The following is a 52,990-nucleotide window of genomic DNA, read 5'->3' as shown; positions in this document are numbered from 1 at the left end:
GTGCCGACGACCTTCGCGGTGTACGACTTGCCGGTGGACAGGGTCACCTTGACCGAGTCCGCGCCGGCCACCACGTGGTTGTTGGTGACGATCTCGCCGTCCGCGGTGATGATCACGCCGGAGCCGGTGGAGGCGCCCGCCGAGGACTGGGCGCTGATCTCGACGATGGCGGGTCCGACGGACTCGGCCACGCCCGAGACGGTGCCCATGCTGGACTGGGAGACGTTGGTGCCGTTGGCACCGGTGCCGTATCCGTTGCCGTCGCCTCCGCCGACGTACTGCCCGGTGAGGTACGCGGCCCCGCCGCCCACACTCGCCGCGACGATCGCCACGGCGGCGAGCAGCGCCACCGGGCGGCGGGCGCGGCGGCGATGCGCGGTGGGAGGGTGCTCGGGCGGCGGCGGGAAGCCCGCGTACGAGGGGGTCTGCGACGGCGGCATCGGCGGCTGCGGGTTCGTCTCGTTCGTCATGTTCATGAGCGTGCGCCCGTTGGATGAGAACAGTCTGAGGGCAGGTTAAGAAGCCCGGCAGATTCCCGTATGCCCGATGTAAGAGCCTGCGCCGAGACGCCGGTTCCACAGCGGCTACGCGCAGCCGCACGACCTTCTGACGATCAGCGCCGACGGGAACTGCTTCACCCGCTCACGCCGCGACCCGGCGACCCGCAGCCCGTCGTCCAGAACCAGGTCCACCGCCGCACGGGCCATCGCGGGCCGGTCCGACGACACCGTGGTCAGCGGCGGATCGGTGAGAGCCGCCTCCTTCACGTCGTCGAAGCCGGCGACCGCCAGCTCCCCGGGCACGTCGATACGCAGCTCGCGGGCGGCCCGCAGCACGCCGATCGCCTGGTCGTCGGTGGAGCAGAAGATGGCGGGCGGGCGCTGGGGGCCGGCGAGCAGATCGAGGGCGACCTGGTACGCCGAGTAGCGGTCGTACGGAGCCGGGAACAGCCGGCCCTCCGTCGGGCGGCCCGACTCGCGCATCGCCCGCCGCCAGCCCTCCACGTGGTCGGCGACCGGGTCGCCGACGGACGGGGTGGACTCGACGCCGCCGAGGCAGGCGACGTACTCATAACCGTGTTCGAGGAGGTGGCGGGTGGCGAGCTGGGCGCCGCCCACGTCGTCCGTGACGACCGCGACGTCGTCGATGGCCTCCGGGCGCTCGTGCAGCAGGACCACCCGGGCGTCCCACGCGTCGATCTCGGCCGCCGCGCTCTCGGTCATGCCCTGGCTGACCAGGATCAGGCCGGAGACGCGCATGCCGAGGAAGGCGCGGAGGTAGTGCACCTCGCGCTCGTTGCGGTAGTCCGAGTTGCCGACCAGCACCATTTTTCCGCGCTCGGCGGCGGCCTGTTCGACCGCGTGCGCCATCTCCGCGAAGAACGGCTGCCGGGCGTCCGGCACGATCATGCCTATGAGGTCCGTGCGCCGGGACGCCATCGCCTGGGCGACCCGGTCCGGGCGATAGCCCAGTTCCTTGATCGCGGCGAGGACACGCTCGCGCGTGGCCGGGGCGACCGGCCTCGGTCCGTTGTTGATGACGTAACTGACGACCGCGGTCGAAGTCCCCGCCAGTCGTGCCACATCGTCCCGCGTCACCTTGGCCACGCGCAGGAGTCTACGCGGAGAGACCAGGTCACAGGCCGGTCGTCCCAAGGACCGGGGTGACTTGCTACTGGTTCATCCGGTACGGGCGATTCGGCCGAACGGGCGCGGGGCGAGACGGCCGGTGTGTCCGGCCGCCGCGGCCCCGCCATGTCCGTCTGCGCGGGCAGTCCCGCCCGCCCGGTCCGCTAGTCCGCCGCCGGTGTCTCCGTGGAGCGGGCCACCGACGCCGAGGCCCGGGCCCGGGCCTTCTCCGCCTCGCGGTTGCTGTGCTGCTTCTCGGCGGCCTTGGCCTCCTCCGCCGCGCGCTCGACCTTCTCCGGGACGACGAAGCGGTATCCGACGTTGCGGACAGTGCCGATCAGCGACTCGTTCTCCACGCCGAGCTTGGCGCGCAGCCGTCGTACGTGGACGTCGACCGTGCGGGTGCCGCCGAAGTAGTCGTACCCCCAGACCTCCTGGAGGAGCTGCGCCCTGGTGAAGACCCGGCCCGGGTGCTGGGCCAGGTACTTCAGCAGCTCGAACTCCTTGAAGGTCAGGTCCAGGACCCGGCCCTTGAGCTTGGCGCTGTACGTCGCCTCGTCGACCGAGAGGTCGCCGTTGCGGATCTCGGTGGGGATGTCGTCCGCGGCCAGGTTCTGCCGGCCGGTCGCCAGCCGCAGCCGGGCCTCGACCTCGGCCGGTCCCGCCGTGTCCAGGAGTACGTCGTCCACGCCCCAGTCCGCGGTGACGGCGGCCAGTCCGCCCTCCGTCACCACCAGGATCAGCGGACAGCCGGGCCCGGTGGAGCGCAGCAGCTGGCACAGCGACCTGACCTGCGGGAGGTCACGGCGGCCGTCGATCAGGATGGTGTCCGCACCCGGGGTGTCCACCAGGGCGGGGCCTTCGGCGGGGGCGACCCGCACACTGTGCAGCAGCAGGCCGAGGGCGGGAAGCACCTCCGTCGACGGCTGGAGGGCATTGGTGAGGAGCAGCAGGGAACTCATCGAGCCCCACCTGCTCGCCCGGTCGTCCGCCGGGGCATTCGCCCGGCCGCCCGTCGGTTCGTCGTTTTCGATTGGTGCACGGTTCGCTCGCCCATAACGTCGGTTCCTCCTCGGTCCCTGCGAGGACGTTTACGGCACTGCTTCGTACTGCGGTACTGCGTTCACTGCTGCGGTACTGCTTCATTGCTAGGCGGACGGGCCCCGCGCCCCGGAGTCCGACCTGCCCGTTTTCCCGCTCTCTTGCCCTGTTCTTTCCCGGACCTTTAGGTCTTCCGGAAAGCACAAAAGGACCCGGGGGCGTCGCTGCCCGAGTCCTCTGCCCAGCAGAATAGCCCACCTGGCGGAGGCGTTGGCCGTGCGCTTGATCACTCCCGTACACCGGCGCGTGGCCCGTTGTACGGCCGGAGTAGGGGTGAAACGGGGTTCACCCCGGGGAAAGCGGGCACGGGGGGCGCACGGAAGCGTGCGGGGGCGTGGGGGCACTCCGGGTCGCAGGAGCCGGCCCGGGCGGCGCCCGGCGGAGCCGCACCCGCCCCACCGCCCCCGCCCCACCCCGGCCCATCACCGTCATCGGTCCCGGCCCCATGGCCCATCATGGACAGCTGACGAGACCAAAGGAGCCGCCGCCATGGCAACTGGCACCATCCGCTTCTGGGCCGCCGCCAAGGCCGCCGCAGGCACCGGCGAGGAGCCCTACTCGGCCGACACCCTCGCCGAGGCACTGGACGCGGTCCGCGGCCGGCACCCCGGTGAACTGGTCCGGGTACTCCAGCGGTGCTCGTTCCTGATCGACGGCAACCCCGTCGGCACTCGTGACCATGGGACGGTACGGCTGGCCGAGGGCGGCACGGTCGAGGTGCTCCCGCCGTTCGCAGGAGGATGACCGGACCATGAGCAGCAACAACGATCACCAGTACCCGTACGGGCAGGCCCCGTACGGCGACCCCTCCTACGGGGAACCCCCGTACGGTGACCAGCCCCTCCCGGAACAGCAGTTCCAGGACCCGGCCGCCGCCCAGGACCCGTACGCCCAGGACCCGTACGCCACGCAGAGCTGGCAGGGGCAGACCTGGGACACCCAGTACCAGCCGGTGCAGCAGGGCCAGCAGTTCCAGCAAGGGCAGCCGGTGCAGCAGGGCCAGGAGGGCCCGCAGTTCCAGGAGGGCCACCAGGGGCAGCCGAGCCAGCAGAGCCAACAAGGGCAGCAGGCCCACCAGAGCCAGCACATGCAGCCCGGCCACCAGAGCCAGCCGGGCCGGCAGCCTTACCAGGCCGCCACCGACACGGCCTACCTTCCGCCGCAGAACATCGCCGGCCCCTCCGGTTCGTACCCCCTGCCGCCCGAGGTCCCGATGCACACCCCCGCCGCCGAACCGGGTCCCGAGCCCGCCCACAACGGCCCGGCGCCGTACGGCCAGGGACCCGGCCAAAGCCACAGCCAGGCCCCCCAGCAGGGCTACGACCAGGCCCCCCAGCAGGGATCCGGCCAGGGTTCCCACCAGGCCTCCCACCACACCGGCGCCCCCGCCCAAGCCCCCTACGACATGCCCCCCGCCTACACCTCCCCGGCGACCCGCGGCAACGCACGCGTCACCGACGCCCAGCGCGCCCGTGCCGAGGGCCGCTCGCCGATCATCGACCCGGGGATGAGGCCCGCCCTGATCACCGCGGTGCTGGCGGCGCTCCTCGCCGCCGCGGCCGTCTTCGGGCCGTTCGCTGTGGTGGTGCCCGTGGTGCTGCTGCAAGCGGTGACGGCGGCCGGATGGTTCCGGCTGAACGGGATGTGGCCGGCCAGGCAGGGCATCGCGCTGGCCTTCCTCGGCGGGCTGATCGCGGATGTCGCGATCCTCGCGGTGGACGCCGAGCACGCACCCGCCGCGATCCTCGGCACCCTCGGGGTGTGGGTGCTGCTCACCCTCGTACTGCAACTGCGCAACCGGATGCCCGCCGACGAGCGGATGTACGCCCTGACGGCCGGCGTCACCACCGCCGCGCTCACCGTGGTCGCCTCCGGGCTGCTCGCGGCCGACAGCAAGGCCACGACGGTCGGCGGGGCCGCGGTCGCGGCGGCAGTGGTCGCCCGTGCGCTGCCGCTGCCCACGCCGGCCTCGGTCGCCGTCGCCCTGCTCGCCGCCGCGGGCGCGGGCATCGCCGCCGGTGGCGCGAACGGGCTCGGTGGCGGCGGTGCGGTGATCGGTCTCGGCGCGGGGGTGTGCGCGCTGGTCGGGCTGCGGGTGGCGGCGTACGACTACCCGTCGAAGTTCGTGCACATGACGGCCGGGGTGGCGCTGCCGCTCGCGCTGGCCGCGCCCGCCGTGTACATGCTGGGCCGGGCGTTCGCCTGATCCCCCCGTACACCGCGCATTCCCGGGAACGGCCGAAGCGAGCGAAGCTGACCTGATCGTTCCCGGGAATGGCGCGAACCCCAGCGGTTAGGCTCACCCTCAGTACGGGGGCCGACGAACGCGGGGGACACAGCGACAATGCGCGCACTACGCATACTTCTGATTCTTGGCGTGATCCTCGGCGGGATCTTCGTCGCCGTCGACCGGCTTGCGGTCAACTACGCCGAATCCGAGGTGGCGGCCAAGGTTCGCACCAGCCAGGGTCTCTCGGCCGAGCCGCAGATCGACATCAAGGGTTTCCCCTTCCTCACCCAGATCCTCGCCAAGGAACTCGACCAGGTCGATGTCACCATCGAGGGCGTCGAGGCGAGCGCCGAGGGCAAGAAGCTCAAGCTCGGCAAGATGACCGCCGAACTCCACGACGTCGTCCTCTCGGGCAACTTCTCCTCCGCGACCGCGGCCAGCGCCACCGGCACGGCAGTGATCAGTTACGCCGACCTGACGCGCGCGGCGGGCGACAAGGACGTCAAGGTCGGCTACGGCGGCAACGGCAAGGTCAAGGTCACCGGTACGGTCTCGGTCCTCGGCCGGGAGATCTCCCGCAGTGTGAACTCGACGGTCGCCCTCCAGGACGGCGGCAAGGCGATCTCCGTGCACGCCGACGAGGTGCCGGGCCAGGGCATCCCGGCCCTCGAAGGCATGATCCGCAAGAAGATCGACTTCGTGCGGCAGATCGGCGGCCTGCCGAACGGTCTCAAGCTCGACAAGGTCACCCCGGTCGAGACCGGCGTGGAGATCGGCGTCACCGGCACCAACGTCCACCTGGCGGGCTGACCGCCCCCCCTCCGGCCGGACGGGGGCCGAGGCCCCTCCGGCCGGATGGCGAGACATCGCAGTCCAGTCCGCAGGACAACCAGGCACGCAGGCGGTACCAGGGGCCGGGAACGACATCCCGGCCCCTTCTCGTATCCCACTATCCGGACGATCTCGTCTCACTATTCGACACGCCGGTGACATGGCTGCCCGTACTTCCCTACGATCGGACCCATGCAGCAGCGACAGGCGGACCTCACGAAGCGGCGGGCAGTAGACCTGTGCCGCGTCGCCGCCATGCTCTGTCGCCCCGCCGTCTGAGCCGGACCACTGACGGGCAGAGCCCCTCAACTCCCGCTTCCCCAGGGTGATTTGCACCCATCGCGCCGCCTTTTCGAAAGCCTCGAAACCCCATCGTGTCGTACGGCCGCACAGCCCTACGTTGGCACTCGCGCACCCCGCAAAGCACCCGAAATGGACCGCAGAGCCCCTGCACCGCCCCGCACCGCCCCCGCCGTAACTGCCCCGGAGGAGAACCCGCACATGAGCCGCAGCGACGTACTCGTAGACGCAGACTGGGTCGAGGCCCACCTCGACGACCCGAAGGTCGCCCTCGTGGAGGTGGACGAGGACACCTCCGCGTACGAGAAGAACCACATCCGCAACGCGGTCCGGATCGACTGGACCAAGGACCTCCAGGACCCGGTCCGCCGCGACTTCATCGACCAGGCGGGCTTCGAGAAGCTGCTCTCCGAGAAGGGCATCGGCAACGACACCACCGTCGTCCTCTACGGCGGCAACAACAACTGGTTCGCCTCCTACGCCTTCTGGTACTTCAAGCTGTACGGCCACGGCGACGTCCGCCTGCTCGACGGCGGCCGCAAGAAGTGGGAGCTGGACTCCCGCGACCTGGTCGACGGCGCCGAGGTCCCGCAGCGCCCGGCCACCTCGTACAAGGCCCAGCCCCAGGACGAGTCGATCCGCGCCTACCGCGACGACGTCGTCAAGGCCATCAACACCGAGAACCTGGTCGACGTCCGCTCGCCCGACGAGTTCAGCGGCAAGCTGCTCGCCCCGGCGCACCTCCCGCAGGAGCAGTCCCAGCGCCCCGGCCACGTCCCCTCGGCCCGCAACATCCCGTGGTCCAAGAACGCCAACGACGACGGCACCTTCAAGTCCGACGACGAGCTGAAGGCCCTCTACGAGGCCGAGCAGGTCGACCTGGCGAAGGACACCATCGCCTACTGCCGCATCGGTGAGCGCTCCGCCCTCACCTGGTTCGTCCTGCACGAGCTGCTCGGCGTCTCCAACGTCAAGAACTACGACGGTTCCTGGACCGAGTACGGCTCCCTGGTCGGCGTCCCGATCGAGCTCGGCGCCAACAAGTAACCCCCGGCCAACCCACCCACCCCCGTTAGGAGTTACCCATGTGTGGAGCGAAGGCCGGCGGCCCCGACGCCTCGACCATCAAGCCCGGTGAGACCACCATCCAGGGCAGCATCACCAAGGACGGCGAGCCGGTCACCGGTTACGTCCGCCTGCTCGACTCGACCGGTGAGTTCACCGCCGAGGTGCCCACCTCCGCCACCGGCCAGTTCCGCTTCTACGCCGCCGAGGGCACCTGGACGCTGCGCGCCCTGGTCCCGGGCGGCACGGCGGACCGCACGGTCGTCGCGCAGACGGGTGGTCTGGCGGAGGTCGCGATCGCAGTGTGACGCGCGGCGCCGCATGAACCGGCCGGAGGGCCGCACCCACAGGGGGTTGGACGCTTACCTGTGACGAAGGGTGCGGCCCTCCGGTCATGTGCTCTCCAGGACTGCCGGTCCTACCGTGGAGGTATGTACGCACGTCGCCGGCGCGGCTACTTCCTGATGATGGGGACGTGCCTGGTCCTCTTCGTGACCGGGTGCGCCCTGGTCAGGCTCTGGTCCGTGCCGGTGGCGGTGGGGATGTGCGTGGTCGCGGCCCTGATTCCGCCGTTCGCGGCGATGGTCGCCAACCGCAGGGGTCCCGGTGACCGCTGGTGGGACGACACCACGGGCGACGACCGGTCGGACGACATGTGGGACGAACTCGACGGCAGGGGCAAGCGGGACCGCCGGTAGACGCTAGTAGACGAGTGCCTGGACGCCGTCGGCCATGATCTCGCTGACGAAGACCTGCGCCCCCGCGATCCGTACGCCCTCCAGGACGTCCTTCTCGCCGATGTCCCGGCGCACCGCGCACTGCGTGCAGAGCGTGATCCGGCCGGCCGCGAGGACCGACTCCATCAGGTCCGGCAGCGGAGCCGCGTGCGGCAGCTCGAACTCCGCCGCCTTCCCCGGCAGCGCGAACCACGCCGACTCCCCGGTCAGCCACAGCGACACCTCTACCCCGCTGGCCACCGCCACCGCCGCCACGGTGAACGCCTGCGAACACCGCTCCGGCGCATCGGCCCCGGCAGTCACCTTGATCACGAGCTTCTTCGACATATCGGGAACCCTAGTCCCGCAGCCCCGCGCCGCACGCCCGGCCCAGCGCGACGAACCTCACCGAGAGCGTCCGGCCCCGGCCGACTAAGCTGAGGCCCGGCCCGTACAACTCACACCTCGATCGTCGCAAGGAGCACCACGTGCTTGAGGCTTTCTTCTCCGCCCTGCTGGTCCTGGTCTGCGTCGGCGTCCTCGCCTTCGCCGGTCTGACCGTCAAGAAGCTCTACCAGGGCCAGCGCTAGCCACTCGCGCAGCCGCCGCCGCACCCCCCTACACAGATCGCCTGAGCCCCTCATGATCGAGATCCCGTCCGACCTGCACCCGGACCTCGTCCCCCTCGTCTTCCTCCTCGGGAAGTGGACGGGCGCGGGCGTCACCGACTTCCCCGGCGAGGAGAAGGCCAACTTCGGCCAGGAAGTCACCTTCAGCCACGACGGCCGCGACTTCCTGGAGTACGTCTCGCACTCCTGGATCCTCGACGCCGAGGGCAACAAGGTGAAGCCGCTGGAGACCGAGTCCGGCTTCTGGCGCATCGACAAGGACCGCAAGGTCGAGGTCGTGATGACCCGCGACACCGGCGTCGTCGAGATCTGGTACGGCGAGCTGGCCAAGCAGAAGCCGCAGATCGACCTGGTCACGGACGCCGTCGCGCGGACCGCCGCCTCGGGCCCGTACACCGGCGGAAAGCGCCTCTACGGCTACGTGAAGAGCGACCTCATGTGGGTCGGCGAGAAGGCCACCCCCGAGGTCGAGCTGCGCCCGTACATGTCCGCGCACCTCAAGAGGACCGTCACCCCCGAGGAGGTCGAGGCCATGGCGAAGAACCTGCCCGACCTGCCGGACGACGGCATCGCGTTCTTCCGCTGAGTCGCGCGAGTACCGCCGGATGCTCGCCGCGCTGCCTACACTTGGCGGCGTGGTGAGCACCGACTGGAAAAGTGATCTGCGGCAGCGCGGTTATCGGCTGACGCCGCAGCGGCAGCTTGTGCTGGAAGCGGTGGACGCGCTGGAGCACGGGACGCCGGACGAACTGCTCGTCGAGGTGCGCAAGACCGCTTCGGGGGTCAATATCTCGACGGTCTACCGGACGCTTGAGCTGCTGGAAGAGCTCGGGCTGGTGAGCCACGCGCATCTGGGGCACGGGGCGCCGACGTACCACCTCGCCGACCGGCACCACCATCTGCATCTGGTGTGCCGGGACTGTTCCGAGGTCATCGAGGCGGATGTCGAGGTGGCGGGGGACTTCATCGCGAAGCTGCGCGGGGACTTCGGGTTCGAGACCGATATGAAGCACTTCGCGATCTTCGGGGTGTGTGCCGCGTGCAAGGCGAAGAAGGCCGAGGGCGGCGGCTCGTAACCGAGGCGTTGGCGGGTCGTACGCTGGGGGCATGAAGAGCCCCCTCCTTGCCCTGCCCGGAGCCGTTCCCGCAGAGGGGCGCGACGAAGGCGTCGCCGCGCACTACGGCGACCTGTTCCGGGAGCAGCGCGCGCTCGCCGACGGATCCGGTTTCGTCGATCTCTCGCACCGGGGTGTGATCAGTGTCGACGGCGCCGACCGGCTGAGCTGGCTGCACCTGCTGATCACCCAGCATGTGACGGAGCTGCCCGCCGGGCAGGCGACCGAGGCGCTGGTGCTGACCGCCAACGGGCATGTGGAGCACGCGCTGTATCTGGTGGACGACGGCGAGACCACCTGGATGCACGTGGAGCCGGGTACGCAGGAGGAGTTGATCGTGTACCTGGAGAGCATGAAGTTCTTCTACCGGGTGGAAGTCGCCGACCGGACCGAGGAGTTCGGGGTGGTCTGGCTGCCCGCCGGGTCCATCGCCGAGGTGCCCGAGGGCGTGGTGGTACGGGAGACCCCGTACGGCCGGGACCTGTTCCTGCCGCGCGAGGAACTGGAGGCGTACGCCGCCGCTCAGGGGCCCGCAGCCGGTGTGCTGGCGTACGAGGCGCTCAGGGTCGAGGGGCACCGGCCGAGGCTGGGCTTCGAGACCGACCACCGGACCATCCCGCACGAGCTGGGGTGGATCGGCAGCGCGGTGCACCTGCAGAAGGGCTGCTACCGGGGCCAGGAGACGGTCGCCAGGGTCCAGAACCTCGGGAAGCCGCCGCGCCGGCTGGTCTTCCTGCACCTGGACGGCAGCGAGGTGCTGCTGCCGCCGTCCGGCACGCCGATCCGGCTCGCGGCCGACGGTGCCGAGGGGCGGCAGATCGGGTTCGTGACGACCTCCGTGCGCCACCACGAGCTGGGGCCGATCGCGCTGGCACTGGTGAAGCGGAACGTGGCCGTCGACGCGGAGCTGCTGGCCGGGGACACGGCGGCGGCCCAGGAGGTCGTGGTCGAGCCGTAGCGGGCCGGCGCACGCGTCCGGGGCCGGCGGTCAGCGCTCGAAGGGGCGGGTCAGCTTCGTCTTCTGGAGGTCCAGGACCTTCTGCACCTGGTCGGTGGTCATCCCGGGTGCCGCCATGGGCATGGAGCGGCGGGACAGCGGGTTCTGCACGACGGCGGTCGTCACGAGGCTGCCGGTCCGCACCACGTAGACCTCAAGGCGGATGAGCGGGTACCCGCTGTCCACCGGCTTGGCGTCCACCGCGAAGCGGGTCTCCTCGGCGGCCCCCGCCCCGCCGGGCAGCTTGCTCACGGTCGCCCTGTAGTGGCGGCTCAGCGGCCCGGTGAGGTCGAAGGGACCGCAGGAGCCGATCGCCTGGGAGAGTCGCTCGACGGCCCGCCGGGCGCCGTCCTGGTCGTACGTGCCGAGCTTGAGGTCCGTCGGGAAGGCGGAGGCGTCCCTCGGAGCGACCGTGGTGTGCGCCGAGCGGACCGCCTCCAGGGTGCCGGGGCCCAGTGTGTCCGTCACCGGCACGCAGGGCTGGTCGGTGGTGCGCCAGGCGGGCAGATTGGCGTTCTCGGTCTGCTGGGCGACGCCCATGGCGTAGCGCTTGGCGTCATCGTCGGAGTTCGCCAGCACCGCGTCCCGCACCTCCCCGTCGGTCAGCGCCCGGGACGCGTCCGCCAGTGTCGCGGGCTCACCGGAGCCGCAGCCGCTCAGCAGGGCGGCGAGAGCGGCGGCGTACAGGACTGATCTGGAGCTGTCGAAAAGCGTGCGCGTGCGCATGGAACGGTTCCCCCCTGCGGATGCCCTCGGGCACTGATTCAGACCTCGATCAATACCGTGAAAGGCCCGTGGTTCGTCAAGGAAACCCGCATGTCCGCACCGAACCTGCCCGTCTCGACAGTGGCCCCCAGCTTCCGCAACTGCGTCACGACCTCGTCGACCAGCGGCTCGGCGACGTCCCCGGGGGCCGCGGCGTTCCAGGTGGGGCGGCGGCCCTTGCGGGCGTCCCCGTACAGGGTGAATTGCGAAATCACGAGAAGCGGCGCATTTACGTCGGAGCAGGACTTCTCGCCTTCGAGAACGCGCACCGACCACAGCTTCCGCGCCAGCTGCGCCGCCTTCTCGGGGGTGTCCTCATGGGTCACTCCCACCAGGACACACAGGCCCTCGCCGACGATCTCGCCGACACTCGTCCCACCGACGACGACGCTCGCGCCGTCCACTCTCTGCACCACAGCTCGCATGGGGACCATGATGCCTTCCCCCGCCTGCCTCATTTGTGCAAGGGCCATACGGGTGCACTGTGCCTGCGTCGGCAGGGGTAGGAGTGGCACGATGCGGGGCAAGGCGGTGCGCCGCACCGTTCGAGGGGACGGAAATTCATGAGCACTTCTGGCGCCGGGCGAGGGCCCGGTCCCGTACCGATGCAAATGGCACCGACGGCGGAGGCGGCCCGGGCACCCGCTCCACGCACCGCACACCACGGCGACGGCACCCCGGGTGCCCTGCACGTACTCCCACAGCCCGATCTCCGCACCCTCGGCCTGCCTCAGCTGCGGACCCTGCGCAAGGACGCGCAGCGGGACGAGGCGGACCTCAGCTACGTACGCAGGCTGCTGCACGGGCGGATCGACATCCTCCGAGCCGAGCTGGGCCGTCGGGGCGGGCCGCAGCCGCCGGTGCTGGAGCGGCTCTCCGAGATCCTGGCGGACGCCCCCTCGACGCACCGGTCGTCCGCCCGGCACGTCACGCTGTCGCCGCCGCGCAACGAGCAGTACCGGCTGCTGGCCGCCGAGATGCTCGCCGAGGTCGAGCTGTCCGACCTGGACGCCCGGACGGACCAGGAGCTGCACTCGGGAATGGGCCGCCTCATCGGCTATGAGCAGCAGGTTTCCCGGCAGCGGCAGCAGCTCCAGAGGACCGCCGACGATTGCAGTGCGGAGATCGCCCGCAGGTACCGTGAGGGCGAAGCACAAGTGGACGATCTGCTGCACTGAGGGGTGTTCTGCCCCACGGAGGGGTGTTCTCCGCCCTGACAGGGCGGTTCGTCCGCTTCGGGCTTCGTCTCCGTTCGCGTACGACCCGGAAGGCCAAGCCGACGATGACCTCCTCCAGCACCACCACCGCCACCCCCGGCATACCCCCGGTTCTCGCCGAAGTCGTCCGATCCGGCTTCGTCGAGGGCCATCACCGGGGCTCGCTGGTGATCCTGGCGGCGGACGGCAGCGTGGAGCTGGCCGTCGGCGACGTGAGCGCCCCCGTCTTCCCCCGCTCCAGCAACAAGCCGATGCAGGCCGCCGCACTGCTGCGGGCCGGACTCGACCTCTCCGGGGAGCGCCTGGCGCTGGCCTCCGCGAGCCACTCGGGGGAGAGCTTCCACCTCGATCTCGTACGGAAGATGCTCAGCGAGCACGGGCTGAGCGAGTCCGACCTCCAGACCCCGCCCGATCTCCCGCTCGACGCGGTCGAGGCCGAGGCCTATCTGGCGTCCGGCAAGGTCCGTGAGCGGGTCACCATGAACTGCTCCGGCAAGCACGCCGCGATGATCGCCGCCTGCAAGGCCAACGGGTGGGACACCGCGACGTACCTTGACCCGGCGCATCCGCTGCAGCGCCTGGTGCTGGAGTGCGTGGAGCTGGCGAGCGGCGAGAAGGTGACCGCCGTGGGCACGGACGGCTGCGGTGCCCCGCTGATGGCGCTCAGCCTGACCGGTCTCGCGCGGGCCTTCCGGTACTTCGTGCGGGCGGAGCCGGGTTCGGCGGAGCGCCGGGTCGCGGACGCGATGCGGGCGCACCCGGAGTATGTGGCCGGAACCCGACGCCCCGACACCTGGCTGATGACGGCCGTGCCGGGGGTGCTGTCGAAGATGGGCGCGGAGGCGGTGCAGGCGGTGGCGCTGCCGGACGGGCGGGCGCTCGCCTTCAAGATCGACGACGGGGCCGGGCGGGCGCTGGGGCCGGTGCTGGCCAGGGCGCTCTCGCTGCTCGGTGTGGAGGGCGATGTGGTGGCCAGGATCGGCGACGCACCGCTGCTCGGGGGGCCGGTCAGGGTCGGCGAAATACGGGCGACATTCTGACAGGGGTGTGTTTAGCGTGGGTGCATGAGTGCTCACGCTGCTGCCGGATCCGCCAACTCACCCTCGCCCGCCGCTTCCACCTCTACGGCTGCTGTCCCGGACACGTCCGTGGAGGTTCGGCCCGTCACCGAGGCCGAGTTCCCGGACTGGATGCGGGCCAAAGGCACCGGATTCCTGATGGCGGACAGGATCACCGAGGAGGATGTGGCGCTGCGGCTGGGGCGTACCGACCTCAGCAGGACGCTGGGCGCCTTCGAGGCGGGCCGGTGTGTGGCGACGTACCGCTCCTTCGAGCAGCAACTCACCGTCCCCGGTGGGCAGTTCGTGGCAGCGGGCGCCGTGACGTCGGTCACCGTGTCGCCCACCCACCGGCGGCGCGGGCTGCTCGGCCGGATGATCCGTGACGACCTGGCGAAGGCCAGGGATCGCGGTGAGGTGGTGGCGACACTGATCGCGGCCGAGTACCCGATCTACGGGCGGTACGGCTTCGGGCACGCGACCAGCACCGTGGAGTGGGAGATCGACACCCACCGCACCGGTCTCGACCCGAGGTGGGCGGGACCGGAGTGCGGGGGCCGGGTCGACCTGGTCGAACCCGAGGACGTACGGAAGTCCGGTCCGGAACTGCACGAGCGGCTCCGGGCGCGCAAGCCGGGAGCGATCGACCGGCGGACCGCCTGGTGGGAGGACCGGACGGGACTGACCTCGTTCTCCTCCGAGCCGTACAAGGCGGCCTTCTACGCCGTCTACCGGGCGCCGGAGTCGGCCGGTGGCGAGGTGGAGGGCCTGGTCAAGTACGGGGCCGACGACAAGTGGGGCGACGGCAAGCAGCCGCTGAACACGGTGCAGGTGCACGATCTGATCGCGACCACCCCGGCCGCCGAGCGGGCGCTGTGGCGGTACCTCTGTTCGATCGACTGGGTGGCGAAGGTACGGACCGGCTACCGCGCGCCGGACGACCTGGTGCCGGAGCTGCTGCCCGACCCGCGTGCGGCGCGGGTGGTCACGTCGGCGGACTGGCTGTGGGTGCGGGTGCTGGATGTCGTACGGGCCCTGGAGGCCAGGACGTACTCCGCCGGCGGCGGGGCGCGGTCCGTGGTGCTGGAGGTGGCGGACCCGCTGGGGCTGGCCGGGGGGCGGTTCCGGCTGGACGTGTCGGCGGACGGTGCGGGGCGCTGCGTGGCCACCGAGGAGGCGGCGGAACTGGCTCTGGATGTACGGGAGTTGGGGGCGCTGTACCTCGGCGGGCGGTCGGCGGAGCGGATGCTGGCGCTGGGCCAGGTGCGGGAGGCCGGGCCGGGGGCCGCGGCCCGGGTGGACGCTCTGTTCAGGACACCGCGCGAGCCGTGGTGCCCGGACATCTTCTGAGTCGGGGCCGGTGTGTGGGGCTCCTGGCGTCCTGACCTGAGGCGCCGGAGTCCCGGCCCCTGTGCGGTCAGCTGAAGGCGGACTGGCCGAGGAAGAAGAGGGCGGCGGTGCCGAAGCCGAGGCAGGTCTTGTTGCCCGTCTTGTAGCCGACCGTGAGGAAACCGATGGCGGCGACGCCGAGGAGGCCGAAGCGGTCCTCCACCATCTCGCCGACGAAGTAGAGACCAAGGGCGAGGAGTGCGATGAGCGGCATGGGGATCACTCCTTGGAGAGAGGGGTGGTGAGACGGTCACCAACAGGCATGTATTGGTGCGTAGTTGAGCTATCTATTCAGAGTTGGCAGCCAACTCTTCTGGAGTTGTCCCCATACCCCAAGAACTTTTAACCAGGTTCGCCAACAACTCCCGCTAGATGGCGTGAAGTTGTAGTGTTCTGGGTGTGAGCACTGCTGGCGCCGCCGTGAACGGTCGGAAAAGGTCGCACCGAGATGTGGCCGACGCGCTGCGGGCCCGGATCAGGGCCAGGCAGCTGCGGCCGGGCGACCGGATGCCGACCCAGGCGCAGTTGGCAGAGGAGTTCGGGGTCGAGCGGGGCGCCGTGCGGCAGGCGTTGCGCATCCTCCAGGAGGAGCGTCTGCTGGTGAACGTGACCAAGGGTTCGCCCGCCACGATCGCCGACGACGCGCCCGCCGCCCTCGCCCCGCACGCCGCCCCGCCGCAGCCGACGATGGTCGCGCTGGGCTCCCGTATCGCCGAGGCCTTCGCGGCCCCGCACGTGGAGATCGACGCACTGTGCCTGACGTCGGTGTCGCTCACCATGGCGGTCGGCGAGGCCCTGCGGCTGATCCACGAGGGCCGTATCAGGCCGGAGAAGGTCACCGTGCGGGTGCTGCTGCCCAGCCGGGACATCGACCTGGCGTTCCCCACACCGGTGGCCGACGGCACGGACGAACGGCTGCAGCGGCGGTGGCTCGACCAGCGCAACGCCCAGGGCCAGGTGCTGCGCCACAACCTGCGCAACCTCCGCCGCACCCACGGCATCGACGTCCGGGTGGACTTCCGGGCCCTCCCGTTCACCCCACCGGTCAAGCTCTACCTCCTCAACGGCTCCGAGGCGCTCTTCGCCTACTACATGATCACCAAGCAGGAGGAACAGTTCGACGAACAGGAGCCGTTGGAGATGTACGACACGGTGGGCACCCGGTCGATGCTCTTCCACTTCTCCGGGGAGACGGGCGGCCAGCGGGACGGGACGTTCGTGGAGCAGTCCCAGCTGTGGTTCGACTCGATCTGGAACACGATCAGCCAGGATCTGACGCTGGCCACGGGGCTCTGAGTCGGGATCGTTCGGCGGTCCGGCCGGTGGCCGGGGTTCAGCCCGTGGCCGGGCCGGACACCGTCACGGCGAGCACGGTGGCGCCGACGGCGGCGCACCCGGGGTGCCGCGCTTTTGTGCCGACCACCATCAGCAAGATCCCGATCGAGCCGGGGACTCCGTAGCGCCAGTCGATGTACTGCTCGAAGCAGTAGGCGATGAATGCGGAAAGTAGCAGGACAGGCATGGTCCCCTCCCTCGGGGTCGCGGTGCGGGGGTGGTGGTGGCGCTCTGCGGGGGAGGCGACGCTGCCTCGACCAGGTTGACCAACTGCCAACCATCTATAGCCAAGTTGTCCCCACTTGGTTGCGATCCATAAACAACTTACAAACAACTCCCCATAGATGGCCGTGAGTTGTAGCGTTGTGACGTGAGTCAGGAGAGCACCGCGATGAACGGCAGAAAGCGCTCGCACAGCGAAGTGGCCGACACTCTGCGCGAGCGGATCCGGAAGGGCGAGCTGAAGGCCGGCGATCACATGTCGACCCAGGCGCAGTTGGCCGAGGAGTTCTGTGTGGAGCGGGGGACGATCAGGCAGGCCCTGCGGATCCTGCACGAGGAGGGCCTGCTGACGGAGGCGAGACGGGGGGCGCCCGCGCGGGTGGCGGTGAACTCGCCGGTGGCGGCGGCGGGAGACACGGTGCACGCGGCGCCGCAGCCGACGCTGAGCGCGCTGGGGCCGAGGCTGACGGAGGCGTTCTCGGCGCAGGAGGTGCGGATCGACGCGGTCAGTCTCACGTCGGAGTCGCTGATGCTGGCGCTGGCCCAGCCCATCCAGCTGATCCACGAGAACCGGGTGAAACCGCGCAGCATCACCGTCCGGGTGCTCCTTCCGGCCAGGAACATCGAGCTGGCGTTCCCCCGGGGCCTGGACGAGGGCAAGAACGAAGCGAAGCTGGTGCACCAGCGCTGGCTGGACCAGCGCAACGCGCAGGGCCACGTCCTGCGCCACAACCTGAGTAACCTCCGCCGCTCGCACGGAATCGACGTCCGAGTGACGTTCCGAGCGCTTCCGTTCACCCCTCCCGTGAAGCTCTACGTCCTGAACGGCGCCGAGGCCCTCTTCGCGTACTACCAGGTCGCCAAGCGGGAGGAGGAGATCGAGAACACCAATCTGGAGATGTACGACGCCCTCGGATCGGAGTCGGTCCTCTTCGCGTTCGAGAGCAGGACCGGGCCACGTGACGAGATGTTCGTGAACCAGTCAGCACAATGGTTCGAGGCGCTCTGGAACACCATCACCTCGGACCTCACACTCTCCTAGTGGCATACGACGCGACTGACCTCGAACAGGTGGCATCCGTGCTGGAGCAAGCGGCGGGCCCGATCACGGAAGCCACCTGCATCCTCTTCGACTTCGACGGCCCCATCTGCGGCCTGTTCGCGGAACACCGGGCGCATGACATCGCGGACCGGCTGATCGCGTGGCTCGCCGACGAGCGGGGGCTGGAGGTGCCGCTGGAGGGCCGTGAGAGGCAGGACCCGCACGCGGTGCTCAGAACGGTGGGCGAGGCGCGTCACCCCGACCACGCGCTGACCGCGGAGCTGGAGCAGATCCTCACCGACGAGGAGTTGAGCGCGACGAGGACGGCCAGGCCGACCCCGTACGTCGACGACCTGATACGGGCCTGGTCGGCGCGCGGCGCCAAACTCGCCATAGCGACCAACAACTCACCTGCGGTCGCCGCCCGTTACCTCGCCGACCACGGCCTCGACCGCTGCTTCGCCGACCACATCTACGGCCGCACGTCCGACGTCCGCCTGCTCAAGCCCCACCCCGACTGCCTGGACCGCGCCCTGCGGGGGCTGGGTGCACGGCCGGCTCAGACGCTGATGATCGGGGACACGACGTCGGATCTGCTTGCCGCCCGGCGGGCGGGGGTGGCGTTCCTGGGCTACGCGCAGAACGAACGCCGGGTGCGGAGGCTGCTGCTGGCCGGCGCCGATACGGTCGTGGACTCCCTGGAGAAGGTGCTGGACCTGGTGACGGGGCCCGGCCGTCAGGCCTGAAGCATCAGCAGGACGAACACCAGCGCGCCGGCGGTGGTGCATTTCGTGTTGCGGGCTTTGACACCGACGACGAACAGCAGGAAGCAGAGTGCTCCCAGGAATCCGAACCGGGTCTGCATCAGCAGCTCCAGCCCGTTGGTGAACACCTCGCCCACCAGGATGCGTATGGCCATGAGACTCCCCCCTTCCGGCAACCGGTGTCCGTCCAATTGGACTGGTTGACTTGGATTGGTTGTCCCCGGACTGGTAGATCCCTTAACTGGACGGCTCCAACTGGCCAGTAGTGGACCGCAATTGGGCTGGAAGCGGTACGGTTGGCCTGTGGTGAAATCAGACGTCGGTGACAGCCGGGGCGGCCAGGCCCATCGGGTAGCCGCAGCGCTGCGCACCTCGCTGTCCGACGGAACGTACGCGGTGGGGTCCCCGTTTCCCGCGCAACGCGAGCTGGCGGACCGCTTCGAGGTCTCGCGGGACACCATCCAGCGGGTGATGCGCGAACTCGTCAGCGAGGGCTGGGTGAAGACCCGGCGCGGCAGCGGTACCCGAGTGGCCAAGGTCCAGCAGATTCACTCCACCGGGACGGAACTCCTCAAAGCGGTCGTGGACGAGGCTTTCCAGGCCGACGAGGTCACTCTGGATGTCTTCAGTCTCACCTCGGAGACGCTGAGCGACCACGTGGCCCAGCAGGTCAAACGCATCAAGGCGGGTGAGATCTCCCCCCGGAGAATCGCTGTGCGGGTGCTGCTCCCCCACCAAGACGTGGATCTGCCGTATCCACGCAAGAAGGGGGGCGTGGATCCGAGAGTCCAGGAACGGATGCGCGAGCTGGACGTACACGCCCAGATGATCAGCAGCACCCTGAACTCGCTCCACCGCGACCTGCTGGTCCCCGAAGTGGAGGTCGAGGTCAAGCGCGTCCGGCTGCCCCCGCACAACAAGTACTACATCCTCAACGGGCGGATCGCGCTGCAGGGCTTCTACGAGGTGACCGAGCGCCCGATCCGGGTGGGCAGCAAGGGCGGCAAGACCGAGACGGTGGACACCATTGACGTTCTGGGCCTACAGGCGGAGCTCTTCAAATACGAGAAGGACGACGCGGACAGTCACTCGCTGGGCACGATCTTCGTCAACACCGTCCAGAAGTGGTTCGACTCGGTATGGACGCACCTGAACGACTGACCTCGTATGTACGGCGCAGGACCGCCCAACTGTGCGGCTCCGTCCGCGGTTTGCCTCTGGTCGACGTCGTAGTCGCACTACGTACTGGTTACGAGTCGGACCGAGCCGCTACTAGGGTGACCCCTGATCTCGCCGCCGCACGCGCTCCAGGCGCGTACCCCCTCAGGAGCAGTTCGTGGGAGACCTCCCCGTGGCTGTGCTGTCCGTGCCCAAGCCACCCGCCACGGATGTGTACGACGCCTTCGTGGAGGAGGCGAAACGTACCGGCGAGATGACCCGGGGGTTCCACAACCGGAACTTCCGGGTGACCCTCACCAGAGCGATGGCGGAGCTGGTGGGCGAAGCGCCGGGCATGGCGGTGACGGTACGGGTACCCGTGCCCGGGGCGGTGCCGGTCGTGCTGCGGACCTGGCGGGACGAGTCGCAGATCCTGGAGGCACTGACCGGGGCGCTGCCCCACGCGCGGTGCCTGTTCAAGGGTGTGGGGTCGGCGATCCACAGTTATGTGGAAGGGGCCCCGCTCTCCACGATCTGCCCGCCGGGCAAGCCCCTGGACAGTCGACTGGTCGAGGCCATGGCGAGCCTGCTGGCCCGGATGACCGAGGTGCGCCGCAAGAGCCTGCCACCGCTGCCCGCCGACTGGCCCGGCAGCGGCCGGAGCCGGGCCTTCCTGCACCGGCTGGCGGTGCTCACCGACCGGAACGTACGGCTGGCCAACTGGACCGACTTCGGCGGTCTCTTCGTCGCACTGGGCATCGCGGAGAACGCGCTGCTGGAGTTCGCGGAGCGGGTGCCCGCGATGAGCCATCGCCCCTTCAGCCTGCTGCACACCGATCTGCACCGCGACAACGTGATCGTCACCTTCGACGGAGAGCCGCCACTGGTCTGCATCGACTGGGAACTGGCGACCTGGGGCGACCCGTTGCACGACCTGGCCACCCACCTGGTGCGCATGCACTACCCGGCGCATCAACTGGAGGATGCGGTCCAGGCCTGGTACCGCGCCATGCGCGCCACCAGACCTGATGCGGTACGGGGCCTGGACACCGACCTTCGTCACTACCTCGACTTCGAACGGGCGCAGTCCGTCTATCCGGACATCATGCGGGCGGCCCGCTCACTGGGAGAGGGCCCTGAGCCCGTTGGGATGCGCCATGCGGTCGAGTCGGTGTCCCGGGCATTGGAGGCGGCCCGCGTCCCGCTGCAGCTGGACAACCTCCCCGACCCGGAGGAGATCGAGCGCATCCTGCACCGGCGGCACGCCGCCCGGTTCGGCGGAAGCCCCTGGATGCCACTGGTGGGGGCCTGGTGGAGCCAGGTCGACGAGGCCACCTTTCCGCACCGGGCGGTGACCGAGGCGCTGGTCGGTGAGGGGACGGCGCCTTCCAAGTGCGTGTTCAAGGGCACCGGCCACCTCAGCACCGTGGTGTACGCGCGGAGCGCGGAGCGAGCCGTGGTGGTCCGTCGCAAGCTGCGCTCGGACACCCGCAGGGAGCCGACCTTCCTGGAGGAGGACCAGGTGCTGCGGGCCCTGGAGGGCACGTCGGTGAGGGCTCCCCGGCTGCTCGCCCTGGGCGAGAGCGGCCGCCAGGACCCGTTCGTCGTCCACTCCTACGAGGGGCCGACCGACGGACCACCGTCGCATCCGGTGGACGGCCTGCTCCCGCAGGAGGCGGACGCGCTGGTCGACCAGCTCGGCGCGGTGGCCGGCCTGGACGCGCGTGAGCTCGACCCCACGGTGAGCCCGGGGGGCTTCTACCAGTGGCTCAGCGCCTGGCTCGTGGTGATGGTCGACGGCCTGCCCAAGGAGTCGCGGGAACTGGCGGTGGTACTGGGCCTTCCCGATGCCTGCCGGCTGAAGGAGATCCTGGACGACCGTACGGTCACCCCCCGGCACCCGGTGCTGCTGCACGGCGACCTCAACCCCTGGAACCTGGTACGCAGCGGCTCCTCCGGCGAACTCACCCTGATCGACTGGGAGATGGCCATGGTGGGCGACCCGCTCTACGACCTCGTACGGCACTTCCACCTGACCCCGACCAAGGCCGAGATCCGGCGTCGGATGCTGCGGCGCTGGGAGCGCGTGCTGGGTGCCAGGGGGGAGGAGTACGTGGAGGGCTGGAGCGACGACGTGGACACCTACCGCTGGATCGAGCTGGTGCGCTCCGCCTATATCGACCTCGACCGGCTGGTCACCGGCGCGAGCCTGGACGCGCCGAACGTGGGCCGGGCCGTCGACTCGTACCCGATGACACTGCAGGCCGCCAAGGACTCCCTCGGGATGCGCGGCATGCTGCGCAACCCCTACCTGCTGCTGGCGCTGTCCAGGGAGCGGGAACGGGGGCGGGGCCGTCTGCGCACAGGCCCACACCTCAACCAGTGGCCGGTGAAAGCGGGTTGACCTCGTGCCCCCCACCCTTCAGATGTGCAGTTCCGGCGGCACACCCGTCCAGCGGATCTCCGGTGGCAGGTGCCCGGTGTCGTTGAAGAGGAGGACCGTGTCGGGGCGGCCGGGGGCGTAACGGATCACCGTGAGCGCGGCGTTGGCGAAGTTGATGCCGAGCCAGCGCCAGGCCGGGGCGTCGTGGGCGGCGCGCATGATCTGCCCGGCGAGGAAGTTGTGGGTGACGAGGAGTTCGTGGCGGGGCTGGATGCCCTGGACCGGCCCCGTGTACAAGTCGAGTGCCTGCGCGGCGAGTTCGGGGCCGCGCTCGCGTTCCTCGGGTGGGAACTGGGCGACGAATTCCAGGTAGCGGCCGGCGTCGATGCCCTCGGGGAAGTCCGCGCGCTTCGGCTCGTACGGTACGTAGTCCCCGGCGGGCTCGGCCACCTGCGGCTTCACGCCGTCCGGGAGTTGCTCGCCCATGCCTTCCGCGATGAGCCGTGCGGTCTCGGCCGCCCGGGGGAGCGGCCCGTGGTGGATGGCCGAGAGGGGGATGCCGCGCAGCCGCTGCCCGAGCAGGGCGGCCTGACGGCGGCCGGTCTCGCTGAGGCCGGTCTCGTCGGGGGTGGCCTCGGCGTGCCGGACCAGGTAGAGGTGGCGGGGCTGGAGCGTGGCGGGTGTGTCCATGGCGGGACGGTAGCCGACGGGAGGGGCGGGTGGGGGGTGAGGGGCTGGAGTGGTGGACGGCAGGACCCGTTGTCAGACCCTCCGGATAGATTCCCCGGCATTCGGTACGTGGATCTTCGGCGTGCCGTCGGCACAGCATCAGCAAGGGGTACGTCATGCAGTCGTCGCACCACTCCGCGGGCCTGGACGGGCCCGCGCTCGAAGCCGGCTGGCGCAAGCTCGGGGTCACCGGGGGCATGACGCTGCTCGTGCACTCGTCACTGTCCAGCCTGGGTTACGTCGACGGGGGCGCGGCCACTGTCGTCGACAGCCTCCGCGCGGTGCTCGGACCGGAGGGGACGCTGGTCGTGCCCACCTTCACCACGGATGTCGTCGCCGACCCCGAGCCGGGTCAGGTCGGCGTACCCGACCCCGAGTTGAGACGGAGGCGGGACGCGGTGCCGGTCTTCGGGCCGGAGCTGCCGTCCGGGATGGGGGCGATAGCGGAGGAGGTGCGGACCCGGACCGGTGCCCTGCGCAGTACGCATCCACAGACGTCCGTCGCGGCGCTCGGGGCGCGGGCCCAGGAGGTGGTGGCGCGGCAGGCGCTGGGGTTCTCGGTCGGGGTGGACTCGCCGTTCGGGGCGCTGCACGAGCTCGGGGCGTACGTCCTGCTGCTCGGCGTGGGCCATCACCGCAACACCTTCCTGCACTACGCGGAGGGCTTGACCGCGCGCCCGCGACTGAAGGTCCGGCGCTTCCCGATGGTGCTGCCCACCGGACAGCGAGACGCCGACGGACAGCGAGACGCCGACGGACAGCGAGACGCCGACGGACAGCGAGACGCCGACGGACAGCAGGACGCCGAGCGCGTCTGGGTGGAGGCGCTCGACGTCGGTGACGACAACGGGAGGTTCTTCCCGCAGGTGGGCGCCGAGTTCGAGGACGGGGCCGGTACGGCGGAGGTGCGGGTCGGGGAGGCCGCGTGCCGGTTGCTTCCGGTGCGTCCGCTGGTCGCGTTCGCCGCCGGTCGGCTGGGTGAGCTGCTGGCGGAGGTCGATAATTGACCCTTCAAACCTACCGTTAAGTGCACCCCTTCACGGGTCTATCCACTCCCTAGAGTTATTCTCACAAGGCAACGACGAGGGCCGCGAAACGGCCCGCCACCTGGGAGTTACTCATGAATGCCACCACCCCCCGCGCCCTTCTCACCCGCGCCGCCACCGCCGAGACCACCAGTGACCCCAGCAGCGTGATGACCCTGCTCGCCGACTGCGGCACCGACGGCGCGACGGTCACCAGCTACCGCTCCACCTTCGCGGCCGGCGCTGTCGGTGCCCCCGCGCACTTCCACACCCGTGCCTCCGAGCTGTTCTTCGTCATCGACGGCGCTCTCCAGGTCCTCATCGGCGACGAGATCCAGACCCTGCACAAGGGCGACTTCCTCGAAGTGCCGCCGCACACCCCGCACGCCTTCGCGGCCGCCCCCGGCTGCACGGCCGACGTCCTCTTCGTCTTCACCCCGGGCATGCCCCGCTTCGACTACCTCCGGCTGCTCGGCCGGGTGGTGCGCGGCGAGGCGGACCCGCAGGAGATCAAGGCCTCCTCCGAGCTGTACGACAACCACTACGTCGACAGCCCGGTGTGGCGCGAGGCCCTGGCAACCGCGCGCTGACACACGGTGGTGGGCAGGGCCCCCGCGAAGAAGGGAATGATCACTGCTTGCGCGGCTGGGTGAACCTGATCATGTTGCCCGCCGGGTCCCGGAAGGCGCAGTCCCGCACGCCGTAGTGCTGGTCCATCGGCTCCTGGAGGACGTCGCCGCCCGCCGCGCGGATCCGCTCGAAGGCCGCGTCCACGTCGTCGGTACGGAAGATCACGCCGCGGAGCATGCCCTTGGCCATCAGCTCGGAGACGGCCTTGCGGTCGGCCTCGGAGGCATTGGGGTCGGCCAGCGGCGGTTCGAGGACGACCTCGACGTCGGGCTGGGACGGGGACCCGAGGGTCAGCCAGCGCATCCCCTCGTAACCGACGTCATTGCGCACTTCGAGGCCGAGTGCGTCGCGGTAGAAGCCGAGTGCCTTCTCGGGGTCGTCGACCGCGATGAAGCACTGCGCGAGGGTGAGGGTGGAGCTGTCGGAGTGGGTGGTGCTGTCCGGGTTCGTGCCGTTGTTTTCCATGTGCTCCACGCTAGGAGCCGGCGCTCTTCTTCGCTTCTCCGTTCCTGACCGGCCTGGTGTGGATCTTGGCGATACAGGCCGGGATCGCCGCGCTCTCCCCGTGGTCCCGGGCCCGGTACGCGCTCGGGCTCTCACCGACCAATTCGGTGAACCGGCTGCTGAACGACCCCAGCGAGGTGGCTCCGACCGTCATGCAGACATCCGTCACGGACATCTCCCCGAGCCGCAGCAGCGCCTTGGCGCGCTCGATCCGCCGGGTCATGAGGTAGCTGTACGGGGTCTCGCCGAACGCGGCGCGGAAGCTGCGCTGGAAGTGCCCCACGGACATCAGGGCGTCCTGCGCCAGCGCGGGCACATCCAGCGGTTGGGCGTAATCCCGGTCCATCCGGTCGCGTGCGCGCCGGAGCCGGACGAGGTCTTCCAGGGGTACGGGGGCCACGCAGACGAACGTAACAGCGTGCCCCCGCCCGCGGCAGCCCAACGCCGTCACTCGGCGGACGCGGTCGCCGCCGCCTCCCAGACGAAGCCGTCCAGGTCGCTGAAGCCCTCGTCGCCCATGGCGAGCACGATCCGGTGCGACCCGCTGCCCTCCGGCGACACCCCCACTTCCTTCGCCAGGGCCTTGTGCCGGTACAGCGCCAGCTTGAGGTGCCCGGGGGCGCCCTCGAAGTCGACGTACCTGCTGCCGAAGCTCTTGCCCACGGTCAGGCCCCGCTCGACGTAGAACTTCTTGGTTGCGGCCACGTCCGCGACGCCGATCAGCAGGACCATCTCGTCGATGTGCCGGGTGGCGGGGCCGGTGTTCTTCTTGGCGGAGGTGGCGATCTTCCAGATGGTGCCTTCGGGGGCGCGGAGGACTCCGCCGTACCCCCAGAGGCCCTTGACCGCGGGCTTGAGGACGGTGGCGCCGGCTTCGACGGCGGAGGCGAACAGGCTGTCCACGTCGGCCGGTTGGGCCACCGTGAGGGCGAGGGAGAAGCCCCGGAAGCCGGTGCTGGGTGCCTGGGCGGCACGCACTCGGATCTGCTGGGAGTCGAGGCCGAAGGCGGTGGCGTAGAAGCTTTCGGCGGCGGCGGTGTCGGTCGCTTCGATGATGACTGCGTCGATGAGGTTCATGCCGAGAAAGTTAGGCCGGGGCCGGTGGCCGGTGCTTCTCCGAAAATGACCGGTCGTACGGCGCGCAACCGCTCCCTCACCTCATCAGGATTCGAGAAGCGCGGCCCCGCCCCCCGGCCTAGCCTGACCGGCATGGACATCACCATTCACACGAGCGCGCTGCCGCACGACGACCCGGACGCGTCCGTCGCCTTCTTCCGGGACGCCCTCGGGTTCGAGGTCCGCAGCGACGTCGGCCAGGGCAAGATGCGCTGGATCACGGTCGGGCCCGTCGGACAGCCCGGCACCCAGATCCTGCTCGCGCCGCCCGGCGCCGACCCCGGCATCAACGACGCGGAACGCCGCACCATCACCGAGATGATGGCCAAGGGCACGTACGGCTGGATCCTGCTCGCCAGCACCGACCTGGACGCCGCCTTCGCGAAGGTGCAGGCGGCGGGCGCGGAGGTCGTGCAGGAGCCGACGGAGCAGCCGTACGGCATCCGGGACTGCGCCTTCCGGGACCCGGCCGGAAACCTGATCCGCATTCAGGAGGTCTCCTGACAGCGGCAGTTGACCCTCCCCGGGTCCTGCCCAGCCCCGTCGGTCCACTTTCGAGTTCTTACGTCACCGGTCAGGAGCCCGACTTCATGTGCAATCCCGCCTGGGCGCTCGCCCGCATCGCCGCGCAGCGCCTGCACGCTCTCGTACGGCTGCGAAGGGTCCGCGACCGGCTCGAACGGGAGCTGGCGCGTCCGCTGGACGTCCTCGCCCTCGCCCGCGACGCGGGCATGACGCCCGGGGAGCTGGGCCGTGACTTCCTGCGGGAGTACGGCGAGAGCCCCTACACCTATGTGCGGCGGCGCCGTACCGAACAAGCCCTGCTCAGAGTGCCCGCACCATCGTCCGCTGGTGCACTTTCCGGCCTTCGTACCTGAGGCCGGGCACCAGCGGGGCCGCTCCGTGCTCGGTGAACCCCATGCGCGCGAAGAAACGGACCGCGCGGGGGTTCTCGACCAGGGTCTGAAGGTGGCAGCCGGGGGAGCCGGCCGCCCTGAGGTGGTCGAGCCACCGGTTCATCAGGGCGTCGGCGGCCCCGGTGCCGCGCGCCTCGGGCGCCACGTTGATGTGCAGATGGGCGGGCCAGCGGCCGTCATGGAACTCGCCCGCGGTGGGCCTGCGGCGCAGCGCGGAGGCCGCGCTGTCGAACATCGCGCGGGCGAAGAAGGCGCGGGCCACCGGGCGGCGCATCAGCCGGTGCTTGCGGATGGCCGCGTCGATCAGCTCGCTCTCGCCGGGGAGTTTCGTGCCGTCGGGGCAGCCGGTGAGGTACCCGACCAGTGCCCCGTCCCGCACGGCGAGAAAGAGGGTGTCGGGCGCCAGGTCCATGTACGGGTCGAGGTAGATGGACTGTTCCGACTCCGGGTGGCCCCACAGCGAGGCGGTGGGGGAGCCCTCCCCGGCCCGGACCGACAGCGCGCGCAGCTCCGCACGGTCGGACTCCGCGAAGCTACGGACCTCCATCACACTCACCACATCCCTGTAGACCGTCATCCCCGTCGGGCGTCATCCCCGTAGACGCCATCCCCGTCGTGCGTCATTCCCGTCGGGCGGCGCCGAATGCGCGCAGTGTGTCACGGACGCCGTAAGGAATGCCTCAACTCACCTCTGCCAAAGGCGAGTTGCCTCGTGCGGGGAAGGGTGAGGCGTGCGTCTGCCGGTACCTCCGGCCTTCCGTCAGGGCTGTGTGCGCTGGAACACTTTTGCAAGCAGGCGCTTGCAAAAGTTAGCAAGAGGGGTGCACCATCGGGGGCATGGCATCACTGAACGTTGGCAACCTCGGGGAGTACCTGCGCGAGCAGCGGCGCAATGCGCAGCTCTCGTTGCGGCAGCTCGCCGAAGCGGCCGGGGTGTCCAATCCGTACCTCAGTCAGATCGAACGCGGGCTGCGCAAGCCGAGCGCCGACATCCTGCAGCAGCTCGCGAAGGCGCTGCGGATCTCGGCGGAGACGCTGTATGTGCAGGCCGGAATCCTTGACGAGAAGGACCGGGACGAGCTGGAGACGCCCGCCGTCATCCTGGCCGACCCCTCGATCAACGAGCGGCAGAAGCAGGTGCTGCTCCAGATCTACGAGTCCTTCCGCAAGGAGAACGCCGCGGAAGCGGCGGAGACGACGGCCGCCGCGGGGGACGCGGCGGGCGGCGAGGGCGTGCAGGACAACGACGTAGACGTAACGGATACCGGGGAAGCTTCCGGGGCCGATGGCGGCCCGGGCAGTGGTGCCACCCCACCCTCACACTGATGCGATCCGGGAGGACCACAGTTATGGCCATCAGCGATGACCTGCGCAAGACCCTCGCCGACCCGACCCCCCTCTACTTCTTCGCCGGTACGGCCGATCTCGCCGTGCAGCAGGCCAAGAAGCTTGCCGACGAGGCGCCGGAGCGCTTCGAGAAGGTCCGGCAGACCGACCCCAAGGCCGTGCAGGAGAAGGTGACTTCGCAGGCCAAGGAGGCGCAGGCCACCCTTCAGGCGAAGTTCACCGAGGCGGTCGGATCCTTCGACACGGATCTGAAGAAGTGGGGCGAGACCGCCCAGGATCTGGCTCTGCGTGGAGTGGGCGTGGCCGCCGAGTACGCGGTCAAGGCCCGGGAGACGTACGAGAAGGTCGCCGAGCACGGCGAGCAAGCCGTGAAGCAGTGGCGCGGCGAGGCCGCCGAGGAGATCAACGAGATCGCGGTGGCGGTCGAGCCTGACCCGGAGCCGAAGGCCGACGCGCCTGACCCGGAGCCGAAGGCCGACGCGCCTGGTGCCACTCAGGCCGAGGCTGCTCCGGCGGAGAAGAAGCCGGCGCGCAAGCCCGCGGCGAAGAAGACGGCTGCGGCGGCCGACGAGAAGTAGAAGTAGCGGTACAGGTGGAAGAAGTCGGAGTGGAGTAGGCGTTGCTCGGGCGCGGTGAGTGCCTGGAATCGCCCGTACGGTCCGATGCGACGGGCCGGTCGCCGTAAAGGCGTCCGGTCCGTCGTTTCGGTACCTTGGGCGAGGCGGTCGGTAGGCGGTCAACCCTGATGAGGCGGTGCTCGGAATGTTGCGTTCGGGATTCGATAGCTTGCTGGTGGTCGTGGTCGGCCTGGTGTTCATCGTGACGGCGGTGGCCGCGCTGATCCTTGCCGCGACCGCGCGTGCGGACGCCTATCGGGCCGCCGACAAGCAGTCGAAGAACTTCTGGCTGATCATTCTCGGCATCACGGTCGTGGTGAACCTGGTGGTGCCGATGCTGTTCCTGCAGATCGCGGGTCTGGTCGCCTCGATCGTCTTCCTGGTGGACGTGCGGCCCGCGCTGCGGCAGGTCTCCGGCGGCGGCGGACGCCGTGGGGGCAGCAGCAGCGACGGACCGTACGGGCCCTACAACGGCGGGCGCTGAGCCGTAGCCGCGGGCGCGGCCGCAGGTGCGGTCGCAGGTGCAGGCGTTACCGGGGGCGGCGTTCGGCCGTAGCCGTCATGCCGTTACGTCGGCCCGTTACGTCGGCGGGCGCTGAGTCGGGATGGTCGGTCGTGAGCCCTTGCGGCGGGAGGCGGCGGGGCTGTAGCCGACAGCCCTGTTGCCCGCGGTCCCGTTGCCGGCAGCCGCCTTGCCGGCAGTCCCCTTGCGCGCGGTGCTTCCGCCCGGCCGGTCCCTGTCGCGGTCGAGGAGCAGGACGGCCACGTCGTCCGTCAGCTCGCCGCCGTTGAGTTCGCGGACCCGGGTGACGGCGGCGTCCAGCAGATCCTCGCCGCGCAGGCCCTCGTCCAGTTGACGGTTGATCATGGCGACCATTCCGTCCTGGCCGAGCCGGCCGGTCTCGCTGCCCTCGACACGGCCCTCGATCAGGCCGTCGGTGTACATCAACAAGCTCCAGGTGCCGCCCAGTTCGACCTGCTGGCGCGGCCAGCGGGCGCGGGGGAGCAGGCCGAGCGCCGGGCCGCCGTCGTCGAACGGCATCAGCTGTGCCGGGCGGCCCTGCCTGGCGATCAGCGGGGCGGGGTGGCCTGCCAGGCAGAGTCCGGCCCGGCGGCCGTCGGGGGCGATGTCGACGGTGCAGAGGGTCGCGAAGATCTCCTCGCTCTCCCGCTCGTGCTCCAGGACGCGCTGGAGAGTGGAGAGGAGTTCGTCGCCGCACAGCCCGGCGAAGGTCAATGCCCGCCAGGCGATGCGCAGTTGAACGCCGAGTGCGGCTTCGTCGGGGCCGTGGCCGCAGACGTCGCCGATCATCGCGTGGACGGTGCCGTCCGGGGTGCGGACGGTGTCGTAGAAGTCGCCGCCGAGCAGGGCGCGGGAACGTCCGGGACGGTAGCGGGTGGCGAACCGCAGGTCCGATCCTTCGAGGAGCGGGGTCGGCAGCAGGCCGCGCTCCAGCCGGGCGTTCTCCTGGGCGTGCAGGCGCGACTCGGCCAGCTTGTAGGAGGCGGTGTCGGCGCGCTTGCGCTCCACCGCGTACCGGATGGCACGGCTCAGCAGCCGGCCGTCCAGCTCGTCGCGGAAGAGGTAGTCCTGCGCTCCGGCCCGCACCGCGGCCGCCGCCTGCTCCGCCCGGTCCGGCGGGGTCAGCGCCAGCACGGCGTGGTCGGGTGCCATCCGCAGTACGTCGCCGAGCGCGCCCAGCGCGGGTCCCTCGCCCGCGGCGGCGCTCTCGGCGTCCTCCTGGCAGCCGGGGCAGCTGCCGCAGCCCGGCAGGTCCAGGTCCAGCAGGATGCAGTGCACGTCATCCGTGAGCAGCCGCCCGGCCTCGGTGAGGTTGCGGGCGGTGCGGATGCGCACCTTGGTGCCGTCGGTCGCGGCGAGCAGGTCGGACACGGCGAAGGCGTCCGCCGGGTCGTGCTCGATCACCAGCAGCGTGAGGTCGGTCGGCTGATGGTGGGGCTGCTGCACCTGGTCGTGGAAAGTGTCGTGAAAGTCGTCGTGCGGGCCGGCCTGACCGCTTTCCACGGCAGGCACTGCTTTTTGCCGCGGTACGGGTACGGGCATCGGTTTGTTCCTTCCCTCCCCCCGAGGGCGTGGTGGGACGCCGAGTGGCGCCCCGCCAAACGGGGACCTTAGCGGTATGCGGCGCCGCAACGGAATGCCGTTCACGAATCCGCCCCGGTCATATGCGGGGGTGTTCACCCGGCGACGACCAGGCATATGCCGCGTCGAGGCACGCATCAGGCGGCGAACCCCACCCACCCCTCCCATGACAAAGATCACCCCTGCGGGGGCGGGCCTCGTCCAAGGACTCGCTTCCCCTTGCCGTGCCGCCACCCCAGCCCGCTGGGGCGACGGAGCCGCCGCCCTCCCACCCTTGGTAGCCCGCCTGGGCGACGGGGCCGCCTACCCCTTCACTCCCGGTAGCCCGCTTGGGCGACGGGGCCGCCCACCCCTTCACTCCTGGTAGCCCGCTGGGGCGACGGGGCCGCCCCCTCCTCCCGTTACCCCCGCCCGCTTGGGCGGCGGGGCCGCCCCCCGGGGGCGGGACGGGCGGGCAAGGGGGCGGCCCCCGACGGAGTCGCCACCCTTGCCGTCCCGGCCCGCCCCGGTCCCGGTCACGCTCCCCGGGGAGGAGGCCCGCTGCGCGGGGCTTCACCCCACCCCGCCCCTTCCCGAAACTGGGGGCGAGCCCCCAGACCCCGGCGAGGTGGCGGGCCCTCCAGGGGTGGGTGGGTGAGTGGCAGGTGAGTGGGGGGCTGGTCGCGCAGTTCCCCGCGCCCCTGGAAGGGGGCCAGCAGTGGGAGGGCGCGCCCGCGTGGCGGTAGCCGCACAGGGAGACAGGCCTGCGCCCCCTGGAGGGCGCGGCCGCCTGGTGGCAGCCGCACAGGGAGACAGACCCGGTGCCCCCTGGAGGGGGCGGGCGCGTGGCGGTAGCCGCACGGTGGCGCTGCCCCGTGCCCCCGGTGGTCAGCCCGGGCGGACCACGCCCAGTATGGGCATGGACCCTGCGCCGGCGATCGTCACGTTCCGGCCGGGGCGGGGGGCGTGGACGATGGCTCCGTCGCCGATGTACATCCCGATGTGGCTGGCGTCGGAGAAGTAGACGATCAGGTCACCGGGCCGCATCTGGGAGACGGACACCTTGGGGAGCAGGCGCCACTGTTCCTGGGAGGTGCGGGGTATGGGGCGGCCCGCCGCGGACCACGCCTGTTGGGTGAGGCCCGAGCAGTCGAAGGCGTCGGGGCCCTCCGCACCCCAGACGTACGGCCTGCCGATCTTGCCGGTGGCGTAGGAGATCGCCCGCTGTCCCTGGGAGGTGGCCGCGCCGCCCTTGCCGCCCTTCAGCGCGCCGGAGTTGAGCCAGGCGGTCTGCGAGCGGTACTGCTCGTCCCGCTCCAGTTCGAGCAGGCGCTCGCGCTCCTTGCTCTCCAGGCGGGTCTCCAGCTTTTCGGCGGCGTCGATCTGCTTCTTTATCTCCTTCTGCGCCTTCTCCTTGCGCTTGCGGTTGGCCTCCAGCTTCTGCCACTGACCGCTCGCGTCCTGGGAGTACGTCCGCAAGTCCTCCTGGGTGCGGGTCATTTCACCCAGCATCCGCTTGACCGCCTGCTGGCCCTGCTTCAGCTGGCCGGCGCCCTTGAGGAACATGTCCGGGTTGCCGCTCAGCATCAGATGGGCGCTCGCCGGCATCCCGCCGGTCCGGTACTGGGCGCGGGCCTGCGCACCGAGGCGGTCCTTGAGCTTCTCGATCCGCTGCTCGCCCGCCACTATCGCCCGGGCCAGCTTCACGATCTCGCCGGACTGGCTCTGCGCCTGGTCCTCGGCGAGGTTGTACGCGTCGGTGGCGACGGCCGCCTTGCGATACAGGTCGTTTATCTCTCTTCGTACCTGGTCGAGGCTCTTGTCGGCATCACCCACGGGCCCACTCCCGCTCCCGGGCGGGGCCGGTGGCAGCGGCTCGGCGGACGCCTGTCCCGGCAGCACCAGCACACTCAGGGCGCAGACCAGCGCTATGGCGGTCGTCACGCGTCGACGTCGGTTCATGAGCTCCCCCCGGAACAAGTCGTCATGGCCACCCCTGGTCGAGCGAGGCCGCAGCTGGGTCACATCTGATTTACCGTCAGTAACTTGGTGATGCAGCGGTGATGCTGCCACGCCCGCCGCAAAAGCGACAGAGGTGGCAACCGGATCCCCTCACAACCCCCAAGAACCTTCCGGCTCCTTCCTGCACACCCGTCCGACGAACGAGATCCACATCCCGTTCCCCGAATTCCCCCAACTCCCTCAATGACCACCGTTATTCACCGGTACGTGGCCTTCCACCCCGCCTCGTCACCGGTACGTGGCCTTCCGCGCACCCCGTATCCCTTACCGGTACGAGGTGTTCCGCGGCGCCAGCGCCTCCCAGCGCACCGTGACCTCCCCCTGCCGCCACCGCCGCTCCCCGTCCGCGGCCGCATGCCCGCCCACCCCGTGCGGCCCGGTCACCGGCCAGTCCGCCGACAGCTCCCGCACCGCGCGGATCCACCGCTGGCGCGCCCCCAGCGACGAGAACGGCGCCGAAGCCGCCCACGCCCGGTCGAAGTCCCGCAGGAACGCGTGCACCGGCTCCCCCGGCACATTCCGGTGGATCAGCGCCTTGGGCAGCCGCTCCGCCAGGTCGGAGGGTTTGTCCAGCGACCCCAACCGGGTCGCGAACGTCACCGTCCGGGGCCCCTGGGCCCCCAGCGCCACCCACACATGCCGCCGCCCGATCTCGTCGCAGGTCCCCTCCACCAGCAGCCCACCCGGAGCGAGCCGGTCGCAGAGCCGCTTCCAGACGGCGGCCACCTGCTCCTCGTCGTACTGTCGAAGGACGTTCGCCGCGCGGATCAGCATCGGCCGCCGGCCCCCGTCCAGCGGCACCTCGAAGCCGCCGTGCCGGAAGGTGAGGCCCTCCCGCTCGTACGGCTTCGCGCCCGTCACCCGCGCGGGCTCGATCTCAATACCGACCACCTCGACACCGGGCGCCGCCCGCCGCAGTCGGCCGAGCAGCTCCACGGCCGTCCAGGGCGCAGCCCCATAACCGAGGTCCACCGCGACGGCACCGGGCGTACGCAGCAGCTCGGGGCCGTGCACGGCGGCGATCCAGCGGTCCATCCGGCGCAGCCGGTTCGGGTTGGTGGTCCCGCGGGTGACGGCGCCGACCGGGCGCGAGGGGGAGGTGCGGGAAGCCATGAAAAGAGCGTAAGGGGGACGTGGGCGGCGAGAGGGGCGAGCCCACCTCCACCCCCATTCCGGCCCCTGATTCCCCCAGCGCAACGTAATGATTTGGCAAACTGGAAATGGACCGCGGTATTCCGCTGTTCTCCCCCTTCGGAAGGGCTCGACGCCCGTCTCCGGCATGCCCGCAAGCACATCCCCGCCCCAGTCGAGGAGGACCGTCGACGTGAGCCGCTCCGTCTCCCGACTCACCGGCACACTGGCCGCGGCGGCCCCGCCGCGCCTGTGGCTCCCGGGCAGCGCTCCGCGCAAACCCCGCCGGGTGGCCATGCTCAGCGTGCACACCTCACCGCTGCACCAGCCCGGCACCGGCGACGCGGGCGGAATGAACGTCTATATCGTCGAGCTCGCCAAGCGCCTCGCGGCCATCAACATCGAAGTCGAGATATTCACCCGGGCCACCACCGGCGGCCTCCCGCCCCGGGTGGAACTGGCCCCCGGCGTCCTCGTCCGCCACGTGGACGCCGGCCCCTACGAAGGCCTCGCCAAGGAGGAGCTGCCCGCCCAGCTCTGCGCCTTCACCCACGGAGTGATGCAGGCCTGGGCCGGCCAGCGCCCCGGCTACTACGACCTGGTCCACTCCCACTACTGGCTCTCCGGCCACGTCGGCTGGCTCGCCGCCGAACGCTGGGGCGTCCCCCTGGTGCACGCCATGCACACCATGGCCAAGGTCAAGAACGCCTCGCTCGCCGAGGGCGACACCCCGGAACCCGCGGCACGTGTCATCGGCGAGACCCAGATCGTCCGCGCCGCCGACCGTCTCATCGCCAACACCGAGGAGGAGTCGGACGAACTGGTCCGCTTCTACGAGGCGGATCCCGCCCGGGTCGCGGTCGTCCACCCCGGCGTAAATCTGGAACGTTTCCGCCCGGCGGACGGACGGGCGGCGGCGCGCGAACGCCTCGGCCTCCCGCAGGACGCGTTCATTCCGCTCTTCGCCGGCCGGATCCAGCCGCTGAAGGCACCGGACGTGCTGCTGCGGGCGGTCGCCGTGCTGCTCGCCGAGGACCCCTCGCTGCGCTCCAAACTCGTCGTCCCGGTCGTCGGCGGGCCCAGCGGCAGCGGCATGGCCAAGCCGGAGAAGCTGCAGAAGCTGGCGGCGCGGCTGGGGATCGCCGATGTCGTACGGTTCCGGCCGCCGGTCGGCCAGGACCGGCTCGCGGAGTGGTTCAGGGCGGCGTCCGTCCTGGTCATGCCGTCGTACAGCGAGTCCTTCGGGCTGGTGGCGATCGAGGCGCAGGCGGCGGGTACTCCGGTGGTCGCGGCGGCGGTGGGCGGCCTGCCCGTCGCCGTACGCGACGAGACGACCGGATTCCTGATCGAGGGGCACGACCCGGCGGCGTACGCGCGGGCGCTGCGCCGGCTCATCGACCACCCGGAGCGCGCGTCCCGGATGGGGGAGGCCGCCGCCCGGCACGCGCAGGCCTTCGGCTGGGACACGGCGGCGTCCGCGACCTCGGACGTCTATACGGCGGCGATGCACGAATATCGCCGTCACGTACGCTCGCACCATGGCTGAGACAGCTGGAACACCGGGCATACGGGACATTCTCGAAGCGACCTTGAAGGACGCGGAGCTGGAGTGGGAGAGCCCGCAGACCGGCTCGTACGTGGTGAAGCTGCCCGGCACGCGGAAGCTGTCGACGACGGTCTCGCTGATCGTGGGGCGGCACTCGCTGTCCTTGAACGCCTTCGTGATCCGCCACCCGGACGAGAACCACGAGGGCGTCCACCGCTGGCTGCTGGAGCGCAACCTCCGCCTGTACGGCGTGAGTTACGCCATCGACTCCCTCGGTGACATCTACCTCGCGGGCAAGCTCCCGCTCTCCGCCGTCACCCCCGACGAGATCGACCGCCTTCTCGGCTCGGTCCTCGAAGCCGCCGACGGCAGCTTCAACACCCTCCTCGAACTGGGCTTCGCCACCGCGATCCGCAAGGAGTACGCCTGGCGCGTCTCCCGAGGCGAATCCACCCGGAACCTGGACGCCTTCACCCACCTGACCCACCCCAAGAGCTGAGGCCCCCCGCCCCCGTTACCCCTTGGGCGACGGGCCCGCCCCCCCCCGGGGGGGCGGGCAAGGGGGCGGTCCCTCACGGAGTCGCACCCCACCCCACCCACCCCGGTCCCGCGCCACCCCACCTCACGCCACCCGCGCGACCTCCCCGGCCCCCGCCACCGGCTCCTCCCGCACAGGAACCCCCTCAACCACGCCGCCCCGCCCCAAATTTCTCATCAACACCCAATACCCCACCGCCGCCACCGTCCCCAGCACCGCACACGTCCCCCACAGCCAGTCCGCCCCGAACCGGTCGATGATCTGCCCCGACATCAGCGGAGCGACCAGCGCCGCCACCGACCAGGACAACGAGTACATCCCCTGGTAGCGCCCGCGCCCATGCGTCGGAGACAACTGCACCACCAGCCCCGTCTGCGTCGGTGCGTTGACGATCTCCGCCAGCGTCCACACCACGACCGTCATCGCGTACAGCGCGACCGACCCCGCAAAGGCGGTCAGTCCGAACCCGTACCCCGCGAGGACCGACGAGATGATCAGCAGCCGGCGCGGGTCCCGGTGCTCGATGAAGCGGGTGACCGGGATCTGGAGAGCGACGATCAGCACCCCGTTCACGGCTGCCACCAGCCCGAACTCCGAGCTGCTCAGCCCCGCCGCGCCCATCGCCACCGGCAGCCCCACCGAGCTCTGCTGGAAGATCAGCGCCACCACGAAGGACAGCCCGACGACCCCCATGAAGCGGCCGTCGCGCAGCACCGACCCCATACCGATCTCCGGTTCGGCGCGCTTCTGCGACTCGGTGCGTACCGGGCGCGACTCCGGCAGCTTCACGAAGACCACGACCGCGCAGGCCAGCGTCATCACGGCCTCGCCGAGGAACCCGGCCAGATAGCTGTACTCGGCGATGAAACCGGCCGCCGCCGCCGAGACCGCGAAACCGAGGTTGATCGCCCAGTAGTTGAGCGAGAAGGCCCGGACCCGGTCCTCGGGCTTCACGATGTCGGCCATCATCGCCTGTACGGCGGGCCGTGAGGCGTTGGTCGCCATCCCGACCACGAAGGCCATCGCGGCGATCGCCACCGGGTGCTCCATAAAACCGAGCACCGCGATCGACACGGCCGTCGCGGTCTGCGCGATCAGCAGGGTGGGCCGACGGCCGAGCCGGTCGGCCATCACCCCGCCGCCGATCGACGAGACCACGCCGCCGAGCCCGATGAGTGCGGCCACCAGACCGGCGTACGTGGCCGAGTAGCCGCGCTCCATGGTCAGGTAGAGCGCCATGAACGTGGCGACGAACCCGCCCAGACGGTTGATCAGGGTGCTGGTCCAGAGCCACCAGAACTCACGCGGCAGGCCGGACACGCTCTCTCGTACGGCACGTCTCAGACCAGCGGCGGACATCCCCGCAACGGACATCGGATCCCCCCAGGGATGTAAGTGGCTCAAGCGACAGGCGCAACTTACATACGTCCGTGACCTGCGCGCCACTCGATTGACGGCAGCCGTCAATCCACTCCCTCTCCCTCCCCGCCCGCGTGCGCGCGCGAGGCACCCCGAATGTCCATTACGCTCGTACGCATGGCCGACGCACCGTACAAGCTGATCCTCCTCCGCCACGGCGAGAGCGAATGGAACGCGAAGAACCTGTTCACCGGCTGGGTGGACGTCAACCTCACCGAAAAGGGCGAGAAGGAGGCCGTACGGGGTGGTGAGCTGCTCACCGCCGCCGGTCTGCTCCCCGACGTACTGCACACCTCGCTCCAGAAGCGCGCGATCCGCACCGCCCAGCTCGCACTGGAGTCCGCGGACCGCCACTGGATCCCGGTGCACCGCAGCTGGCGCCTGAACGAGCGTCACTACGGCGCACTCCAGGGCAAGGACAAGGCGCAGACCCTCGCCGAGTTCGGCGAGGAGCAGTTCATGCTGTGGCGCCGCTCGTACGACACCCCGCCGCCGGTCCTTGAGGACGGCACCGAGTTCTCCCAGTCCGAGGACCCCCGCTACGCGACCATCCCCTCGGAGCTGCGCCCGCGCACCGAGTGCCTCAAGGACGTCGTCGAGCGCATGCTGCCGTACTGGTACGACGGCATCGTCCCGGACCTCCTGGACGGCAGGACCGTCCTGGTCGCCGCGCACGGCAACAGCCTGCGCGGCCTGGTCAAGCACCTCGACGGCATCTCCGACGACGAGATCTCCGGCCTGAACATCCCGACCGGCATCCCGCTCTACTACGAGCTCGACGCCAACTTCAAGCCCGTCACCAAGGGCGGCAAGTACCTCGACCCGGACGCGGCCGCCGCGGCCATCGAGGCGGTCAAGAACCAGGGCAAGAAGAAGTAGCTTCCGTGATCATGCCCCTGACCTGCGCGGGAAGCGCGGGTCAGGGGCTTTTTCATGTCTCGGGACCCCTCTGGAACCTCAGACCTGGGGGTCCTGCGGTCGGAGTGCCTTGCCGAGAGCATCGCGGGCCCGGTCTCGACTGCTAGGCATGAGGTGTGCATACACCTTCAGGGTCAGCCCTGGGTCCGAGTGACCCAGGTACTCCGCCACGACCTTGATGCTCTCCCCGGCATCGAGGAGAACGGACGCGTAGAAGTGCCTGAGGGCGTGCATGCCGTGCTCGCGGGCGGCGGCGTGCTCGCGGCTCTTGGCCTTCGGGATGACGCCCGCCTTCGCGAGCGCGGGCTTCCAGTGGTCCTCATTCAGGGACGTACGCCAGACGTGCCCACCGTTGGGGCCCGAGAAGATGAGCCGCCGGGTCACCGGCTGGCCGTTCGCTCGCATCCACGGGAGCGTGATTTCCACGGGAGGGAACCGCTTGATGTGTTCCTTGAGCGCGTCAGCCACAGGATCGGGCAGCGGCACGTCACGGAGCTTGCCGCCCTTTGGCGGAGCGAACACGGCCTTGCTCAAGCTCAGCTTGAGTTGCTGCACCACGTGGACGGTCCCGCTGCCGAAGTCGATGTCCTCAACGCTCAGGCCGAGGATCTCCGCTTGCCGCATGCCGCATCCTGCACCTACGTCCACCATCGAGCGGAAGCGCTCCACCATGGCGGCACGCACGGAGAAGACGCGCTCAGGCTCCCAGGGGACGACACGGCGCGCGCCCATGGCCGGCGGGGTCACCGTGCGGGAGTGGCAAGGGTTTCGGCGTACGCATCCGTCCTCAACGGCGGCGGAGAGCACGGCGCGGACGTTGGAGAAGATGACGCGGGCGTACGAGCCGGACATGCCGGTCTCTTCGAGCTGCGTCACGAACGTTCGGATGTGGCTCGGCTGGAACGAACCGAGCTGACGGGACCCGATGCGCGGGAAGGCGTGCAGCTTGAGCTGAGATTCCATCGACGCTCGGGTGTTGGGGTCGCCGCTCTGGCTCATGAGCCACTCTTCCGCGAACGCCTGGAAGGTCTTCCGGGACGCGCTCGGGTCGATGAAGTCGCCGCGGGCGACGTCAGCCTTGATCCCGTTCAACCACTCCTCGGCGAGACGCTTCTGTCCGTCGGGGAAGGACTTGTTCTTGCGGTTGCCGTCGGGGCCGACGTAGCGGGCCTGGTAGCGCAGGCCGACGCCGTAGCGGTCGGTCCTGACGCGGACAGTTTTCCCGTTGGCGTCCGTGATGGTCTTGAACCAGCGGTCGAAGATGTGGCCTGCCATGTCAGCTTCCGTTCAGGAGGTGGTGGACTTCGGTGCGGACGAGCCAGCGTTCGGCGTCGCGGCGGCGGTGGAATGTCTTGGCGGTGCGGGTGCCGTCGGGGTGGATGAAGTGGGCGCGGTAGCGGGGGCCGCGACCGTGTCGGTTGGTGGGTGCGCGTTCGGCTCCGGGGGTCGGCCGGCGGAACCAGCGGTCTTCGAGGTGGATGGACATCGGGGTGGGATCTCCCTGTCGCGAGGTGGGGTGATAGCGCGGCCCGGAGGCGTCGAAACGGCGCTGTGGCCCGGTTTTGGGGTGTGCGGGGCCAGGCCCGCTATCTGCTAAGGGCCTGATCAATGGGGTTTTGGGGTGCTAGCGGGGGTGCTATCGATAGCGGGGTGGGGTGCTATCGGCAGCGACCCCGGGGCGGACCCTCGTACGGTGCCGTGGGCCCGTTCTCGGGAGTTCGGCGTTTCGGTCGCTAGCGGGGTCGCTAACGGTTAGCGGGGGCGCCGCCAGCGCTAGCGACGCATACCGGGGGGTCCCGTGGCTCGGATCGGACCGGTGTACGGGGTCCGGGCTGGTGGGGTTCTAGCGGCTAGCGCCCTGATCACGGACCGGTTGGGGTGCTATCGGGGGCTCTAGCGCTATAGGTCGTGCCACCTAGCGCTAGAGCCCTTCGGGGAGGGACCTGAAGGGGGCCCCAGGTGCCCTTCAGAGGGTTTTCTGGGCGTTCCGGGAGGTGGGTTCCCCGGGGTCCCTGGGGTCCCTGGAGGGGTGTTTTCGCAGGTCGTTGCGGGGGACCCAGGCCGGGGACCCGGTTGGGGACTTCTCCCCGCCTCCCCGGGGTTTCGGGGGTTGCCTCCCCGGTGGGTCCCCGGCGGTTTCGACGGGGTCAGGGAGGCAGAGGCAGGGGCTTGGAGATTGGCTGTGAGGGCCTTTCGGGGCTGTCCGGCGGATTCCTCCCTGCCTCCCTGGCAGGGGGTTTGCGCTGGTCAGTGCCAGGGAGTTGGGTCAGGGAGGCGGTGAGGGAGTTCTCCCTGCCTCCCTGACCTTCACCGGGTCGCCTCCCTGAGGTCAGGCGGCGTCGGCGCTGGTCTGGAGGGTGACCCAGTCGCGGACGGCGGCGGGGTCGAAGCGGACGTGCTTGCCGACGCGGAATCCAGGCGGCCCGATGTGCTTGCGCCGCCAGGCGTAGACGGTCTCCACGCTCGGCAGGCTGAACATGACCACAAGGTCTTCCGGGGTCAGGAATCGATCGGGGAGCCCTCCGCGCAGGGTGTCGCGGGGGTCGTCGTGCTGCGGTTGCGGGGTGCTCATGAGGCGTCGCCTTCCAGGGGCACGGTGCATGTCGGGTGGGTGGTCTGGCCCTGTTCGTAGGGGGTGAACGGCCCGCCGCACACGGTGCACAGCGGGGCGTTCCCGAACGCCGATTGTTCGTAGGAGGGGGGTTTGTCGAAATTTCGCGTCTCACGCGTCTCATCGCGCCTCAGTGCAGGTGAGAGCGTTATCGGAGTACGGGATTCCTGCGCCTCATCGCGCCTCACATCGCGCCTCACCCCGGGGCGAAACTCCTCCGCGAGGGCGATTCCGGTGTACGCGCGGACCTGCTTGCCGTCGGGGCCGCGCGGCTTGGCGACGCGGAGCTGAGGCACGACGGATTGCAGGTTGCGGCCGAACATCTGCTTGGTGCCCGCGCGGATGCCGTTGTCCTCGGCCCAGCTGCGCCAGACCGCCCACAGGTCGTCGATGACGACCTGGCCCTGAGCGTCGGTCTCGCAGCACTCGCGGACGAATGCGCTCGTGGGAGAGGCGGTGTCCTGCATGGTGGTGACCGCTTCGCGGGAGGACGGCGGCTCTGTGAGGCGTCCAGTTTTCTGGACGCGGTCGAGCCCTTCCAGGGCCCAGTTGAGGATCCCGGGCATCTCCGCGTGGAGCCGGTCGGTGAGGGTGGTGTCTTCCTGGCCCAGCCAGGACAGGGCCATGTTCAGGACGACGAACCGGCGGGCGATGACGCCGGACGCGTCGCCGAAGTTCGGCAGTTCGTTGGACAGGATCATCAGCCGGGTGGGGAGCTTGCCCGTCCAGGGGTCCTTGAACTTGCGGTCGACGTCGATGGTGTCCTCACCGGAGATGGTGAGGAGCCGTTCTACGACCTGGTTGCCGTCGCGGCCGGACAGGCGGGCGTCGGAGACCACCGCCAGGGACTTGCCCAGCAGCGGGGAGAGTCCGAAGTTGCTGCCCAGACTGGCCAGGGTCGGCCCGGCCATGTTCCCCTCCCCGACCAGCCAGGCCAGGATGCGGGCGATGGTGCCCTTCCCGGATCGGGTCGGCCCCACGATCAGCAGGATCTTCTGCTGGTCGGTACGCCCGGACAGGACGTAGCCGAACCACTCCTGAAGAGCGGCGATCGACTCGGGGTCGTCGGGCCACACCTTGTGGAGGAACGCTTCCCAGGTGGGGCAGTCGGCGTCCGGGTCGTAGTCGAACGGGACCGACACCAGGTTGAAGAACCCCGGCGTGAGCGGGGCCAGCGTCCGGCCAGCCACCCGCAGCAGCCCGTTCGTACACGCCACGATCGGGCCCTTTCCGGCCCACCTTTCGTCACGGGTTTCGTCACGGGGCCCGCCGTCGGCAGCATCGATCCATGCGGGCGCATCCACGGTGGGCGTGAGGTGGGTGACGGCGGCGATGGCGCCCATGAGGTCGGCCACCTTGCGGATGTTCGGCGCCCACTTCTTCAGCTCCACACCCTTCGGGGTGGGGTGCTCGAACTGGCCGTGTTCCAGCTGCTTGTAGAGGCTCGCGCGGACCTGTTGGGCGTCCAGCTCCCGCCAGTGCGAGAACTCCCAGGACATCCACGCACCCCGCCAGTGCCGCAGCGTCAGCAGACCCGCGTACTCCCACTCGGGGGCCAGGTGCCGGGCAACGGCCATCGGGTCGGTGGGCGGCGGCACCGGGTCGTCCTCCCTGGCCGCCGGAGGGGCGTTCACGGGCTCGGGGTCGGTGTTCACCGCGTCCCCCCGATCGGCTCGATCGGGGGTGTCGGCCGGAGGGGCGTTCACCGGCGGGGTCGACGTGTTCGTGTCGGTGTTCAGGGCGTTCATGCGGTCACCGCCGATCGGGTCGGGGGCTCGCACGATCGGGTGCGGGCCGGGGCGGGCAGGCAGTCGGATCGGCCGATCGATCGGGCCCGGCGTACGTCGCATACGCGGGTGTGACGGGGGCCGTCACGCAGGTCAGGGGTCGACCGATCGGCCGACTGCCGGGCATGCGCGACCCGTGCCAGCAGCAGCCAGTCGACCGCCGTGAACGGGGTGGAAGTCGGGTGGAAGCCCGGCCGTTCCACCCCCGATCCACCGGCCGTGACGTGCCCCGGTCGGGTCGGCGTCACAGCGTCGACCGTCGGGCCGGGGGCGCCCGTGAACACGGTGGACGCCGTGGTGAACGCCGGGTGGACGGCGGCGAGCAGCAGGAGCGCGAGCGACAGGGGCAGCCGGTTGTCCTTCGCCCCGTTGCACGGCTGGCAGGCCAGCGTCAGCGCGTGGACCGACCAGGAGGGCCAGAGGGAGCGCGGGGCGATGTGGTCCAACGTCGCCTCCCGCAGCGTGACGAATGGGGTGCGGCAGTAGGAGCACCGGGCCCCGAACCGGGCCGCGAGCTGTTCCTTGCGGAGCCTGCGCCGGGAGGCGTTCAGGTGGTGGGATCGGCCGTTGCTCATCGGGCGCCACCGCGCTTGGCCTTGCGCGCCGCCAGCCGGGCCAGCAGCTTCTTGTGCTCAGCGGTGCTGTGCGGGTCCTCGGGCGGGGTTACACCGACCGCGTACGTGCCGTCGTCGAAGAACACCATGAGCGCGCGCGGCCCGTTCAGCTGGTGGTTCACCGCGATCTGGTGGCACCGCCTGCGCCGACTGGCGTTGGGCAGGGCCGCCCGGTAGGCGTCCGACACCCGCGCCGACGACCCCTCGTACCCGAACTCTGCCTCAGCGTCCTGGGACAGGCGCACCATGGCCTCAACCCCCAGCGTCGCGATGCCTTCCGCCAGGAACCCGTTGATCTCCTCCCTGCGGTCGAACGCGCTCGTGGAGCGGGTGCTCAGGTCGGAGGCGTACAGGGCGCTGACCATCATGTACGTGCTGATGCGCTCCGAGAGCGCGTCCTTGTACCAGTGCTCCACGCACAGCCGGTAGGCGAAGCAGTAGGCGAGGCTCGCCTGCTGGTCGTGCTCCGAGAGCTCCCGCACCTCGTTCAGGCGGGCGTCGAGCCCGTTCAGCCCGTAGGTGTTCACGGCGTACTGGAGAGCGTTCAGGATCGCCGTGTCGGTCGGCCGGATCGGCAGCCGCTCGAACTCCAGGAACAGCCCCGTAGCTGCCTGCTCTCGCGTCAGCTCCACGGAGCCGAGAGGGATACGCGGGAAGGTCTCTCCCTCGTACCTCCGCTCCACCAACACCGGTACGGCGACGGCAGCAGACGGCTGCTGTAAGGCCTGAACGGGAAGAGTTGCGTGCATCATGGAAGTGCCCCTTCGTGGGTGGGGGAGCGGCTGACTGCTTGGCGGTAGGGAGCCGCTCCCTGTTTGGAAGCCCTGGTGGTGACCAGGGCTTTCTTCGTGTTCCGCACCGGGGGTGCGGTGACTACTTGCTAACCAGCGTGCACTAGTCTGCACTAGTCGTCAAGGGGTGTTGAGTAGCGTGCACTAGTTCGGTCTGGTGGGTACGCTCAGAGGATGACTGCCACACGAGGGCCGAAGTCCAAGGCGGCCGAAGTCGCCGACGCGCTGCGTGAAGAGATCAGGGGCATGCAGCCGGGTGAACGCCTGCCCACCCAGAAGGAGTTGGTGGACCGGTTCGGGTACGCCGGCCAGACCATCCAGAACGGCTTGGCCATGCTGCGGGCCGAAGGGCTGGTCGAGTCGGCGGGCAATCTCGGCAACTTCGTCAGCGGGACTAAGGCGGAGGACGACCGCGAGGAACTCAAGGAAATCCGCTCCCAGATTCAGGCGTTGACTGAACGGGTCGCGGCGCTCGAATCGAGCTCTTAACCCGGCGGTGCGTGATCTGGGCTCCACCATGGGGCAGGTGACAGGCGTTCGAGTAGGTGACAGGCGGGGGTCACTTCCCCGCCAGGGGGACACGGATCATGTCCCCCCGCTGTCCCCTTGCCTGTCCCCGGGGCTGAGGGGCGAGACTCGCGGTAAGCACTCTGAGGAGGGCACATGAGCGATGACAGGCCCGCATGGGCACGGCGTATCGCGGCCGAACGAGGCGCCCGCGACTGGTCACAGCGAGAGGCGGTCGCAGCGCTTCGGGCCCATGCCCCTACCGAGCTTCCCTCTGACGAGAGCATGATCCGACAGTGGAAGCGGTGGGAAGCCGGTTCCCCTCCGAGCGACTTCTATCAGCCCATCATCGCGGCCATGTTCGGCACTGTGACGCGTGCGATCTTCCCCGCTCCGAGCCGTCGCGATGGTGACGCGGAGATCCTCGCTGTCAGCGGAATGGAAACCCTGGAGATTGTCAGCCGTCTCAACCGCTCCGACGTCGACAACGCGACGTTGGACGCTCTGCGGATGACGACCGATCGCCTGTGCTCCGAGTATCCGTTCATGCCGAGTGCGCAGCTCCTTATCGAGGGCCGCCAGTGGCTGAGGCGTGTCGTTGAGCTGCACTCCAAGAGCCTCACCTTGGCGCAGCACCGCGAAGTCCTGGCGTTGTCCGGATGGTTGGCGCTGCTGGTCGGCTGTGTTGAGTACGACTCGGGGGACCGCCACGCGGCCGAATCGACGCGGCGCGCGGCCCTTTCCCTGGCAGGCGAGTCCGACCATGCCGAGATCGCGGGATGGGCTCACGAGATGCGGGCCTGGTTCGCGCTCACCACCGGGGACTACCGCAGCGTTATCACGGCCGCGCAAGCTGGCGCGGAAGTCGCGGGGAAGCACAGCGTCGCCGTACAGCTCGCCGGCCAAGAGGCCAAGGCGTGGGCTCGGCTCGGTGACCGACGTCAGATGGAAGTCGCCTTGGACAAGGGACGTCGGATTCTTGAGGGGATGGCGCTCCCTGAGAACTTGGACAACCACTTCGTCGTCGATCCCGCGAAGTACGACTTCTACGCCATGGACTGCTACCGCCTGGCGGGTGAGGACCGGCTTGCCGGGACGCTTGCCGAGGAAGTGCTTCGGCTCGGGACAGACTTCGACGGTACGGATCGGACGCCGATGCGGAACGCTGAAGCTCGGGTGACTTTGGGTGTGGCTGCGGCCCGTGGCGGTGACCTCGACAGGGCGCTCATCATGGGAGAACGCGCTCTTCAGGGTGACCGCCGTTCCGTTCCGTCACTCATCATGACCAGCCGCGAACTGGCCGCTGAGGTCCGCAACCGGTACAGCAGCGAACCGGCCGCACAGGACTACTTGGCACACCTCCGGACGCTAGGTGAGGAGACGCCCGGCTTTCTCCCTCGGTGACGGCGCCCGTTGCTGGCAGGACAAAGGATGAGAAGGAGCGGCCGTTGGCCGCACGACCTTTGGCAGCTCGCTTCGCGAGCGCCCGCCAGTCCGGCCGCTTCCTCATTAAGAGGCCGTTGAGGCGCGATGAGACGAGGTTGAGGCTCGATTGAGGCGCGATGCGTTTTGGCCGCACACCCCATCTGACCTGCACTGAGACGCAATGAGGCGCTTGAGGCGCGACTTTTTGAAGAGTTGGGCCCCTGGAACTCTCGGACGTACACAGCAGCAGCCGCCGGAAGAGGCCACGCCATCCCCAACAGGGGGCGTGGCCTCTTCGCTGCGGCACGACGATGCTCCCGAGGGCTTTTCAGTGGACAGGTGGCACCACTCCTCTGAAAAGCCAGCGCCCCGGGGCTGCCACTGGAGAAACAAGAGGAGCACCCCGCGCCGGGTGCTCCTCTTGCTTGTGCGAGCACGGCAGCCGGGCGGTGGGAAGACCTCTTCACGAGGGGCCTCTGAGGGTTACTGGTTACCGGTTACAGGTCCCGTAGAAGGCGGTTAGGGCTGCTCAGGGCGGCGTGAGGCGACGTCTGGGGGCTGTAACCGGTAACCGGTAACCGAACCTACGAACAGCCTCTTAAGCGGCTGAAACAGGAACGAGCCCCATGTTTCACGGCTCGTTCGCGTTCCTGCCCGATGACGCGAACGGCGGTCCCCACATTCCTCCGTGGGCGGCCTGGAAGACGTCCGCCGAAGGCGGTCCTCCTTGCCCTTGCCCTGACGGCAGCTCGCGACGGGCGGAACTAGCAAGACCAGGAGGGTCCCGTCGACGGCTGCATGGGCACTTTGGAGCTCAACGCGCCGGGGGTTGCTAGATGCTAGATCCCTGCTCAACGGGCATATGAGCCGCTAGCGGGGTTGCTAGACCTAGCAACCCTCGTTGCTAGGTCTAGCAACCGATCCAGGCCGTCAGGGGGATGCCGAAGGGCGCCGGAACGCTCTCGTGGGAACCCACAGGGAACCTCCGAGCTCAACCGCCAACGACCGTCAACGATCGGCAACAACCGGTCGAACGCAGGTCAGTTGAGGTCTGCACCCTGCTGATCAGGGCCGAAAAACGGGCGGTCGAAACCCAGGGCAAGAAGAAGTAGCCCACGCACGGCACGAAGTGACGTGACAGCAGCAAGGGCCCGGTCCGCAGGTGCGGACCGGGCCCTTCGCTGTCGCTTGTCGTGTTGCGGGCGGTCAGCCGCAGCCGCCGCCGCACTGGCAGGAGCCGCCGGACTGGCAGCCGCAGCTGCAGCCGGAACCGCAGCCGCAGGAGAGCGTCCCGGCGGTGGGGGCCGTCACCGCGGTGGCGGTGGGGATGGGCAGAGCCATGGGTCCTCCTCGAAGGCACGGCGGGGGAGCGGTCGTGTGGCCACCCCCACACCCATTGCATGCCCAACCGGCGGGCGCATCAACAGCGCGCGGAAGCACGGGAGTTGAAGAGCCCTGCCGGGTTCTGCCGGGCTTACGCCTGGGCGGCGGAGTCCTGCGCCGCCTGTACGTCGTCGGCGTGCTCGCCCGTGACCAGGTAGACGACGCGCTTGGCGACCGAGACCGCGTGGTCGGCGAAGCGCTCGTAGTAGCGGCCGAGCAGGGTGACGTCGACGGCGGTCTCGATGCCGTGCTTCCAGCGGTCGTCCATCAGGTGCTGGAAGAGAGTGCGGTGCAGCAGGTCCATCTCGTCGTCGTCCTGCTCCAGCTGGAGGGCCAGGTCGACGTCCTTGGTGATGATGACCTCCGCCGACTTCGCCATCAGGCGCTGGGCGAGCTGGCCCATCTCCAGGATGGTGGCGTGCAGGTCGTGCGGTACGGCGGTGGCCGGGAACCGCAGCCGGGCCAGCTTCGCCACGTGCTGGGCGAGGTCGCCGGAGCGCTCCAGGTCGGCGCTCATCCGCAGCGAGGTGACGACGATGCGCAGGTCGGTGGCGACCGGCTGCTGGCGGGCGAGGAGGGCGATCGCGCGCGCCTCCAGGTCGTGCTGGAGGTCGTCCACCTTCTGGTCGGCGGCGATGACGCTCTCCGCGAGCTTCAGGTCGGCGTCGAGCATGGCCGTGGTGGCCCGCCCTATCGCCGACCCGACGAGGCGGGCCATCTCGACCAGGTCCTCGCCGATCGAGTCCAGTTCCTCGTGGTACGCGTCCCGCATGGGTGTCCCTGCTTTCTGGCTTCTGCGCGTACGGCGTCTTCATCTCGTACGGCGGTGATTTCCGGGGTCTGGCGGGGCTCCGGTCCCCACATTCCCACCATCCGTCCGATACGCGTCCGGTTCCGGCCGCAGAAGTGAACCCACCCCATCCCCTTGGTGAACTCTGGGCGACGAACGTTCGAGGTGACACCCATTCGCTTGGGGCAGTGTCAGTGACCAGGCATAACCTGGTGCACATGGACGTGAACGCGGCAGTGGCCGCAGCAGCAGCGATAGCCGGTCTCTGCACCGGCATCATCGCCATGCTGGCCTTCCGCTGGAGCGAGCGCGACCAGAAGCGCCCCACCCGCTCCTCCTCCCTGCGCCCGGAGGCGAACGGCACCCTGCCGCCCGGTGTGGACACCGTCCTCTCCGTGCTCCGCTCCTCCGCGGTCGTCCTCGACGAGAGCGACAACGTGGTGAAGGCCAGCTCGGCGGCGTACGCGCTGGGCCTGGTCAGGGGCGGGAAGCTGGCTGTCGAGCCGATGATGCACATGGCCCGCGACACCCGGCGGGACGGGGAGATACGCCAGGTCGAGCTGGACCTGCCGCGCCGGGGGACCGGCCGGGGCGAGGCCCTGGCGGTGTCCGCGCGGGTCGCCCCGCTGGGCTCGCGGCTGGTGCTGCTGCTGGTGGAGGACCTGACGGAGGCCCGCCGTATCGAAGCCGTACGGCGCGACTTCGTCGCCAATGTGAGCCACGAGCTCAAGACCCCGGTCGGCGCGCTCTCGCTGCTGTCCGAAGCGGTCATGGACGCCTCGGACGACCCGGAGGCGGTCGACCGCTTCGCGGGCCGGATGCAGATCGAGGCGACCCGGCTCACCTCACTGGTCCAGGAACTCATCGACCTCTCCCGGGTGCAGAACGACGACCCGCTGGAGGACTCGGAGCCGGTACGGGTGGACGAGCTGGTGGCGGAAGCCATCGACCGCAGCCGGCACACCGCGTCGACCAAACAGATCACCATGCAGGCCGGCGGCACCTCCGGACTCCACGTATGGGGCAACCGCGGCCAGCTCGCCGCCGCCCTCGGCAACCTCGTCGAGAACGCGGTCAACTACAGCTCCGCCCGCACCCGCGTCGGCATCGCCGCCCGCCGGGTGCCCGCCCCCGGCGGCGACCTCATAGAGATCGCCGTCACCGACCAGGGCATAGGCATCTCCGAGCGCGACCGCGAGCGGGTCTTCGAGCGGTTCTACCGCGTCGACCCGGCCCGCTCCCGCGCCACCGGAGGTACCGGCCTGGGCCTGGCCATCGTCAAGCACGTGGCCGCCTCGCACGGCGGGGAGGTCACCGTGTGGAGCTCCGAGGGACAGGGCTCCACCTTCACCCTGCGGCTGCCCGAAGCGGGCTCCGTCAGGGAGGCCAGGGTGGAACACACCCCGGGCCGCCCCCTCGTCGGCCCGGACGACATCGATGACGTCGACGTGGCCGATTTCGACGAGGACACTGCCGGTAACGGCACCAACGAGACCCCCATCCGCGCTCACACCCCTGCCCCGGAGGTCCTTCCGTGACCCGAGTGCTCGTCGTCGAGGACGAGGAATCCTTCAGCGACGCCCTGTCCTACATGCTCCGCAAGGAGGGCTTCGAGGTGGCGATCGCGGCCACCGGCCCCGACGGCCTCGACGAGTTCGAGCGCAACGGCGCCGACCTCGTCCTGCTCGACCTGATGCTGCCGGGCCTGCCCGGCACGGAGGTCTGCCGCCAGCTGCGCGTCCGCTCCAACGTGCCGGTCATCATGGTGACCGCCAAGGACAGCGAGATCGACAAGGTGGTCGGACTGGAAATAGGGGCCGACGACTACGTCACCAAGCCCTTCTCGTCCCGTGAGCTGATCGCCCGGATCCGTGCGGTGCTCCGCCGCCGCGGCGAGCCGGAAGAGGTCACCCCGGCCGCCCTGGAGGCCGGCCCGGTCCGGATGGACGTGGACCGCCACGTCGTCACGGTCGCCGGTGCCAAGATCGACCTCCCGCTCAAGGAGTTCGACCTGCTGGAGATGCTGCTGCGCAACGCGGGCCGGGTGCTGACCCGGATGCAGCTCATCGACCGGGTCTGGGGTGCCGATTACGTCGGCGACACCAAGACCCTCGACGTCCACGTCAAGCGTCTCCGCGCCAAGATCGAACCCGATCCGGGCGCGCCGCGCTACCTGGTCACAGTCCGGGGCCTCGGCTACAAGTTCGAACCGTAAACCGCTGACCGGGCCGCCTGCCCCTCCCACTCCTGGTAGCCCGCTCGGGCGGCGGGGGCCGCCCGCCCTTCGCTCCTGGTACCCCGCTGGGGCGGCGGGGCCGCCCCCCGGGGGCGGAACGGGCGGGCAAGGGGGCGGCCCCCGACGGAGTCGCACTCACCCGCCCCGGCTCACCCCGGCCCCGTACACGCAGAGAAGAGAAGGGCCCCACCGGATCGCTCCGATGGGGCCCTTCCCGCGTACGTCTGCGAGTCAGCGACCCGCAGCCCCCGTGCCCGACGGCGTAGCCCCCTTGGTCGGCGTACCAGCGCCAGGGGTACCGCTCCCCGGCGTCCCAGTGGCACCAGTAGCCGGCTTGGTCGGAGTACCCGTCACCCCAGCCGTCGGCGTCCCCGACGGCGTCCCCGTCGGCGTCACCGGCAGCTTCTCCGGCCCATACCCCTCAAAGTGCCCGACCGCCGGAACGACGAACGCCCGCAGCGTCACATCCCCGGTCTCGCTGAAGCTGAAGGTGACCGGCTGCGCGTCACCGTTCTTCGCGGCCTCGCGGCCGTTGGCGACGACCGCCGACGCGTTGTCCTTGCCGCCGATGACGACCGAGCCGCCGGCCGGCACAGTGATCTTGCCGGTGCTGCCCTTGGCCGGGGTCAGCTTCACCGGGTCGCTGCTGCCGTCGAGCTTGACCGCGTCCAGGGTCTGCGGCTGGTCGCCGTTGTTGAAGATCGTCGCGATGACGACGGCGGGGCCCTCACCGACGGCGTGGCCCTTGGCCTCGTCGCGGGGCTGGGTGATCACCGTGGCGTTCTGGATCTTGAGCTTGCCGTCCTCGACGGAGATCGCGGCGTTGTCCGGCTTGATGGACAGCGTCTGAGCGTCGTTGCCCGCACCGCATGCGGCGAGCGAGGCGATCGAGAACGCGAGGGCGGAGGCGGCGAGAGCGCCGCGTCGAAGGCTGCGGCTCACGGCTGCGGCAACTCCTTGGACGTTTGCGAGCGAGCGGACTTGATGCGGGATTAGGTTACCGAGCCGGTGGCGGGGCGGCGCACCCGACCCGCCTCGGGCGGGGTGCGTCGCCACCGGGGCGGGTGGGGTGCGACTTCGTCGGGGGTCGCCCACGCGGGCTGCCGGGGGCGGGAGGGGCATAGCGAGGTTGGGCGCTTTGGGGGCGTCCGGATTTCGTTCAGGCTTCAATGGCTGGAATTGAACGGGGTGAAGTCGGGGGAATGCGAGGGCGTGCGGAATTGATCAACGTGGCGTGTTGATCAATTCCGGATTGCCGCCGTACGGGTGATCGATCTCCGAACGGAGTAGACGAAGTTCACCTTGCGGAACCCGGCAAACCGGGACGTTCGGTCCGTGTCGGGGGCTCCGTGGTGCGTGTAACGTACGCGTTTCTCTTCGCCCGTACAGCCGCTCCGACCTGCGAATACCTCCCTCCGGAAGGCCTCCGCAGCACGTCCCTGGCGCAGTTGTCAAGCCCCGAGATATGCCCTGACCTGCGGAAACGCCATTCAGAACAAGCAGTTTCCGTGTTACTCTGGATAGCCACGGAAGGGGTACCTGTCACATGACGTTCAAGGTTGGCGACACCGTGGTCTATCCCCATCACGGGGCCGCGCTGATCGAGGCCATTGAGACTCGTCAGATCAAAGGCGTGGACAAGACCTACTTGGTGCTCAAGGTCGCCCAGGGTGATCTGACGGTTCGTGTACCGGCGGACAATGCGGAGTTCGTCGGCGTTCGCGATGTGGTCGGGCAGGACGGGCTGGACCGGGTCTTCGAGGTGCTGCGCGCACCGTATGCAGAAGAGCCGACGAACTGGTCCCGTCGTTACAAGGCAAATCTGGAGAAGCTCGCTTCTGGCGACGTCATCAAGGTCGCCGAGGTAGTGCGCGACCTGTGGCGTCGTGAGCGCGAGCGCGGTCTCTCCGCCGGCGAGAAGCGCATGCTCGCCAAGGCGCGCCAGATTCTGGTGAGCGAGCTGGCCCTCGCGGAGAACACCAATGAGGACAAGGCCGAGGCCCTGCTGGACGAGGTTCTCGCGTCGTAACTCAAGCGCATGCTCCCTACCAAGGGTGCATGCGTGTTTGATTTGTTGTGATGCCGCGGTGTCCGCCGGTTGACTGTGTCCGCAGTCCGTCGGCGGACACCGCGGCATCTCTTTATCCACAACTGATTCAAAGATCGTTCCCGCATGCGGTGTTGAAGTGCCGGTGCGGCTCCCCGGACGGCTGTCACGGAAGGGGGCCGGACAGGGTGCAGCGCGCGGCACCTGAGGCCATACCCATGTCCGGCGAGGCGACAAACCTCCGGAGTAGTCGATGACAGTCGAAGGCATTCCCGCAGACATCCGTGCAAGCGCTTCCCCGGGTGGCAGAGC

The 52,990-nt window shown here is 69.8% G+C and carries 61 protein-coding genes (2 of these 61 running past the window's edge); 34 read left to right on the top strand and 27 right to left on the bottom strand.

What is annotated here, in order from left to right:
- From ACIA73_RS27660 to ACIA73_RS27650, 3 genes are all read right to left on the bottom strand, one after another.
- A protein-coding gene (locus tag ACIA73_RS27660; RefSeq protein ID WP_399441452.1) for a S1C family serine protease crosses the window boundary here: on the bottom strand, positions 1-470 show its beginning. 589 nt of this gene lie to the left of the window's left edge; 470 of the gene's 1,059 nt are visible here — the first part of the coding sequence; its start codon is at positions 468-470; its stop codon lies beyond the left edge, outside the window.
- A 114-nt stretch (positions 471-584) separates the two neighbouring features.
- Positions 585-1,607: a LacI family DNA-binding transcriptional regulator gene (locus tag ACIA73_RS27655; RefSeq protein ID WP_399441451.1), complete on the bottom strand. Its 1,023-nt coding sequence runs from the start codon at positions 1,605-1,607 to the stop codon at positions 585-587.
- Between the two features lie 185 nt (positions 1,608-1,792).
- The gene (locus ACIA73_RS27650; RefSeq protein ID WP_399441450.1) at positions 1,793-2,590 is read right to left on the bottom strand and encodes a winged-helix domain-containing protein; all 798 of its coding nucleotides are present in this window, start codon (positions 2,588-2,590) and stop codon (positions 1,793-1,795) included.
- A 628-nt stretch (positions 2,591-3,218) separates the two neighbouring features.
- On the opposite strand from ACIA73_RS27650, the gene ACIA73_RS27645 reads away from it, so the two are divergent.
- From ACIA73_RS27645 to ACIA73_RS27615, 7 genes are all read left to right on the top strand, one after another.
- Positions 3,219-3,473: a MoaD/ThiS family protein gene (locus ACIA73_RS27645; RefSeq protein WP_399441449.1), complete on the top strand. Its 255-nt coding sequence runs from the start codon at positions 3,219-3,221 to the stop codon at positions 3,471-3,473.
- Positions 3,474-3,480: 7 nt separating this feature from the next.
- Complete coding sequence (locus tag ACIA73_RS27640) at positions 3,481-4,935, top strand: hypothetical protein (protein WP_399441448.1); 1,455 nt, start codon at positions 3,481-3,483, stop codon at positions 4,933-4,935.
- Between the two features lie 138 nt (positions 4,936-5,073).
- Positions 5,074-5,769 carry a DUF2993 domain-containing protein gene (locus tag ACIA73_RS27635; RefSeq protein ID WP_399441446.1) on the top strand — a complete coding sequence of 232 codons (696 nt, stop codon included), beginning with the start codon at positions 5,074-5,076 and terminating at the stop codon, positions 5,767-5,769.
- A gap of 213 nt (positions 5,770-5,982) precedes the next feature.
- Positions 5,983-6,069: an Ms5788A family Cys-rich leader peptide gene (locus tag ACIA73_RS27630; protein ID WP_399441508.1), complete on the top strand. Its 87-nt coding sequence runs from the start codon at positions 5,983-5,985 to the stop codon at positions 6,067-6,069.
- A 222-nt stretch (positions 6,070-6,291) separates the two neighbouring features.
- Positions 6,292-7,137, top strand: a complete 846-nt coding sequence (locus ACIA73_RS27625) for a sulfurtransferase (protein WP_399441445.1) — start codon at positions 6,292-6,294, stop codon at positions 7,135-7,137.
- A gap of 38 nt (positions 7,138-7,175) precedes the next feature.
- Positions 7,176-7,463 (top strand): DUF1416 domain-containing protein, encoded by a 288-nt coding sequence (locus ACIA73_RS27620; protein WP_399441444.1) that lies wholly within the window; start codon positions 7,176-7,178, stop codon positions 7,461-7,463.
- Between the two features lie 123 nt (positions 7,464-7,586).
- Entirely contained in the window at positions 7,587-7,853 is a 267-nt protein-coding gene (locus ACIA73_RS27615) for a DUF3099 domain-containing protein (protein ID WP_399441443.1), read from the top strand.
- A gap of 3 nt (positions 7,854-7,856) precedes the next feature.
- Here ACIA73_RS27615 and ACIA73_RS27610 read toward each other — a convergent pair whose 3' ends face one another.
- Positions 7,857-8,219 (bottom strand): DsrE family protein, encoded by a 363-nt coding sequence (locus tag ACIA73_RS27610; RefSeq protein WP_399441442.1) that lies wholly within the window; start codon positions 8,217-8,219, stop codon positions 7,857-7,859.
- Between the two features lie 294 nt (positions 8,220-8,513).
- Here ACIA73_RS27610 and ACIA73_RS27605 point away from each other — a divergent pair, with 294 nt between their 5' ends.
- The 3 genes from ACIA73_RS27605 to ACIA73_RS27595 are packed head-to-tail and all read left to right on the top strand — an operon-like array spanning position 8,514 to position 10,573.
- On the top strand, positions 8,514-9,086 hold the full coding sequence (locus ACIA73_RS27605; RefSeq protein WP_399441441.1) for an FABP family protein: 573 nt from the start codon (positions 8,514-8,516) through the stop codon (positions 9,084-9,086).
- A gap of 49 nt (positions 9,087-9,135) precedes the next feature.
- Positions 9,136-9,576, top strand: a complete 441-nt coding sequence (locus ACIA73_RS27600) for a Fur family transcriptional regulator (RefSeq protein WP_399441440.1) — start codon at positions 9,136-9,138, stop codon at positions 9,574-9,576.
- Between the two features lie 31 nt (positions 9,577-9,607).
- Positions 9,608-10,573, top strand: a complete 966-nt coding sequence (locus ACIA73_RS27595) for a YgfZ/GcvT domain-containing protein (RefSeq protein WP_399441439.1) — start codon at positions 9,608-9,610, stop codon at positions 10,571-10,573.
- 30 nt (positions 10,574-10,603) lie between these two features.
- Here the strand turns inward: ACIA73_RS27595 and ACIA73_RS27590 are convergent, their stop codons facing one another.
- Together ACIA73_RS27590 and dtd are read right to left on the bottom strand one after the other, a co-directional pair.
- A complete protein-coding gene (locus tag ACIA73_RS27590) occupies positions 10,604-11,338 on the bottom strand; it encodes a hypothetical protein (RefSeq protein ID WP_399441438.1) in 735 nt (244 codons plus the stop codon).
- A gap of 38 nt (positions 11,339-11,376) precedes the next feature.
- The gene (dtd, locus tag ACIA73_RS27585) at positions 11,377-11,802 is read right to left on the bottom strand and encodes a D-aminoacyl-tRNA deacylase (RefSeq protein WP_399441437.1); all 426 of its coding nucleotides are present in this window, start codon (positions 11,800-11,802) and stop codon (positions 11,377-11,379) included.
- A gap of 138 nt (positions 11,803-11,940) precedes the next feature.
- On the opposite strand from dtd, the gene ACIA73_RS27580 reads away from it, so the two are divergent.
- The 3 genes from ACIA73_RS27580 (at position 11,941) to ACIA73_RS27570 (ending at position 15,002) form a co-directional block, all read left to right on the top strand.
- Positions 11,941-12,555 carry an ABC transporter substrate-binding protein gene (locus ACIA73_RS27580; protein ID WP_399441436.1) on the top strand — a complete coding sequence of 205 codons (615 nt, stop codon included), beginning with the start codon at positions 11,941-11,943 and terminating at the stop codon, positions 12,553-12,555.
- Between the two features lie 104 nt (positions 12,556-12,659).
- A complete protein-coding gene (locus ACIA73_RS27575; protein ID WP_399441435.1) occupies positions 12,660-13,634 on the top strand; it encodes an asparaginase in 975 nt (324 codons plus the stop codon).
- Between the two features lie 24 nt (positions 13,635-13,658).
- Complete coding sequence (locus tag ACIA73_RS27570; RefSeq protein ID WP_399441434.1) at positions 13,659-15,002, top strand: GNAT family N-acetyltransferase; 1,344 nt, start codon at positions 13,659-13,661, stop codon at positions 15,000-15,002.
- Between the two features lie 67 nt (positions 15,003-15,069).
- Here the strand turns inward: ACIA73_RS27570 and ACIA73_RS27565 are convergent, their stop codons facing one another.
- Entirely contained in the window at positions 15,070-15,255 is a 186-nt protein-coding gene (locus ACIA73_RS27565; RefSeq protein WP_399441433.1) for a hypothetical protein, read from the bottom strand.
- A gap of 179 nt (positions 15,256-15,434) precedes the next feature.
- Between ACIA73_RS27565 and ACIA73_RS27560 the strand changes: the two genes are divergently transcribed.
- Positions 15,435-16,337 carry a winged helix-turn-helix domain-containing protein gene (locus tag ACIA73_RS27560; protein WP_399441507.1) on the top strand — a complete coding sequence of 301 codons (903 nt, stop codon included), beginning with the start codon at positions 15,435-15,437 and terminating at the stop codon, positions 16,335-16,337.
- Between the two features lie 37 nt (positions 16,338-16,374).
- Here the strand turns inward: ACIA73_RS27560 and ACIA73_RS27555 are convergent, their stop codons facing one another.
- Entirely contained in the window at positions 16,375-16,563 is a 189-nt protein-coding gene (locus ACIA73_RS27555; RefSeq protein ID WP_399441432.1) for a hypothetical protein, read from the bottom strand.
- Positions 16,564-16,767: 204 nt separating this feature from the next.
- Between ACIA73_RS27555 and ACIA73_RS27550 the strand changes: the two genes are divergently transcribed.
- Positions 16,768-17,640, top strand: coding sequence for a winged helix-turn-helix domain-containing protein (locus ACIA73_RS27550; RefSeq protein WP_399441506.1), 873 nt, complete (start codon positions 16,768-16,770; stop codon positions 17,638-17,640).
- Entirely contained in the window at positions 17,640-18,386 is a 747-nt protein-coding gene (locus tag ACIA73_RS27545) for an HAD family hydrolase (protein ID WP_399441431.1), read from the top strand. The genes ACIA73_RS27550 and ACIA73_RS27545 overlap by 1 nt, the downstream gene beginning before the upstream one ends.
- Here ACIA73_RS27545 and ACIA73_RS27540 read toward each other — a convergent pair.
- A complete protein-coding gene (locus ACIA73_RS27540; protein WP_399441430.1) occupies positions 18,377-18,559 on the bottom strand; it encodes a hypothetical protein in 183 nt (60 codons plus the stop codon). The two genes, ACIA73_RS27545 and ACIA73_RS27540, sit on opposite strands and share 10 nt — an antisense overlap.
- A gap of 148 nt (positions 18,560-18,707) precedes the next feature.
- Here ACIA73_RS27540 and ACIA73_RS27535 point away from each other — a divergent pair, with 148 nt between their 5' ends.
- Together ACIA73_RS27535 and ACIA73_RS27530 are read left to right on the top strand one after the other, a co-directional pair.
- Complete coding sequence (locus ACIA73_RS27535) at positions 18,708-19,565, top strand: winged helix-turn-helix domain-containing protein (protein WP_399441429.1); 858 nt, start codon at positions 18,708-18,710, stop codon at positions 19,563-19,565.
- A gap of 175 nt (positions 19,566-19,740) precedes the next feature.
- On the top strand, positions 19,741-21,966 hold the full coding sequence (locus ACIA73_RS27530) for a phosphotransferase (protein WP_399441427.1): 2,226 nt from the start codon (positions 19,741-19,743) through the stop codon (positions 21,964-21,966).
- An 18-nt stretch (positions 21,967-21,984) separates the two neighbouring features.
- Here ACIA73_RS27530 and ACIA73_RS27525 read toward each other — a convergent pair whose 3' ends face one another.
- Entirely contained in the window at positions 21,985-22,635 is a 651-nt protein-coding gene (locus ACIA73_RS27525) for a histidine phosphatase family protein (RefSeq protein WP_399441426.1), read from the bottom strand.
- A gap of 155 nt (positions 22,636-22,790) precedes the next feature.
- On the opposite strand from ACIA73_RS27525, the gene ACIA73_RS27520 reads away from it, so the two are divergent.
- Both ACIA73_RS27520 and ACIA73_RS27515 read left to right on the top strand, forming a co-directional pair.
- Positions 22,791-23,681: an AAC(3) family N-acetyltransferase gene (locus ACIA73_RS27520; protein WP_399441425.1), complete on the top strand. Its 891-nt coding sequence runs from the start codon at positions 22,791-22,793 to the stop codon at positions 23,679-23,681.
- A gap of 113 nt (positions 23,682-23,794) precedes the next feature.
- A complete protein-coding gene (locus tag ACIA73_RS27515) occupies positions 23,795-24,289 on the top strand; it encodes a cupin domain-containing protein (RefSeq protein WP_399441424.1) in 495 nt (164 codons plus the stop codon).
- 40 nt (positions 24,290-24,329) lie between these two features.
- On the opposite strand, the gene ACIA73_RS27510 is transcribed toward ACIA73_RS27515, so the two are convergent.
- From ACIA73_RS27510 to ACIA73_RS27500, 3 genes are all read right to left on the bottom strand, one after another.
- Positions 24,330-24,794, bottom strand: a complete 465-nt coding sequence (locus tag ACIA73_RS27510) for a VOC family protein (RefSeq protein ID WP_399441423.1) — start codon at positions 24,792-24,794, stop codon at positions 24,330-24,332.
- Between the two features lie 10 nt (positions 24,795-24,804).
- Positions 24,805-25,179, bottom strand: coding sequence for a helix-turn-helix transcriptional regulator (locus ACIA73_RS27505; protein ID WP_399441505.1), 375 nt, complete (start codon positions 25,177-25,179; stop codon positions 24,805-24,807).
- Between the two features lie 101 nt (positions 25,180-25,280).
- Positions 25,281-25,910: a glyoxalase gene (locus ACIA73_RS27500; RefSeq protein ID WP_399441422.1), complete on the bottom strand. Its 630-nt coding sequence runs from the start codon at positions 25,908-25,910 to the stop codon at positions 25,281-25,283.
- A gap of 132 nt (positions 25,911-26,042) precedes the next feature.
- Between ACIA73_RS27500 and ACIA73_RS27495 the strand changes: the two genes are divergently transcribed.
- Entirely contained in the window at positions 26,043-26,453 is a 411-nt protein-coding gene (locus ACIA73_RS27495; protein ID WP_399441421.1) for a VOC family protein, read from the top strand.
- 86 nt (positions 26,454-26,539) lie between these two features.
- Positions 26,540-26,827, top strand: a complete 288-nt coding sequence (locus ACIA73_RS27490; RefSeq protein WP_399441420.1) for a hypothetical protein — start codon at positions 26,540-26,542, stop codon at positions 26,825-26,827.
- Here the strand turns inward: ACIA73_RS27490 and ACIA73_RS27485 are convergent.
- On the bottom strand, positions 26,775-27,443 hold the full coding sequence (locus ACIA73_RS27485; RefSeq protein ID WP_399441419.1) for a GNAT family N-acetyltransferase: 669 nt from the start codon (positions 27,441-27,443) through the stop codon (positions 26,775-26,777). The genes ACIA73_RS27490 and ACIA73_RS27485 overlap by 53 nt on opposite strands.
- Before the next feature lie 260 nt (positions 27,444-27,703).
- Here ACIA73_RS27485 and ACIA73_RS27480 point away from each other — a divergent pair, with 260 nt between their 5' ends.
- The 3 genes from ACIA73_RS27480 (at position 27,704) to ACIA73_RS27470 (ending at position 29,314) form a co-directional block, all read left to right on the top strand.
- On the top strand, positions 27,704-28,192 hold the full coding sequence (locus ACIA73_RS27480) for a helix-turn-helix domain-containing protein (RefSeq protein WP_399441418.1): 489 nt from the start codon (positions 27,704-27,706) through the stop codon (positions 28,190-28,192).
- A gap of 23 nt (positions 28,193-28,215) precedes the next feature.
- The gene (locus ACIA73_RS27475; protein ID WP_399441417.1) at positions 28,216-28,791 is read left to right on the top strand and encodes a hypothetical protein; all 576 of its coding nucleotides are present in this window, start codon (positions 28,216-28,218) and stop codon (positions 28,789-28,791) included.
- A 184-nt stretch (positions 28,792-28,975) separates the two neighbouring features.
- Positions 28,976-29,314: a DUF2516 family protein gene (locus ACIA73_RS27470; RefSeq protein WP_399441416.1), complete on the top strand. Its 339-nt coding sequence runs from the start codon at positions 28,976-28,978 to the stop codon at positions 29,312-29,314.
- Positions 29,315-29,410: 96 nt separating this feature from the next.
- Here ACIA73_RS27470 and ACIA73_RS27465 read toward each other — a convergent pair whose 3' ends face one another.
- The 3 genes from ACIA73_RS27465 to ACIA73_RS27455 form a co-directional block, all read right to left on the bottom strand.
- Complete coding sequence (locus tag ACIA73_RS27465) at positions 29,411-30,895, bottom strand: SpoIIE family protein phosphatase (protein WP_399441415.1); 1,485 nt, start codon at positions 30,893-30,895, stop codon at positions 29,411-29,413.
- A gap of 906 nt (positions 30,896-31,801) precedes the next feature.
- Positions 31,802-32,875, bottom strand: coding sequence for an NlpC/P60 family protein (locus ACIA73_RS27460; protein WP_399441414.1), 1,074 nt, complete (start codon positions 32,873-32,875; stop codon positions 31,802-31,804).
- Between the two features lie 324 nt (positions 32,876-33,199).
- The gene (locus ACIA73_RS27455) at positions 33,200-34,048 is read right to left on the bottom strand and encodes a class I SAM-dependent methyltransferase (RefSeq protein WP_399441413.1); all 849 of its coding nucleotides are present in this window, start codon (positions 34,046-34,048) and stop codon (positions 33,200-33,202) included.
- Between the two features lie 211 nt (positions 34,049-34,259).
- On the opposite strand from ACIA73_RS27455, the gene mshA reads away from it, so the two are divergent.
- Together mshA and ACIA73_RS27445 are read left to right on the top strand one after the other, a co-directional pair.
- Positions 34,260-35,612: a D-inositol-3-phosphate glycosyltransferase gene (gene mshA / locus ACIA73_RS27450; protein WP_399441412.1), complete on the top strand. Its 1,353-nt coding sequence runs from the start codon at positions 34,260-34,262 to the stop codon at positions 35,610-35,612.
- On the top strand, positions 35,605-36,111 hold the full coding sequence (locus tag ACIA73_RS27445) for a YbjN domain-containing protein (RefSeq protein ID WP_399441411.1): 507 nt from the start codon (positions 35,605-35,607) through the stop codon (positions 36,109-36,111). Before mshA ends, ACIA73_RS27445 begins: the two co-directional genes overlap by 8 nt.
- Before the next feature lie 123 nt (positions 36,112-36,234).
- On the opposite strand, the gene ACIA73_RS27440 is transcribed toward ACIA73_RS27445, so the two are convergent.
- On the bottom strand, positions 36,235-37,509 hold the full coding sequence (locus ACIA73_RS27440) for an MDR family MFS transporter (RefSeq protein ID WP_399441410.1): 1,275 nt from the start codon (positions 37,507-37,509) through the stop codon (positions 36,235-36,237).
- A gap of 177 nt (positions 37,510-37,686) precedes the next feature.
- Between ACIA73_RS27440 and ACIA73_RS27435 the strand changes: the two genes are divergently transcribed.
- Positions 37,687-38,448 (top strand): phosphoglyceromutase, encoded by a 762-nt coding sequence (locus ACIA73_RS27435; protein WP_399441408.1) that lies wholly within the window; start codon positions 37,687-37,689, stop codon positions 38,446-38,448.
- Positions 38,449-38,526: 78 nt separating this feature from the next.
- On the opposite strand, the gene ACIA73_RS27430 is transcribed toward ACIA73_RS27435, so the two are convergent.
- The 6 genes from ACIA73_RS27430 to ACIA73_RS27405 form a co-directional block, all read right to left on the bottom strand.
- Positions 38,527-39,762: a tyrosine-type recombinase/integrase gene (locus ACIA73_RS27430; protein ID WP_399441407.1), complete on the bottom strand. Its 1,236-nt coding sequence runs from the start codon at positions 39,760-39,762 to the stop codon at positions 38,527-38,529.
- A gap of 1 nt (position 39,763) precedes the next feature.
- The gene (locus tag ACIA73_RS27425; RefSeq protein ID WP_399441406.1) at positions 39,764-39,973 is read right to left on the bottom strand and encodes a hypothetical protein; all 210 of its coding nucleotides are present in this window, start codon (positions 39,971-39,973) and stop codon (positions 39,764-39,766) included.
- An 843-nt stretch (positions 39,974-40,816) separates the two neighbouring features.
- Complete coding sequence (locus tag ACIA73_RS27420) at positions 40,817-41,059, bottom strand: helix-turn-helix domain-containing protein (RefSeq protein WP_399441405.1); 243 nt, start codon at positions 41,057-41,059, stop codon at positions 40,817-40,819.
- Positions 41,056-42,846 carry a phage/plasmid primase, P4 family gene (locus ACIA73_RS27415; RefSeq protein WP_399441403.1) on the bottom strand — a complete coding sequence of 597 codons (1,791 nt, stop codon included), beginning with the start codon at positions 42,844-42,846 and terminating at the stop codon, positions 41,056-41,058. The genes ACIA73_RS27420 and ACIA73_RS27415 overlap by 4 nt, the downstream gene beginning before the upstream one ends.
- Positions 42,843-43,460 carry an HNH endonuclease gene (locus tag ACIA73_RS27410; protein WP_399441402.1) on the bottom strand — a complete coding sequence of 206 codons (618 nt, stop codon included), beginning with the start codon at positions 43,458-43,460 and terminating at the stop codon, positions 42,843-42,845. The genes ACIA73_RS27415 and ACIA73_RS27410 overlap by 4 nt, the downstream gene beginning before the upstream one ends.
- Positions 43,457-44,251, bottom strand: a complete 795-nt coding sequence (locus ACIA73_RS27405) for a hypothetical protein (protein ID WP_399441401.1) — start codon at positions 44,249-44,251, stop codon at positions 43,457-43,459. Before ACIA73_RS27405 ends, ACIA73_RS27410 begins: the two co-directional genes overlap by 4 nt.
- 213 nt (positions 44,252-44,464) lie before the next feature.
- Here ACIA73_RS27405 and ACIA73_RS27400 point away from each other — a divergent pair, with 213 nt between their 5' ends.
- Both ACIA73_RS27400 and ACIA73_RS27395 read left to right on the top strand, forming a co-directional pair.
- Positions 44,465-44,779 carry a GntR family transcriptional regulator gene (locus tag ACIA73_RS27400; RefSeq protein WP_399441400.1) on the top strand — a complete coding sequence of 105 codons (315 nt, stop codon included), beginning with the start codon at positions 44,465-44,467 and terminating at the stop codon, positions 44,777-44,779.
- Positions 44,780-44,953: 174 nt separating this feature from the next.
- Positions 44,954-46,201 (top strand): XRE family transcriptional regulator, encoded by a 1,248-nt coding sequence (locus tag ACIA73_RS27395; protein ID WP_399441399.1) that lies wholly within the window; start codon positions 44,954-44,956, stop codon positions 46,199-46,201.
- 1,227 nt (positions 46,202-47,428) lie between these two features.
- Here the strand turns inward: ACIA73_RS27395 and ACIA73_RS27390 are convergent.
- A complete protein-coding gene (locus ACIA73_RS27390; protein WP_399441398.1) occupies positions 47,429-47,563 on the bottom strand; it encodes a hypothetical protein in 135 nt (44 codons plus the stop codon).
- 133 nt (positions 47,564-47,696) lie between these two features.
- Positions 47,697-48,377 (bottom strand): phosphate signaling complex protein PhoU, encoded by a 681-nt coding sequence (gene phoU / locus ACIA73_RS27385; protein WP_399441397.1) that lies wholly within the window; start codon positions 48,375-48,377, stop codon positions 47,697-47,699.
- Between the two features lie 236 nt (positions 48,378-48,613).
- On the opposite strand from phoU, the gene ACIA73_RS27380 reads away from it, so the two are divergent.
- Positions 48,614-49,933, top strand: a complete 1,320-nt coding sequence (locus tag ACIA73_RS27380) for a sensor histidine kinase (RefSeq protein WP_399441396.1) — start codon at positions 48,614-48,616, stop codon at positions 49,931-49,933.
- Positions 49,930-50,610, top strand: coding sequence for a response regulator transcription factor (locus ACIA73_RS27375; RefSeq protein ID WP_189822183.1), 681 nt, complete (start codon positions 49,930-49,932; stop codon positions 50,608-50,610). The genes ACIA73_RS27380 and ACIA73_RS27375 overlap by 4 nt, the downstream gene beginning before the upstream one ends.
- A 252-nt stretch (positions 50,611-50,862) precedes the next feature.
- On the opposite strand, the gene ACIA73_RS27370 is transcribed toward ACIA73_RS27375, so the two are convergent.
- The gene (locus ACIA73_RS27370; protein ID WP_399441395.1) at positions 50,863-51,573 is read right to left on the bottom strand and encodes a DUF461 domain-containing protein; all 711 of its coding nucleotides are present in this window, start codon (positions 51,571-51,573) and stop codon (positions 50,863-50,865) included.
- 604 nt (positions 51,574-52,177) lie between these two features.
- Here ACIA73_RS27370 and ACIA73_RS27365 point away from each other — a divergent pair.
- Both ACIA73_RS27365 and ispD read left to right on the top strand, forming a co-directional pair.
- Entirely contained in the window at positions 52,178-52,660 is a 483-nt protein-coding gene (locus tag ACIA73_RS27365; RefSeq protein ID WP_003953493.1) for a CarD family transcriptional regulator, read from the top strand.
- A 271-nt stretch (positions 52,661-52,931) separates the two neighbouring features.
- Positions 52,932-52,990: the start of a 2-C-methyl-D-erythritol 4-phosphate cytidylyltransferase gene (gene ispD / locus ACIA73_RS27360; RefSeq protein WP_399441394.1), read on the top strand. The gene runs 733 nt beyond the window's last position; 59 of the gene's 792 nt are visible here — the first part of the coding sequence; its start codon is at positions 52,932-52,934; its stop codon lies beyond the right edge, outside the window.

This window comes from Streptomyces sp. NPDC051561, assembly GCF_044454195.1.
Taxonomy (GTDB): Bacteria; Actinomycetota; Actinomycetes; order Streptomycetales; family Streptomycetaceae; genus Streptomyces.
The sequence above is the reverse complement of the archived record's forward strand: the minus strand, read 5'-3'. Positions and strand labels throughout refer to the sequence as shown.

What these genes read in the sequence shown, in the direction of transcription:
- ACIA73_RS27465 (WP_399441415.1), bottom strand. Translation starts at nt 30,895, where the DNA reads ATGCCCGTACCCGTACCGCGGCAAAAAGCAGTGCCTGCCGTGGAAAGC.
- ACIA73_RS27390 (WP_399441398.1), bottom strand. Translation starts at nt 47,563, where the DNA reads ATGGCTCTGCCCATCCCCACCGCCACCGCGGTGACGGCCCCCACCGCC.
- ACIA73_RS27430 (WP_399441407.1), bottom strand. Translation starts at nt 39,762, where the DNA reads ATGGCAGGCCACATCTTCGACCGCTGGTTCAAGACCATCACGGACGCC.
- ACIA73_RS27580 (WP_399441436.1), top strand. Translation starts at nt 11,941, where the DNA reads ATGAGCACTTCTGGCGCCGGGCGAGGGCCCGGTCCCGTACCGATGCAA.
- dtd (WP_399441437.1), bottom strand. Translation starts at nt 11,802, where the DNA reads ATGCGAGCTGTGGTGCAGAGAGTGGACGGCGCGAGCGTCGTCGTCGGT.
- ACIA73_RS27590 (WP_399441438.1), bottom strand. Translation starts at nt 11,338, where the DNA reads ATGCGCACGCGCACGCTTTTCGACAGCTCCAGATCAGTCCTGTACGCC.
- ACIA73_RS27420 (WP_399441405.1), bottom strand. Translation starts at nt 41,059, where the DNA reads ATGAGCACCCCGCAACCGCAGCACGACGACCCCCGCGACACCCTGCGC.
- ACIA73_RS27365 (WP_003953493.1), top strand. Translation starts at nt 52,178, where the DNA reads ATGACGTTCAAGGTTGGCGACACCGTGGTCTATCCCCATCACGGGGCC.
- ACIA73_RS27475 (WP_399441417.1), top strand. Translation starts at nt 28,216, where the DNA reads ATGGCCATCAGCGATGACCTGCGCAAGACCCTCGCCGACCCGACCCCC.
- ACIA73_RS27635 (WP_399441446.1), top strand. Translation starts at nt 5,074, where the DNA reads ATGCGCGCACTACGCATACTTCTGATTCTTGGCGTGATCCTCGGCGGG.
- ACIA73_RS27505 (WP_399441505.1), bottom strand. Translation starts at nt 25,179, where the DNA reads ATGGACCGGGATTACGCCCAACCGCTGGATGTGCCCGCGCTGGCGCAG.
- ACIA73_RS27570 (WP_399441434.1), top strand. Translation starts at nt 13,659, where the DNA reads ATGAGTGCTCACGCTGCTGCCGGATCCGCCAACTCACCCTCGCCCGCC.
- ACIA73_RS27425 (WP_399441406.1), bottom strand. Translation starts at nt 39,973, where the DNA reads ATGTCCATCCACCTCGAAGACCGCTGGTTCCGCCGGCCGACCCCCGGA.
- ACIA73_RS27395 (WP_399441399.1), top strand. Translation starts at nt 44,954, where the DNA reads ATGAGCGATGACAGGCCCGCATGGGCACGGCGTATCGCGGCCGAACGA.
- ACIA73_RS27480 (WP_399441418.1), top strand. Translation starts at nt 27,704, where the DNA reads ATGGCATCACTGAACGTTGGCAACCTCGGGGAGTACCTGCGCGAGCAG.
- ACIA73_RS27605 (WP_399441441.1), top strand. Translation starts at nt 8,514, where the DNA reads ATGATCGAGATCCCGTCCGACCTGCACCCGGACCTCGTCCCCCTCGTC.
- ACIA73_RS27565 (WP_399441433.1), bottom strand. Translation starts at nt 15,255, where the DNA reads ATGCCGCTCATCGCACTCCTCGCCCTTGGTCTCTACTTCGTCGGCGAG.
- ACIA73_RS27515 (WP_399441424.1), top strand. Translation starts at nt 23,795, where the DNA reads ATGAATGCCACCACCCCCCGCGCCCTTCTCACCCGCGCCGCCACCGCC.
- ACIA73_RS27615 (WP_399441443.1), top strand. Translation starts at nt 7,587, where the DNA reads ATGTACGCACGTCGCCGGCGCGGCTACTTCCTGATGATGGGGACGTGC.
- ACIA73_RS27555 (WP_399441432.1), bottom strand. Translation starts at nt 16,563, where the DNA reads ATGCCTGTCCTGCTACTTTCCGCATTCATCGCCTACTGCTTCGAGCAG.
- ACIA73_RS27540 (WP_399441430.1), bottom strand. Translation starts at nt 18,559, where the DNA reads ATGGCCATACGCATCCTGGTGGGCGAGGTGTTCACCAACGGGCTGGAG.
- ACIA73_RS27440 (WP_399441410.1), bottom strand. Translation starts at nt 37,509, where the DNA reads ATGTCCGCCGCTGGTCTGAGACGTGCCGTACGAGAGAGCGTGTCCGGC.
- ACIA73_RS27575 (WP_399441435.1), top strand. Translation starts at nt 12,660, where the DNA reads ATGACCTCCTCCAGCACCACCACCGCCACCCCCGGCATACCCCCGGTT.
- ACIA73_RS27460 (WP_399441414.1), bottom strand. Translation starts at nt 32,875, where the DNA reads ATGAACCGACGTCGACGCGTGACGACCGCCATAGCGCTGGTCTGCGCC.
- ACIA73_RS27435 (WP_399441408.1), top strand. Translation starts at nt 37,687, where the DNA reads ATGGCCGACGCACCGTACAAGCTGATCCTCCTCCGCCACGGCGAGAGC.
- ACIA73_RS27510 (WP_399441423.1), bottom strand. Translation starts at nt 24,794, where the DNA reads ATGGAAAACAACGGCACGAACCCGGACAGCACCACCCACTCCGACAGC.
- ACIA73_RS27470 (WP_399441416.1), top strand. Translation starts at nt 28,976, where the DNA reads ATGTTGCGTTCGGGATTCGATAGCTTGCTGGTGGTCGTGGTCGGCCTG.
- ACIA73_RS27410 (WP_399441402.1), bottom strand. Translation starts at nt 43,460, where the DNA reads ATGAGCAACGGCCGATCCCACCACCTGAACGCCTCCCGGCGCAGGCTC.
- ACIA73_RS27550 (WP_399441506.1), top strand. Translation starts at nt 16,768, where the DNA reads ATGAACGGCAGAAAGCGCTCGCACAGCGAAGTGGCCGACACTCTGCGC.
- ACIA73_RS27640 (WP_399441448.1), top strand. Translation starts at nt 3,481, where the DNA reads ATGAGCAGCAACAACGATCACCAGTACCCGTACGGGCAGGCCCCGTAC.
- ACIA73_RS27645 (WP_399441449.1), top strand. Translation starts at nt 3,219, where the DNA reads ATGGCAACTGGCACCATCCGCTTCTGGGCCGCCGCCAAGGCCGCCGCA.
- ACIA73_RS27595 (WP_399441439.1), top strand. Translation starts at nt 9,608, where the DNA reads ATGAAGAGCCCCCTCCTTGCCCTGCCCGGAGCCGTTCCCGCAGAGGGG.
- ACIA73_RS27620 (WP_399441444.1), top strand. Translation starts at nt 7,176, where the DNA reads ATGTGTGGAGCGAAGGCCGGCGGCCCCGACGCCTCGACCATCAAGCCC.
- ACIA73_RS27650 (WP_399441450.1), bottom strand. Translation starts at nt 2,590, where the DNA reads ATGAGTTCCCTGCTGCTCCTCACCAATGCCCTCCAGCCGTCGACGGAG.
- ACIA73_RS27625 (WP_399441445.1), top strand. Translation starts at nt 6,292, where the DNA reads ATGAGCCGCAGCGACGTACTCGTAGACGCAGACTGGGTCGAGGCCCAC.
- ACIA73_RS27500 (WP_399441422.1), bottom strand. Translation starts at nt 25,910, where the DNA reads ATGAACCTCATCGACGCAGTCATCATCGAAGCGACCGACACCGCCGCC.
- ACIA73_RS27520 (WP_399441425.1), top strand. Translation starts at nt 22,791, where the DNA reads ATGCAGTCGTCGCACCACTCCGCGGGCCTGGACGGGCCCGCGCTCGAA.
- ACIA73_RS27445 (WP_399441411.1), top strand. Translation starts at nt 35,605, where the DNA reads ATGGCTGAGACAGCTGGAACACCGGGCATACGGGACATTCTCGAAGCG.
- ACIA73_RS27485 (WP_399441419.1), bottom strand. Translation starts at nt 27,443, where the DNA reads ATGACGGTCTACAGGGATGTGGTGAGTGTGATGGAGGTCCGTAGCTTC.
- ACIA73_RS27610 (WP_399441442.1), bottom strand. Translation starts at nt 8,219, where the DNA reads ATGTCGAAGAAGCTCGTGATCAAGGTGACTGCCGGGGCCGATGCGCCG.
- phoU (WP_399441397.1), bottom strand. Translation starts at nt 48,377, where the DNA reads ATGCGGGACGCGTACCACGAGGAACTGGACTCGATCGGCGAGGACCTG.
- ACIA73_RS27455 (WP_399441413.1), bottom strand. Translation starts at nt 34,048, where the DNA reads ATGGCTTCCCGCACCTCCCCCTCGCGCCCGGTCGGCGCCGTCACCCGC.
- ACIA73_RS27405 (WP_399441401.1), bottom strand. Translation starts at nt 44,251, where the DNA reads ATGATGCACGCAACTCTTCCCGTTCAGGCCTTACAGCAGCCGTCTGCT.
- ACIA73_RS27630 (WP_399441508.1), top strand. Translation starts at nt 5,983, where the DNA reads ATGCAGCAGCGACAGGCGGACCTCACGAAGCGGCGGGCAGTAGACCTG.
- ACIA73_RS27415 (WP_399441403.1), bottom strand. Translation starts at nt 42,846, where the DNA reads ATGAACGCCCTGAACACCGACACGAACACGTCGACCCCGCCGGTGAAC.
- ACIA73_RS27495 (WP_399441421.1), top strand. Translation starts at nt 26,043, where the DNA reads ATGGACATCACCATTCACACGAGCGCGCTGCCGCACGACGACCCGGAC.
- ACIA73_RS27490 (WP_399441420.1), top strand. Translation starts at nt 26,540, where the DNA reads ATGTGCAATCCCGCCTGGGCGCTCGCCCGCATCGCCGCGCAGCGCCTG.
- ACIA73_RS27400 (WP_399441400.1), top strand. Translation starts at nt 44,465, where the DNA reads ATGACTGCCACACGAGGGCCGAAGTCCAAGGCGGCCGAAGTCGCCGAC.
- ACIA73_RS27525 (WP_399441426.1), bottom strand. Translation starts at nt 22,635, where the DNA reads ATGGACACACCCGCCACGCTCCAGCCCCGCCACCTCTACCTGGTCCGG.
- ACIA73_RS27380 (WP_399441396.1), top strand. Translation starts at nt 48,614, where the DNA reads ATGGACGTGAACGCGGCAGTGGCCGCAGCAGCAGCGATAGCCGGTCTC.